Consider the following 57,047-nt stretch of genomic DNA (forward strand, 5'->3'; position numbering starts at 1 on the left):
CGCCTTGATCGCGCGCACCTTTCCCGCCGGCGTGCGGGCGAGCGCGACGGGGCTCATCATCGGCGTCGGCCGCGGCGGATCGGCGCTGGCGCCCGCGCTCGCCGGTTTGCTGTTCGCCGCTGGGCAGACGCTACCGGCGGTGGCGATGCTGATGGCGATGGGCTCGCTCGTCGCCGCCGGCGCGATCCTGTTGCTCGCGCGCGGCGGGACGGTAGAGCGGGCCGGCGCGGCGCGCTAATTTGCCGCTATTTTCCGAAGGGAACGCCATGCAAGATGCCGAAGTTGAGCCTGGACGCCATGACGCGCTCGGCGTGCTGGACGGGCTGGTCGGCTATCATCTGCGCCGCGCCTCTTCGGTCTTCGCGAGCGATTTCGGCCGCGCGGTCGGCGGCGACGGGCTGCGCCAAGTGCCGTTCGCGATCCTCTCAGTGATCGCCGCCAGCCCCGGCATCCGCCAGGGCGCGGCCGGCGAGGCGCTCGGCATCAAGCGCGCCAACATGGTCGTGCTGATCAACGAGCTGGTCGAGGCCGGCCATGTCGATCGCCGTGCCGCCGAGGATGATCGCCGGGCCATCGCCTTGGTCCTGACGCCGAAGGGCCGGACGACGCTTGAAAACGCGACCGCGCGCCTAACCGAGCATGAGGACGAGCTCCTCGCCGATTTCACCGCCGGCGAACGCGATATGCTGATCGGCCTGATCCGCCGGATCGAAGCGCGCGAGCAGCCGCCGGCCGACTGACGCCCTCCCATTTCGCGGCCCCCAGGTCAGCAATAGCGCTTGCGCTGCCGCGCCTATTTCGTTATCTCTCATAACAATATCGAGGAGAGAGAGCCGTGGCAACGATCACCGAGGCTGCACCGACACAGGCCGCGCACGGCGCGACGTTCGACCGGATCAATCCGGTCACGGGCGAGGTTGCGACGACCGCGTCAGCCGCCACCATTGCCAACGCGGAAGCCGCCGCCGATGCCGCCGCCGCCGCCTTCCCCGCCTGGTCGGCGCTAGGCCCCAATGCCCGCCGCGCGATCCTGACGAAGGCCGCCGATGCGCTCGCCGCCAAGGCCGAAGCCTTCGTCGAGGCGATGATGGGCGAGATCGGCGCGACCGAGGGCTGGGTGCGCTTCAACCTGATGCTGGCGGTCGGCATGGTCCGCGAAGCCGCCGCGCTCACCACGCAGATTTCGGGCGAGGTCATCCCGTCCGACAAGCCGGGCTGCATCGCGATGGCGCTGCGCGAGCCGGTCGGCGTGATCCTCGGCATCGCGCCGTGGAACGCGCCGATCATCCTCGGCGTCCGCGCGATCGTCGTCCCACTCGCCTGCGGCAATACGGTGGTGCTGAAGGCCTCCGAGCAATGCCCGCGCACGCACAGCCTGATCATCGAGGCGTTCGCGGAGGCGGGTTTCCCGGAAGGCGCGGTCAACATCGTCACCAATGCGCCCGCCGACGCCGCCGACGTCGTCGGCGCGCTGATCGATCACCCGGAGGTGAAGCGCATCAACTTCACCGGCTCGACGCATGTGGGGAGGATCATCGCCAAGCGCGCCGCCGAGCATCTCAAGCCGGTGCTGCTCGAGCTGGGCGGCAAGGCCCCGCTGATCGTGCTCGACGATGCCGATCTCGATGAGGCGGTGAAGGCCGCCGCATTCGGCGCTTTCATGAATTCGGGCCAGATCTGCATGTCGACCGAGCGGATCATCGTCGTCGACAGCGTCGCCGACGCCTTCGCCGAGAAGTTCAGGGCGAAGGTCTCGGCGATGCCCGTCGGCGATCCGCGCGAGGGCAAGACCCCGCTCGGCGCGGTGGTCGACCGGAAGACGGTCGATCATGTGCAGGGCCTGATCGACGATGCGGTCGCGTCGGGCGCGAATATGCTCGTCGGCGGCGCAGCGAACGGCGTGCTGATGCCCGCGCACGTCATCGACAACGTCACGTCCGCGATGAAGCTGTTTCGCGACGAGAGCTTCGGGCCGGTCGTGGGCATCATCCGCGCGAAGGACGAGGCCGAGGCGATCACGCTCGCCAACGATACCGAATATGGCCTGTCGGCGGCGGTCTTCACGAAGGACACGGCACGCGGGCTGCGCGTGGCGCGACAGATCAAGTCGGGCATCTGCCACGTCAACGGCCCGACCGTGCATGACGAGGCGCAGATGCCGTTCGGCGGGGTGAAGTCCTCCGGCTATGGCCGCTTCGGCGGCAAGGCCGGGATCGACAGCTTCACCGAACTGCGCTGGATCACGATCGAGACGCAGCCCGGCCACTTTCCGATCTGATCGGCCGGATCGATGCTGCTGACGCTCGCGATGCTCGCCGCCGCCGCGACGGGCGTGACCCCCGCGCCCGCCCCGCCCGGGCTGCATTACGCCTTTTCCATCTACGTCACGCTTGCCGCGCCGATCGAGCAAGGCACGGTCGACGGGCGGCGCAAGCGCTTCGTGCCGATCACCGGCGGCACCGTGCACGGCCCGAAACTGGACGCCACGGTGCTGCCCGGCGGCGGCGACTGGCAGACGATCGGCGCGGACGGCCTGACGATCGTCGACACGCGCTACACGCTGAAGGCCAGCGACGGCACGGTGATCGACATCGTCAATCCCGGCGTCCGCTTCGCCTCGCCCGAGATCACCGCGCGGATGGCGCGCCGCGAGCCAGTCGGCCCAGAAACCTATTATTTCCGGACCGCGCCGCGCTTCAGCGTCGCCGCCGGCCCGCATGACTGGCTGCGCAAGGCCGTCTTCGTCGGCCGCGGCATCCGCAATCCAGACAATGTCCAGATCGACGTCTTCGCCGTCGACTGACCCGCCTTTCAAGGAGCACAACATGACCGATCGTGCAGAAGCCGACACCGTAGCCTTCGAGATCGTCGACGGCGTCGCGTGGGTGAGGTTCAACCGCCCCGAGAAGCGCAACTGCATGAGCCCCAAGCTCAACCGGCGGATGATGGAGGTGCTCGACGCGCTCGAATTCGATCCAGCGGTCGGCGTGCTGGTCCTGACCGGCGAGGGCACGTCGTGGACGGCGGGCATGGATCTCAAGGAATATTTCCGCGACACCGAGGCGCTCGGCCTCAAGGGATCGCGCGGCGCGCAGCGGGAAAGCTATGGCTGGTGGCGGCGGCTGCGCTGGTATCAGAAGCCGACGATCGCGATGGTCAATGGCTGGTGCTTCGGCGGCGGCTATGGCCCGCTCTTCGCCTGCGATCTCGCCTTCGCGGCCGAGGACGCGCAGTTCGGCCTGTCCGAGATCAACTGGGGCATCCTCCCCGGCGGCGGCGCCGCGAAGGTCGCGACCGAGCTGACCTCGTTCCGCCGCGCCATGTACCACGCGATGATGGGCGAGAATATCGACGGCAAGACCGCGGTGGAATGGGGCTTCGTCAACGAGGCGCTGCCGCTCGACCAGCTCAAGACGCGCGTCAACGAGGTGGCGCAGGTCCTGCTCAAGAAGAACCCCGTCGCGCTGAAGGCGACCAAGGATTCGATCCGCCGCGTCCGCGAGATGACCTATGACAATGCCGAGGATTATCTGATCCGCGCGCAGGAAGCCGCCAACAGCTACGACAATGAAGGCCGCAAGGAAGGCATCAAGCAGTTCATCGACGACAAGAGCTACAAGCCGGGCCTCGGTGCCTACGACACGTCGAAGCAGAAGGGCTGAGGCAATGGCCGCTGCCGACACGCTCGCGCCGCCGCAGGCGCGTTCGCTCGATCGCCTGCTGAGGGCGCGCTCCGTCGTCATCGTCGGCGCGTCGGAGAAGCCGGGCGCGCTCGGCAATTCGGTGCTCCGCAATCTGGAGCGGCACGGCTTTGCCGGCGACATTCACCTGATCAACCCCAAGCGCCCCGTCATCGGCGGGCGGCAGGCGCTGGGCGCGATCGCGGAATTGCCCGAGGGCGTCGATGCGGCGGTGCTCGCCATTCCCGGCGCGGCCGTGTTGGGCGCGATCCGCGAGCTGGCCGCACGCGGCGTGGGGTCGGCGGTGATCTTCTCGGCGGGCTTCGCCGAGGGCGGCGAGGAGGGACTCGCGGCGCAGGCCGAAGTCGCCCGCATCGCCGCCGCGCATAAGATGGTCGTCCTCGGCCCGAATTGCCTGGGGCTGGTCAATTATGTCGATGGCGTCCCGCTGACCTTCGTCGAGACGCCTGCGCTACGGTTCGCAGGCCGCGGCGTCGGCATCGTCTCGCAATCGGGCGCGATGGCGGTCGTGCTCGGCACGGTACTGATGGCCAAGGAACTCGGCATCTCGATCTCGGTCTCCACGGGCAACGAGGCGGCGAGCGGGGTCGAGGACTATCTCGACTATCTGCTCGACGAGCCGAACACGCATGCGATCGGCATGATCGTCGAGCAATTCCGCAAGCCGAAGCGCTTCCTCGCACTCGCCGAGAAAGCGCGCGCGGCGGGCAAGCCGATCATCCTGCTCCATCCCGGCAAGTCCAGCGCCGCGCGCGAATCCGCCGCGACGCACACCGGCGCGATGGCGGGCGACTGGCAGGTGATGAAGACGCTGGTCAGCCGCGCGGGCGTGGTGCTGGTCGACAGCATCGAGGAACTCGGCGACGTGCTGGATCTGGCGATCCGCGCCAGGTCGGTCGGCCATGGCACAGCAGTCCTGTGCGAATCCGGCGCGTTCAAGGCACTGACGCTCGATCTGTGCGAAAGCATCGGCCTCGATCTCCCCGCGCCCGCCGATGCGACGGCGGCGGCGTTGCGCGCGGCCGTTCCCGATTTCATCGGCGTCAGCAATCCGATGGACCTGACCGCGCAATCGCTCGTCGATCCCGATCTCTACCGCCGCACGCTCGCGCCTCTGCTGGCCGACGACAGCTACGGCAGCGTCGTGCTTGCGATCATCCAGACCGACGAGACGACCGCGCGCCTGAAGTTCGGGCCGATCATCGCGACGCTGGAAGCGCTCGCTCCAAACAAGCCGATCATCTTCGCCGGGCTCGACGATGGCGCGCCGGTGCCCGCCGCGTATCTGACCGCGCTGCGCGATCTGGGCGTGGCTTACTTCCCTTCACCCGATCGCGCCTTCCGCGCGATCGCCAGGCTCGCGAGCGCGAAGCCGGCATCCGCGGCCGGCAGTGCCGAGCCGATCGCGGCGGCATTGCCGCACGGCGGCGTCATCCCCGAATATCGCGCCAAGGACGTACTCGCACCCGTAGGCATCCCCTTCCCGCGCGGCGGCTTCGCAGCGGATGTCGAGGCGGCGAAACGCGTCGCCGGCGAGATCGGCTATCCGGTCGTCCTCAAGGCGCAGGCGCAGGCGCTCAGCCACAAGAGCGATGCGGGCGGCGTGATCCTCAACATCGCCGACGAGGCCGCACTGGCGGCCGCCTGGGACAGGCTCTTCGCCAACGTGAAGGCCTTTGATGCGAGCGTCGTGCTCGACGGCGGCCTGATCGAGGCGATGGGCGCGCGCGGTCTCGAACTGATCGTCGGCGCGCGCAACGATCCCGATTGGGGGCCGGTCATCCTCGTCGGCTTCGGCGGCGTCCAGGCCGAGATCCTGCAGGACGTTCGCCTGCTCCCGCCGGGCCTGTCGAAGGCCGAAATCGTCGCCGAACTGCGCGCGCTCAAGAGCGGCGCCTTGCTCGACGGCTGGCGCGGTTCGCCGGCGCTCGACGTGGACGCCGTCGCCGATCTCATCGCCGCGCTCGGCCGCCTGCTGGAGGGCACGCCCGCGATCCGCGAGATCGATCTCAACCCGGTCGTCGTCTATCCCAAGGGCCAGGGCGCGATCGCGCTCGACGCGCTGATCCTTGCGGACTGACCCCCCTCCCCGTTCGTGCTGAGCGTGTCGAAGCATCGTCCTTCTTCTGTCGTTGGAAGAACAAGGACGGCCCTTCGACAAGCTCAGGGCGAACGGATCGCGGGGGGCTAAGCCAGCTCTTCGTCCGGCAGCGTTTCCGTATCCACCTGCGCCTGCGCGAACGCCGCATAACGCGGGCCGCTCATCGCGTTGAACGGGAAGAGCGCGGTCACCGCGTCGATCGCCTCCTGCGGCACCGGCGTCGTCAGCGTGGCCACATCCTCCTCCAGATGCGCGATGCTCTTGGTGCCGGGCAGCGCCACGATCGTCGCGTCCTGCGCGAGCACCCAGCCGATCGCGAGCTGCGCCGGCGCGAGCCCCGCCTCCGCCGCAATCCGGTCGAACGCATCGACCAGCTTCAGATTCTCGCTCAGCTGCGGCTCGACGAAGCGCGGCATGATGTGGCGGACATCGCCTTCGGCATAGGCCGCCGTCCGGATCGCGCCGGCAAGCAACCCGCGCACCACCGGCGAGAAGGCGACCAAAGTCGTCCCCAGTTCGCGGCACGCCGCCAGTACCCCGATCTCGACATTGCGCACCGCAGGCGAATATTCGTTCTGGATCGCCGCGATCGGGTGGACCGCATGCGCCCGCCGCAGCGTCGCCGCCGACATCTCGCTGATCCCGATCGCGCCGATCTTGCCCGCTTCCTTCGCGCGCACGAGCGCCCCGATCGAGTCCTCGATCGGCACCTTCGCATCGAGCCGGTGCAGATAATAGAGATCGATATGGTCGGTGCCGAGCCGCTGGAGCGCGCCCTCCAGCGTTCCCGTGATCGCCTCTGGCCGGCCGTCCAGCCCGCGCTTGCCGTCGAACAGGCCGAGCACGCACTTGCTTGCCAGCGTGAATTCGGAACGGCGGTGCATCACCGCCTTGCCGACGAGCCTCTCATTCTCGCCGTCGCCATAGAGCGCGGCGGTGTCGAGCATCGTCACCCCCAGATCCAGCGCGCGATTGAGCAGCCGGATCGCCTCGTCCTCGGGCGGGAAGGCGCCATAAGCGTGGTTCAGGTTCATGCAGCCGAGGCTGACGGCGGAGACCTGGAAAGGTCCGATTGCGCGGGTGGGGAGGGTCATGGGGTCGCTTTAGAGCAGCGGTTCACCGGATCAAACCGCCCGTTCGCTTCGAGCGAAGATCGAGCCTGTCGAGATCGAAGTCGAGAAGTCGGCGCGAGAGTTCTCGACAGACGCTTCTCGACTTCGCTCGAAGCTGCTCGAACCGAACGGGATGGAATATCCTACAGTGGCAATCCGACGTAGTTTTCCGCGATCGCCGTCTGCATCGCCTGCGAGCCCGCCACATAATCGAGCTCGGCCGCCTGCATGCGGTGCTCGAAAGCGCCGTCCTCGGGAAAGCGGTGCATGAGCTTGGTCAGATACCAGCTGAACCGCTCTGCCTTCCAGATCCGGGCAAGGGCCTTGCCCTGATAGGCCTCCAGCGGGGCGTCGTCGCCCGACGCATAATGGGCGATGAGCGCATCGGACAGATAGGCCACGTCGGACGCGGCGAGGTTGAGCCCCTTCGCGCCGGTGGGCGGTACGATGTGCGCGGAATCGCCGGCCAGGAACAGGCGGCCGTGCCGCATCGTCTCGAACACATAAGAGCGCAAAGGCGCGATCGACATTTCCAGCGCCGGCCCGCGCGTGACGCCGTGGCGGCTCAGCGGATCGAAGCGCGCGGACAATTGGTCCCACAGGCGATCCTCGCTCCAATCCTCGATGCGGTCGGTCAGAGGCACCTGGATATAATAGCGGCTCCGCGCCCTCGAGCGCATCGAGGCGAGCGCGAAGCCGGCGTCGGTGTTGGCGTAGATCAATTCGTCATGGCAGGGCGGCACGTCGGCGAGGATACCAAGCCAGCCGAACGGATATTCCCGCTCATATTCGCGCACCGCCGCCGCCGGAATCGCCTTGCGCGAGGGTCCGTGGAAGCCGTCGCAGCCGGCGATGAAGTCGGCCTCGATCCGCTGCGCCGCTCCATCCTTGACGAAGGTCACGAACGGCGCGGCTCCTTCGATATCGTGGATCGCAAGGTCCTTCGCTTCGTACACGACCGGCAGGTCGCGCGCCTCCGCCGCCTCCATCAAGTCGCGGGTCAGCTCGGTCTGGCCATAGACCGTCACATGCTTGCCGGTCAGAGCAGTGATATCGATCCGAATGAGCCGATCGTTGCTGGCGAGGTTGAAGGCCGCCTCGATCAGCCCTTCGGCGTTCATCCGGCCATCGATGCCGAGCTTGGTCATCAGCCCGGTCGTGACCGTCTCCAGCACGCCCGCGCGGATCCGGCCGAGCACATAATCGGGCGACTGCCGCTCGATCACGATCGCCTCGATGCCATCTGCGCGCAGGAGGTGGCCGAGCAGCAGCCCGGCCGGCCCGGCGCCGATAATGGCGACCTGCGTCTTCATGGTCAGCGGTCGCCTTGAAGCTGCCTCTCCAGATCAGCGAGCACGCGATAGCAGGGCATGACCTTGGCAACGCTCGAATTGGGCTCGCGCCCCTCGCGGATCGCCGACACGAACTCGCGATCCTGCAGCTCGATGCCGTTGTTCGAGACGGTCACGCCAGTCAGGTCGATCGGTTCTTCCTTGCCCGTCACCAGATCGTCGTAGCGCGCGATATAGGTGCCGTTGTCGCAGATGTAGCGGAAGAAGGTGCCGAGCGGGCCATCGTTGTTAAAAGACAGCGAGAGCGTGCAGATCGCGCCGCTCTCGGCCTTCAGCTGGATCGACATGTCCATCGCGATGCCGAGCGTGGGGTGGATCGGCCCCTGCAAGGCGTGCGCGGAGACGATCGGGCCGGCCTGATAGGCAAACAGATCGACCGTATGCGCGGCGTGGTGCCACAGCAGATGATCGGTCCAGCTGCGTGCCTCGCCCTTGGCGTTGATATTCTTGCGGCGGAAGAAATAGGTCTGCACGTCCATCTGCTGGACGGCGATCTCGCCCGCGACGATCTTGTCGTGAACGTACTGGTGGCTCGGATTGAAGCGGCGCGTGTGGCCGACCATGCAGACGAGCCCGGTCTCTTCCTGCAGCGCCAGCACCCGCTCGCCATCTTCGAGATTGTCGCACAGCGGGATCTCGACCTCGACATGCTTGCCGGCTTCCATGCACTGGATGGCTTGCGCGGCGTGCATCTGCGTCGGCGTGGCGAGGATCACCGCGTCGAGCCCAGGCTGCGCCAGCGCCTCGGCGAGATCGGTGCAGGCGTGGCCGATCCCATATTTGGCGGCGACCGCCTTGGTCGGGTCCAGTTCGCGACCGACGACCGAGATCACCTCGACATCGTCGATCAGCTTCAGCGCATCGAGATGCTTTTCACCAAAGGCGCCGGCACCGGCGAGAGCAATTTTCATGGTTCTTCGTCCTTCATTCCCCTCCCTGGAAGGGAGGGGTTAGGGGTGGGTTGGTATGAGGATGGGTGTTCCGCTCCTCACGAGCGAACCCACCCCCGGCCCCTCCCTTCCAGGGAGGGGAGAAGGTCACGCGATCAGGTCCTGCGCTGCCTGCGAATTGCCCTCGATCGTCTCGGTCGGCGGCACCTCGCCGTCGACCGGCTCCAGCACGATATGGCCGACCGCGGTATTGCTCGCGGGCACATGATAATGGCGGTGGAGCATCCGCGTTTCCCGCCCCATCGCGCCGCGCATGATCAGCCACATGACCATCTCGATCCCTTCGGATCCGGTCTCGCGCAGATATTCGATGTGCGGAATGCGGCGGAGCGCATCGCTCGACCCGACCATGCCGTCGAGGAAGCGATTGTCCCATTCCTTGTTGATGAGGCCCGCGCGCGTGCCCTGAAGCTGGTGGCTCATGCCCCCCGTGCCCCAGACCTGGACGTTGAGATCCTCGTCATAACTCGCCACCGCGCGCGCGATCGCCTCGCCCAGCGCCCAGCAGCGATTGCCCGAAGGCGGCGGATAGGTCACGACGTTGACCGCCAGCGGGATCACCCGGCACGGCCATTCGGCGGGCTTCCCGAACATCATCGACAAAGGCACGGTCAGCCCGTGATCGACGTCCATCTCGTTGATGATCGTCATGTCGAATTCGTCGAGGATGCAGCTCTGCGCGATATGCCAGGCCAGATCAGGATGTCCCTTGACCACCGGCACGTTGCGCGGCCCCCAGCCCTCGTCGGCGGGCTGGAACTCCTCCGCGCAGCCGATCGCGAAAGTCGGGATGATCTTCATGTCGAAGGCTGAAGCGTGATCGTTATAGACGAGGATGACGACGTCGGGCTTCACCTCCGCCTCCCACGCCTTCGTCCATTCGTAACCGGCGAAGGCGGGCTGCCAATAGGCCTCGGCCGTCTTGTCGAGATCAGAGGCGACGCCCAGCGCCGGGATATGGCTTGAGGCGACGCCGGCGGTGATCCGCGCCATGGTCAATTCTTCCCTTTGATCGAGCGGACGCCCTCGGGCGATCGGCCGCCGGCGATCATCATCGCTGTATAATCTTCCAGGCTCATCCCGCTCATCGTGCTGACCGCCTGGAGGAAGCTCTGGCCGTCGGTCGAGAAGATCTTCGACAGGAAATAGATGTTGCCGCCGAGATCGAGCAGCTTGGTGTAATCGCGATCGAGCACGGCCTGCTTCTGCTCGTCGGTCAGCTTCCAGTCGGCAAGGTAAGCGCGCTCGTCGGCCTTCCAATGCTCGCGATTTTCGGCCTTCATCAGGCTCATCGCGAACTGGTTGAGCTGATAGCCCTGGCGCGCGCGCCTGGCGGTGAAGACGCGCGTGCCCGGGATATCGTCGAATTCGGCGAGGTAAGCGTGGATGTCGCGATCTTGCGTCATGCGGCGATGCTTTCGTTGGAAGGCGCGCGCGGCCCGCCCTGGATATCGCGCTCGATCACCCGGCGTGCGCGGACGCCGCCCCCGTCGATCGCATAAGCGCGCAGCTTGAGATCGGGATTGGCGAGGATCGAGCGCTGCTGCGCCTCGAGGATCTCGATATCCTCGGCGAACACCCCACCCTGCTGACGCTTGAAGCGCGCGGTGAAGCCCTGATCGGATATGTCGAAATTGCGCGCCATGCCCCAGAAATAATGGCAGCTCGTCCCGGTCTCGGGCGTCATGCTGTCGATGACGAAACCGCGCACGCCCTGCCGGTCATGGTCGGCAAGCGTCGCGCCTGCCCCCACCGGCGCCACGCCGACATCGATGATCACCGAGGACGGCGCGACGAAATGGCAGACCTGCCAGCGATCCACCGGCCCATCCTGCTTCAGCGCGCCGCGCCAGAAGGGCGGCGCATCCACTCCGGGCATCCAGCGGCTGACCGTCACCGCCTCGCCCTCGCTCGCGGTCTCGATCGGCGCTTCCATCAGCTCGGGCTGGCCGATCGACCCCGCATGGACATGCGTCTCGTGGGTGAGGTCCATGAGATTGTCGATGAGCAGGCGATAATCGCAGCCTACTCGATCATGGCCGCCGTCGAACGTCCAGCCTTCGGCCGAACAGGGCCAGAAATCGGGAATGAGCGCCGGATCGGCCTTCGCCTTGTCGCCCACCCACAGCCACACGAAGCGATGCTTCTCGGCGATCGCATAGGTCTCCACGCAGATCGCGGTGTTGAGCCGCTCGGTCTTGAGCGGCATTTCCTCCGCGACGCCGTCGGGCCCGATCTTCAGGCCATGATAGCGGCAGCGGATGCTGTCGCCCTCGCGGATCCCCATCGACAGCGGCAGCAGCCGATGCGGGCAGGCGTCGCGCATCGCGATCACGCGGCGATCGAGCGTCCGGTAGAGCAGGATCGGCACGCGGCAGATCGTGCGCGCGACGGGCGCGCGATCGACCTCGGCATCCCATGCCGCCACATACCAGCGATCGACCATCCAGCTGGACATGGCGCCGCCTACAGCCCCCGCGCCACGAGCTTGGCGTCGAGCCGCGGGAAGACGCGCCGGGCATTGCCCTCGAAGATGGCATGCTTCTCGGCATCGCCGATCGCCAGCGCATCGATATAGCGCTTGGTGTCGTCGAAATAGAAGCCGGTCGTCGGATCGATGCCGCGCACCGCACCGACCATCTCGGAGCCGAACAGGATATTCTTGGTCTCGATGACGTCGGCGAGCAGGTTGATTCCCGGCTGGTGATAGACGCAGGTGTCGAAGAACACGTTGTTCATGAGATGCGTCGCGAGATCGGGCTGCTTGAGCATGTCCGCGAGGCCCCGATAGCGGCCCCAATGATAGGGCACCGCGCCGCCGCCATGCGGGATGATGAACCGCAGCGTCGGGAAATCCCTGAACAGATCGCCCTGCAGCAATTGCATGAAGGCGATCGTGTCGGCGGCGATGTAATAGGCTCCCGTCGCGTGCATCGCCGGATTGCAGCTGCCCGAGACGTGGATCATCGCCGGCACGTCCAGCTCGACCATCTTCTCGTAAAAGGGATACCAGGAGCGATCGGTCAGCGGCGGATGCGCGAAATGGCCGCCGCCCGGATCGGGATTGAGATTGCAGCCAATGAAGTCGCGCTCGGTGACGCAGCGCTCCAGCTCCTCGATCGAGCCCTGCAGATCGGCCTTCGGCGATTGCGGCAGCATGCAGACGCCAACGAAGATCTCGGGATAGAGATCGACGACGCGCGCGATCAGGTCGTTCGAATGGCGCGCCCACGTCTTGGCGACGCTTTCATCGCCGATATGCGGCCCCATCGTCGACGCGCGGGGTGAGAAAATCGTCATGTCCGCGCCGCGCTCCTTCAGGAGCTTCAGCTGGTTGGTCTCGATTGTCTCGCGGATCTCGTCGTCCGAGATGGGAGGGTAAGCCGGCGCGGGCTGCTGCGCCTTGAACGAGGCCACCTGCGCCTCGCGCCACGCATCGTGCTGCGGCGGTGCGGTCGTGTAATGGCCGTGGCAATCGATGATCAAGGTCATGCGGCTTCGTCCCGTCGTTCCTGCAGGATCGCCGCGATCTTCGCGTCGAGCGATCCCTCTCCCGTCAAACCCAGAAGGCCGATCGCGCGCTGGCGCTCGACCGTGCCGCGCGTCATCGCAGAGCCCGTGCCGAGCCCGTCGAGCGTCTTGACGACCTCCTCCATCTCCTCGGCGCGGCGAATCCCGTGGACCATCATCCGCTCGAGATTGTAATCTGCCTTCTCCAGCCAGTCGGTGCCCGGCCAGCTCGCGTTGAGCGCGCCGAACACCTCGTCGCGAAGTCCGGCTTGGGTCGCCGCCAGCACACATTCGGCGGTCAACGCCTCAAGCCCCTTCACCATCACCGAGCGGATCATCTTGGTCGCCGAGGCCGCGCCCACGCCGCCGGGCAGAACCCGCAGCCGCGTGAACCCCGCCGCGCGCAGTGCCGCCGCGCCTGCTTCGGCATGAGTCCCGCTCAGCAGCAAGGGCACGTCGCGGCGTGCCGGATGGACCGGCGCCATCACCGCCACATCGACATAGCGCCCGCCCGCCGCCTCGATCAGCCCCGCCGCCGCGCGCTTGGTATCGGGCGCGACCGAATTCATGTCGCAATAGAGCGCCCCGGTCTGGATCTCGGACGCGCTCTCGCGGGCGGCGGGCAGCGCTTGGTCGGCCGTCACCAGAGACAGGATCAGGTCAACCGAGCCAACCGCGTCAGCATTATCGGAGAAGGGCACCGCGCCGAGGCGGCGATAGTCGGCGAGCTTAGCCCCGCGCGTCGCACCCGGCGCAGTCTTGCGGTCATAGGCGCCGAACGGAATCGTCATGCCCTCGGCAAAGGCCAAAGCGGCCTCGCCGAAGCCGATGAAATTCAGGTCCGTTCTTTCCATGGAGCCGATGGCTAACCAGCCGCCTGAAGCCCGGCCAATCGGAATGGCGTCGAGCTATTCTTTTTCCTGAAGTCTGGTTGCCTCTGCCGCCTCGCGCAACAAGCCGAGGAAGCGTTGCTGAACCCCGGTCGGCCGCCAGCCCTCGCGCGTCGTCACCCCGATCGCCCGGCCACCTTCGGGCAGCGGCGGACCGATCTGGCGCAACACGCCGCCCGCAATCTCCATCGCCACCTGCTCGGGCGAAAGCAGGGTCAGCAGGTCGCTTTCGCGCAGCACTCCGCGGATGACCATCACTGATCCGCATTCGATCGGCGCCGAAGGCGGCGGAGCGTCCGCAAACAGATCGTTCCAATGCTGGCGCAGCGGCGTCTCGGCATGGCCGATGATCCAGCCATAGCGCGCATAATCGATCAGCGTGGGGTTCTGCACCGTGCCGAGCGGATGCTCCGCACGGCCGACGACGACGAGGCGATCCTCGAACAGATAATCCTGGTGAAGGCCCGGCGGCGGCGGATCGCGCAAAGCGCCGACCATCAGATCGATCGTCCCGTCGCGCAGCGGATCAGTCAGCTCGCGCCACGATCCCTCGCGTATGTCGATCGCCGCCCGCGGCTCGGCGCGGACAAGCGAGGCGATCGCGGTCGGCAACAGCAAAGCGCGCGACAGCGGCATCGCGCCGATCGTGATCCGGCTGCCGACGCCCGGATCGGGCGACACCTCTCCGATCGCCGCCGCAATCTCGGTCGCGGCCAGGCGCACGCCGCGCGCGAGCTTACGCCCCGCCGTCGTCACGACCAGCCCCCGCCCCGATCGCTCGGCGAGCGGCACGCCGCACAATTGCTCCAGATCGCGCACCGCGCGGTGCAGCGCCGGCTGGGTGATCCCGGTGCGCACGGCCGCGGCGGCGAAGCTGCCCGCCTCGACGAGGCTGAGAAAGGCATGGAGCTGCGTGCCCGTCATCAGCAGATCCGGCCGCGCGAAGCCCCGGCCGCCGCCGCGCAACCCGCTGCGGGTTGCTTCCGCGAGATGATCCAGCGCGGCACCCGCCCGCTCGGCCATGAGCAGGCCCGCCTCGGTCGGGCGGACGCCGTCGGCGCGACGATCGAACAGCGTCGTACCCAGCTGCCGCTCGATCTTGGCGAGGCCCTGCGTCAGCGCCGGTTGCGACAGGCTGACCGCCTGCGCGGCGGCGCTCATGCTGCCCTGCGCGACGATCGCGGCGAGCGCGCGCAGGTGGCGCAGGTTGAGATCGAACGGCTTCAGCGACACGACATGGACTTAGCAAAATCTTATAGGGCGGGTCCAATTGTGATTGGAGCGCGTCCGGCCCACGCGCCAAGCGTCCGCACAGACCGAGGAGAGTGAGCATGGCGGGACGCGTCGTCCAGAACATCCAGCGCGCCGATGCCAGCGTGATCGACGGGCTGGCGCATGCCGGCGTCGCGACGGTGCACGAAGCGCAGGGACGCATTGGTCTGCTCGCCCCCTATATGCGCCCGATCTATCCCGGCGCGCGCATCGCGGGTTCCGCCGTCACCATCTCGTCGCCCCCGGGCGACAATTGGATGGTCCATGTGGCGATCGAGCAATTGCAGGCCGGCGACATCCTCGTCCTCGCGCCCACTTCGCCCTGCTTCGACGGCTATTTCGGCGATCTGCTCGCGACGTCGGCGCAGGCGCGGGGCTGCCGCGGCCTCGTCATCGATGCCGGCTGTCGCGACGTGCGCGATCTGACCCAGATGAACTTCCCCGTCTGGTCGCGCGCCGTCTATGCGCAGGGCACGATCAAGGGGACCCTGGGCTCGGTCAACGTCCCGATCGTCTGCGCCAATGCCGCGATCGAGGCGGGCGACGTGATCGTCGCCGACGATGACGGCGTCTGCGTCGTTAAGCGCGCCGATGCCGCGGACGTGCTGAAGAAGTCGCAGGCGCGCGAGGCGCTCGAGGAGACCAAGCGCCAGCGCCTCGCCGCGGGCGAACTCGGCCTCGACATTTACGACATGCGGGGGCGTCTCACCGAAATGGGGCTGACGTATGAATAATATCCTCCCCGGCACGGGGAGGGGGACCATGCGTAGCATGGTAGAGGGGGCTCACTACGACCGCTGCGCTCAGCCGAACGCCCCCTCCGTCATCGCTTCGCGATGCCACCTCCCCGTACCGGGGAGGATGAGATGACCTCCGCACCCTGCATGTGGATGCGCGGCGGCACCTCGAAGGGCGGCTTCTTCCTCGCCGCCGATCTTCCCGCCGAAACGGAGGCGCGCGACGCCTTCCTGCTCCGCGCGATGGGCTCGCCCGATCCGCGCCAGATAGATGGGATGGGCGGCGGCGATCCACTGACCTCCAAGGTGGCGGTCGTCTCGAAGTCGGAGCGCAAGGGCGTCGATGTCGACTATCTGTTCCTGCAGGTCTTCGTCGATCAGGCGATCGTCACCGACGCGCAGAATTGCGGCAACATGCTCGCGGGCGTCGGCCCGTTCGCAATCGAGCGCAGCCTCGTCGCGGCAACCGGCGACGAGACGAAGGTCGCGATCTTCATGGTCAATACCAGTCAGGTCGCGGTGGCAACCTGCCGCACACCGGGCGGGCTCCCCACCTACGAGGGCGAAGCGCGGATCGACGGCGCGCCCGGCACCGCCTCGCCCGTGCCGCTCGAATTTCGCGACACGGCGGGCTCTTCGTGCGGCGCGCTCCTGCCGACGGGCCGTCCGGTCGACATGATCGACGGCGTCGCCTGCACCCTGATCGACAATGGCATGCCCTGCGTCGTGTTCAAGGCGACGGATGTCGGCGCGACGGGCTATGAGGATCGCGACACGCTCGACAGCTGGACCTCGCTCAAGACGCGGATCGAGGCGATCCGGCTGAAGGCCGGGCCGATGATGAACCTGGGCGACGTTAAGGACAAATCGGTGCCCAAGATGATGCTGGTCGCGCCGCCTGCGCAGGGCGGCGCGGTGACCGTGCGCAGCTTCATCCCGCACCGCGCGCATGCCACGATCGGCGTGCTCGGAGCGGTCAGTGTCGCCACCGCCTGCCTCGTCGAGGGATCGCCGGCCGCCGAGGTCGCGGTCATTCCCGAAGGTAGCCCTAAGACATTGTCGGTCGAGCATCCGACGGGCGAGATGAGTTGCGTGTTGACGCTGGACGCGAAGGGGCAGGTTGCGACCTCGGCCCTGCTGCGCACCGCGCGCAAATTGATGGACGGGACGATCTTCGCATGAGCACCGACGAACAGGGCCGGGTCCGCAGCTGGACGCTGACGCCGTCCAAACCGGCTTTTGTGCCGCCCCCCGGCGCGGTCGACGCGCACTGCCACGTCTTCGGCCCCGCTGCCGACTTCCCGTTCAGCGCGAAGGCCAAATATCAGCCGCAGGACGCGACGCCCGAAATGCTGTTCGCCTTGCGCGACCGGCTCGGCTTCGCGCGCAACGTCATCGTCCAGGCGAGCTGTCACGGCACCGACAATGCGGCCACGCTCAACGGCATCGCCAAATCGAACGCGCTCGCGCGCGGCGTCGCGGTTGCCGATCCGGCGATTTCGGATGAGGAACTGGACGCGCTCCACGCGGGCGGCATCCGCGGCATCCGCTTCAATTTCCTCAAGCGGCTCGTCGACGACGCGCCCAAGGACAAGTTCCTCGAGGTCGCCCAGCGTATCCGGCGGCTCGGCTGGCATGTCGTCATCTATTTCGAGGCGGACATCCTCGACGAGATGAAACCCTTCATCGCCGCCCTCCCCGTGCCCGTCGTGATCGATCATATGGGCCGCCCCGACGTGACGCAGGGCCCGGACGGCGCCGACATGACCGCCTTCCGCGCCCTGCTCGACAGCCGCGACGACATCTGGGTCAAGGTTACCTGCCCCGACCGCCTCGATCCGAAGGGCGAGCCCTATGACGATTTCGTCGCGGCGGTGCGCCCGCTGGTCGAAGCCTATCCGGATCGCGTCCTGTGGGGCACCGATTGGCCGCATCCGAACATGGAAACGCGCATTCCCGACGATGGCGGCCTCGTCGATGTCATCCCGCGCATCGCCGTCACTGAAGAGCTCCAGCGCAAGCTGCTGGTCGATAATCCCATGCGCCTCTACTGGTCGGACTGACCATCGTGCTCGGCGTTCTCAAAGGCTCCCCATGATCGACGCGATCGCCACCGTATCGCTGAGCGGTACGCTCGAAGACAAGCTGCGCGCCGCCGCCTCGGCGGGGTTCAAGGCGGTCGAGATCTTCGACACCGATTTCCTCGCCTCCGACCTTACCGCCCATCAGGTCCGCGCGCTGCTGGACGAGCTGGGGCTTGCCTGCGTCCTCTATCAGCCGTTTCGCGATCTGGAGGGGATGCCCGCGCCCCAGCGCATGCGCGCCTTCCAGCGGATCGAACAGAAATTCCAGGTGATGCAAATTCTGGGCTGCGACCGGATCCTGCTCTGCACGAACTGCTCGCCCCTCGCCTCGCCCGACGAGGACCGGATCGTCGCCGATCTGCGCGAGCTTGGCGATCTCGCCGCGCGCTACGGCGTCATCGTCGGCTACGAAGCGCTCGCCTGGGCGCGGCACATCTTCGATCATCGCGATGCGTGGCGGATCGTCGAGATGGTCGATCATCCGAATATTGGCATATTGCTCGACAGCTTCCATTCGCTCTCGCGCGGCATTCCGGTGGAAAGCCTGCGCCAGATCGACCCCGCCAAGATCGTGTTCGTCCAGCTCGCCGACGCGCCGATCCTGTCGATGGACCTGCTCTACTGGAGCCGCCACTTCCGCAACCTGCCCGGCCAGGGCGGGTTCGACCTGACCGGCTATGTCGGCGAGCTGTTCCGGATCGGCTATGACGGCCCGCTGAGCCTGGAGATCTTCAACGATCGCTTCCGCGCCAATTCGGCCAAGATGGTCGCGCAGGATGGCCTCCGCTCGCTGACCGCAATCCGCGACGCGGCCGCGCGATCGATCGGCGCGCCGACGACGATGCCGCCGCCCGCGGTGATCAGCCATGTCGAGTTCGTCGAATTCGCGGTGGACGAAGGAGATCGGCTCGGCCTGGAGGCGATGCTGCGCTCGGCCGGCTTCGCGCCCGCCGGATCGCATCGCAGCAAGGCGGTGGATCTGTGGCGCGGCGGCGCGGCGCGCTTCGTGCTCAATTACGAGCAGGAGGGCTTCGCGCACGCCTATCGCACCACGCACGGCACCTCGATCTGCGCGATCGGGCTGGCGGTTTCGGACCAGGCGGCGACGGTCGCGCGCGCACGGGCACTGGGCATATCCGAACATGGCAGCGACATACCGGCGATGCCCGCGTTGCGCGGCGTGGCAGGAAGCCTCGTCTATATCCTCGACGCGGCCAACACGGGCGCGATCTGGGACGAGGAATTCGATGCGGTGGACGAAGGTGGCAGCGCCCCCGACGTGGGGATCGCCGCGATCGATCATCTCGCCGCGGTGGTCCACAACGACGAATTCCTGTCGTGGCAGCTCTACTGGCGCACTTTGTTCGACGTGCGCGTGCAGCTGCCGCAGGACGTGATCGACCCCAACGGGCTTGTGCAGAGTCAGGCGATCCAGAATCCGGCGGGCACGTTCCGCATCACGCTCAACAGCACCGATGCGCGCGGGGCCTTGTCGGCGCGCTTCCTCAGCCATTCGTTCGGCGCGGGCTTCCAGCATATCGCGCTGGCGGTGGGCGACATGCACGCGGCGGCTGAGGCGCTGGAGGCGCGCGGCCTCGCGCGGCTGCCCGTACCGGAAAATTACCAGGACGATGCGGAGATGCGCTTCGCGCTCTCGCCCGAGGAGAGCGCGGCGGCGCGGCGGCTGGACATCATGCTCGACGAGGATCCCGAGGGCGGGCGCTATCGCCAGCTCTACGGGCGCGCCTTCGCGCGGACCTTCTTCTTCGAATATGTCGAGCGGGCCGGCTATGACGGCTATGGCGCGCCCAATGCGCCGATCCGGCTGGCGGCACAGAGCCGGTTCCGCCCGGTCGCGGAGGATTGAGGGATCATCCTCCCCTGAAAGGGGAGGTGGCATCGCGTAGCGATGACGGAGGGGTGGCCGCTGGCGCCGGACGAAAGTTCACCGCACGTGGCCACCCCTCCACCATCCTTCGGATGGTCCCCCTCCCCTTTCGGGGGAGGATGAAGGAGAGGAACAAGATGCGCGTAGTCCGGCTCGGCCACGTCAATATCCGCACTCCGGCGTTCGACGAGACGATCGCCTTTTACGAGACGTGCCTCGGCCTACGCGCGGGACCGGCCGTGTCTTCGGTCGCGCGGCCGCAGAATGTGTGGCTGCACAATGAGGCGGGCGATCCGATCATCCACGTCAACGGACCGATGGGGGACGAAGCGGTCTATCCCGAGGGAGCGGGCAGCCGGCTCGACCATTTCGCGCTGGATTGCACCGGGCTCGACGCGTGCATCGCGCGACTGGAGGCCAATGGCGTGCCCTTCCAGCGCATCCGCCTCGAAGCGCGGGGCATGAGCCAGCTCAACCTGTTCGATCCCAATGGGCTCAAGGTGGAGCTGACCTTCAGCGATCGAGATGAAGGTCTGCCAGCCCGCGCTGGATGATCCGCCGCGTCGAGGCGCGCGCCGCGACGGGATCGGCCTGCTCGATCGCCTCCAGCAGCAGCCGGTGATCCTCGGTGGAATCGCGATGCGCGGCCTCGCGCCGCTTGGCGCGCGCGACATAGCCGACCGACGCGCTGATCGAGGAGGTCAGCTGGCCCATCAGCTCGTTGCCGGCGGCCGAGATCAGCGCCTCGTGGAAGCGGCGATCGGCCTCTTCGGCGGCCTCGCTGTCGGGCTCGTGCTGCTGCATGTCGGCGAGTGCCGCGTGCATCCGCGCGAGATCCTGATCGGAGCGATGCTCGGCGGCGAGCTCGGCCAGGCGCGGCTCGATCGCGAGGCGCAGCTCGAACAATTCGCCGAGGAATTCCGGGGCAGGATCGTTTTCGAGGATCCAGCCGAGCACGTCGGGATCGAGCAGATTCCAGCGCGCGCGCGGGCAGACGCGCGTGCCGGTCTTGGGGCGGCTCTCGACCAGCCCCTTGGCCATCAGGGTACGGATCGCCTCGCGATAGGCGGCGCGCGAGACGCCGAGTGCCTCGCTCGCGCTGTTTTCGCCCATCAGCGTCTCACCCGGCCGATAGCCGCCGGTGACGATCGCGACGGCAATCTCGCGGGCGACGGCCGTGTGCAGCCGCTCGTGGCTGGGCAGGCCGTGAAACTTCTTGCCGCCGGTCTGCACGTTCATGGCCTTTGGGTAGGTCGGCCCGGGAAACGTGTCGAGCGGCTATTTCACCGGCAAGGGATGCGGCCGCACCGGATAATCGGTGACGTGCGCGGCCCATTTGATCGCTTCGAGGAACATATTCTGCTGACGCGGATCGTCCCACGAGGCGTCCGAATGGCCGAGCCCAGAGTAGAAGACGCGGCCCGTGCCGTAGCTCTTGATCCAGGCGACCGGGAAATCCTTGTCGGTGCGGTGGACGTTGGGGCTCGTCATGTCGACCGAGCTGGTGTCGATCCGGGCGAGCACGTCGACCTTGGCGCGATCATAGGGGGCGAGCATCTGATAATGCTCGTCCTTGACGATCGGGCTCTTCAGATAGAGCTTCATCTCGGGTGCATCGGGCCGTTCGACGATGATCTTCGCGTCCGAAATGCCCCAGGGGTGATTGTCGAAATAGCCGCCGATCATCTCGCCATATTCGGGCCATTTCGACGCGGTCGCGGTCGCGGTGTGGATGCCGACGAAGCCCTTGCCGTCGTCATGCACGAAGCTCAGCAGATCCGCCTTCTGCCTGTCGGTGAGATCGAGATCGCCGTTGGTGTAGAAGACGATCGCGTCGAAATCCTTCAGGTTGCGGCCCTTCGCCTGACGCCGCCCGCCTTTCGCATAATCGCCCGTGCCCCACACCTCGTCCTTCGTCACCCATTCGGTATCGGTGCGGATGTAGAGGACGATGCCGGCGGCGCGGGTGATGCGCTCGAGCGTCGCCATCGCATGGCTGACCGCGTCGTGCGCATTCTGGTTGCCGGTGTGGAGATCGGCGACGAGCAGGACGCGCTTCTTGCCTGCATAGGGATCCTCGTAACCGAGCATGCGCCGGCCGGGCGCATAGGTGCCGGGCAGCGGCGCGGCACCCTGCGGCGCGGGCGCCTGCGCGCTCGCCATCCCGCCGCCCAGGGCCGCGAGGCCGGCCAAAGCCGCCCGCATCGTCGATCCGATCCGCATCGCGTCCGCTCCCTTATGCCGGCTGTTCGTCGAGCGTCAGGCGCTCCACCGGTCCGATGATGAAGATGTAAGAGGCGGCGCCGACGAGCGCGACCGCGCCAATATAGAAGAGCGCGCCGTGGAACGAGCCGCTCGCCTGAACGACGACCCCGATCACGATCGGCGTGACGATCCCGGCGATATTGGCGCACAGATTGAAGATGCCGGAGGTCAGGCCGATGTGCGTCTTGGGCGCGACATCCGAGATGAGCGTCCAGCCGAGATTGCAGATGCCCTGTCCGAAGGTCGCGACCGACATGACGAGGATCAGCAGCGTATTGTCCTCGATGAAGCTCAGCGATAGGATCGTCGAGATCAGCAGCAGCCCCGCCACGATCGGCGCTTTGCGGCCGATCGTGGGCGATCCGGTGCGGCGGATCAGCCAGTCCGAGACCACGCCACCGAGCAGCACGCCCGCCGAGGCGGTGATATAGGGCAAGGCGACGAAGAAACCCGACTTGACGAAATCCATGTGGCGTTCGGTCGCGAGATAGGTCGGGAACCAGGTGATCAGGAAGACGAGCGCCGAATTGCTGCAGAATTGGCCGATCGAGGCGCCGAGGATCTGCCGCTTGGCGAACAGCCGCCCCATGTCGCTCCACGAGAAGCGGATCGCGGCCTTGGTCTCGAGCCCGCCGCCCGCCGCGATATGCGCGCGCTCGGCCTCGTTGATCCGCCTCGCGTGGGTCGGATCGCGATAGATGGCATACCAGAACAGGCCGTAGGCGATGCCGATCGCGCCGACGAGGACGAACAAGGAGCGCCAGCCCCAGTTGGCGACGATCCAGAACAGGATCGGGCTCATGAAGGCGAGGCCGAAATATTGGCCGATCGAATAGACGCCGGTCGCGCGCGCGCGCTCGGTCTGCGGGAACCAGCTCGCGAGGATGCGGCTGTTGCAGGGGTAACAGGGCGCCTCGGCGACACCGAGGCCGAAGCGCAACGCAATCAAAGTGCCGATATTGTTCGCGAAGCCGTGCAGCAATGTGAAGGCCGACCAGAAGGTCAGCGAGAGCGCATAGGTGAGCCGCGTGCCGAGGCGATCGAGCAGCAGGCCGCCCGGAATTTGCGAAGCGGCATAGGTCCAGGAGAAGGCCGAGAAGATCAGGCCGAGCATCGCCGGCGAGATGCCGAGCTCCTCGGTCATCGGCTTGGCGGCGACGCTCATCACCGCCCGATCGAGATAGTTGAGCATCGTCGCGCCCGTGACGAGCGCGAGGATCGTGAAGCGCACCTTCGTGGCGCGGCTCGCGATCATGGCTGCGATCGCAGGCGGATGATGTGACGGATGGCGAGCCCGTAGCCGTCGATGCCGAGGCCGCTGATGATGCCCGTCACCGCCTGCGTCATGATCGATTTGGAGCGCCACTCCGCTTCGCGCCGATGGATGTTCGAGATATGGACCTCCACGATCGGGCAGTCGCACATCTTGAGCGCATCGAGGATCGGATAGCCGGCATAGGTGAAGGCGGCGGGATTGAAGACGATGCCCGCAGCACCCAGCCGCGCCGCATGGAAGAAATGGACCATCTCATGTTCGGCATCGGTCTGGTGGAAGACGATATCGAAGCCCGCCGGCTCGGCGATCGCGCGGCATTCGCGCTCGAGATCGGCGAGCGTCGCGGTGCCGTAGATATGCGGCTCGCGCTGACCGAGGAGCCCGAGATTGGGGCCGTTCAGGACGTGGATCGTACCGGGCATGATATTCCCTATTTCGGAAGCGCGAAGGCGACGACGGCGTCGCTGTTGATCGGACTATCGAGGAAGCTGCCGCCCGTCGCCACGACCGTGACGAACTGGCGGCCGTCCTGGCCCTTGTAGGAAACCGGCGTCGCGTGGGCGGATGCGTCGAGCTTGACCGTCCACACTTCACGGCCGCTCTTCGCATCGAAGGCGCGGAACCGGCTGTCGTCGGACGCGCCGATGAAGACGAGCCCGCTGGCGGTCGCGATCGAGCCGCCGATATTGGGGCGGCCGGTCTTGGCATTTTCCGCGGGCACATTGTCGCTGACGCCAAGCGGCACGTTCCAGACGATCTTGCCCGTCGCGACGTCGATCGCCGACAATTGGCCCCAGGGCGGCGCCTGGCACATCAATTTGGTCTCGGGCTGCGAGAAGCGCGCGCTCGGCTGGCCGCGCTCGAACGGGAGCGGCGATCCGGCGGCGGCGGGCACGAGCGATGTTACCTGCCCGAGCTCGTTCGTGTTGACGAACAGCAGGCCCAAAGCGGGATTGAACGACATGCCGCCCCAGTTCGCGCCGCCCTGCAGCCCGGGCAGGTTGATCGTCGTGCGGTTGAAGGCGACGGGCATGTAGATATCGCCCGACTTCATCTTGTTGTCGGCGATCCACTTGCTGCACCAGTCCTTCAGGCCCGGCGCGACATCGGCGATGTCGGTCTTCGGATCGAAATGCGTGCGGACGAGCGGTGGGGTCACGACCGGGAAGGGTTGCGTCGGCGAGGTCTTCTCGCCGGGCACGTCGCTCGGCGGGACTGCGCGCTCCTCGATCGGCAGGATCGGCTTGCCGGTCACGCGATCGAGCATGAAGAACAGCCCGCTCTTCGAGACGATGCCGACCGCGGGGATCGTCTTGGCCCCCTTCTTCACCTCGAACAGAGCGGGCGCGGCCTCGGCATCGCCGTCCCAGATATCGTGGTGGACGATCTGGAAATGCCATTTCAGCTTGCCCGTCGCCGCATCGAGCGCGACGACCGAGGTGCCGTACAGATTGTCGCCCTTGCGATCGCCACCATAGCGATCGAAGCTGGGCGCGCCGATCGGCAGATAGAGGATGCCGCGCGCGACATCGGCACTCATGAAGCCCCAATTGTTGACGCCCGTGCGATGCTCGGTGCTGCCCGGCTCCCACGTCTCATGGCCCGGCTCGCCGGCGCGCGGCACGGTGTGGAAGGTCCAGACGAGCTTGCCGGTGCGGACGTCCCACGCGCGGATGTCGCCCGTCGGACCCTTGGCCGGAAATTCGGGCGTGGCCGAGCCGGTGATGACGAGATCGCGCCACACGAAAGGCGGCGAGCTCATCCCGTAATAGCCGGGCTTCTCGCCCTGAAGGATTTCGGGGGTCTTGAGATCGACGATGCCGGCCATGCCGAAGCTCTCGGCAAAGGCGCCGGTCTTCGCGTCGAGCGCGACCAGCCGCCCGTCGCGCGTGCCGAACAGGATGCGCGCACCCGTCTTGCCGTCGCCCGGCCAATATTCGACGCCGCGCAGCGAGGGCTGGCCCGGGCCGGGTATCTCGCGCGCCCAGATTTCCGCGCCCGTCGTCGCATCCAATGCGACGACGCGGCTGTACGGCGTACTGACATACATGACGTTGCCGACGACGATCGGCGTCGTCTCGGACTGGGCGAAGCGGCTGCGCGGACGACGCATGCCGACGCCTTCGGCCGCGCGCTGCGCCGTCTCGACGGCGCCCTGCCCCGTCGCAGCGGGCGCCGCAGCGGCGTCCGCCGGCTTCATGTGATAGGTCCAGGCGGGTGCGAGCCTGCCGACATTGGCGGGCGTGATCTCGGCGAGCGAGGTGAAGCGCTGCGCGCCCTTGTCGTGCCCGTAGGTCGGCCAGTCGGTGCCGTCCTCGGCGAGCGCGGGCAGAGCGACGGCGGCGGCGAGCAACGCCGCGAGCGTGCGTTTGCGCATGCTCACTTCGCGGCAGGCCCGTGGGTCCGGGCGAGATAATCGACCATCACGTCATAATCCTTGTCCGAAATCTGCGCGCCGAAGCCGATCATCTTGTCGAGCGTCGCGCCCCAATCTTCCTTGCTCTTGTGCGCGGTCATGACCTGCCCGACCGGGTGGCAGGCGGCGCAGCTCTTCTGAATGAGCGCCGCCGTCGCGGCATCGGCGGCGGCGGTCGGCGTCTGCGCTCTCGCCGCACCCGGCAGGAGCATCAGAGCTACGGCAACGATCACGAAACGCGTCATGGTCATCCTTTTCGGTTCAGTCGCGCACACGGTCGGGCCGGGTCGATCGCGCCTGCACGGCGGCGGGGTGCGCCGCCAGCCAATCGAGCCGCTTGGTATCGAGCGGGACGACCTTCGCCGGCACGTCGAAATCCATCTTCACGTCGGTCTTCGCGGTCGTCGCTGGCCAGGCGAGCGCGGTCGTGCTCGGGCTGCCCGTCTCGGCCATCGCGATCAGCGCGCCGAGCATCTGGCCGGAGAGCATGCGATCGGCCTCCGTCCACGCCCGCGTCGGCCGCAGCATGTTATATTTGTCGAGCGTATTCAGCCAGTAAGGCATGTCCGACGTGTGATAGGCGCCGATCGTCGCAATGTCCTGATCCGCGATCTTCACGCCGGGCACGTAGGGGTGCTTGTGCGAATATTCGTCGACATAGCCGTTCACGCCGAGCTTCGACATGGCGAGCGCGCAACGGCGCGAGCTCGTCTCGAGACCGGCCATCGTCGCGTAGCGCTTGGCCTTGGCGGGTACCTCTGCATCGGTCGCGATCGGGAACAGCTTGAGATAGGCATCGGCATTGGCGCCGTAGAGCTGCTGCACGGCCGCCTTATATTCGGCGACGGTCTTGACCCGCGACAGTGGGCTCATGCCCGCATCGATATCGTCCTGATTGTAGCTGGCGATGATCGGCACGCGGGCGATGTCGCCCGACGCCAGCATCTCGCCATTCTGGCGCGGGATCACATAGCCGTCGACGATCGCGCCCTGGATGCGGACGCCCTCGACATGCGCGCCGACCTGCGTCTCGGACTGGACGGCGAGGATCCTGTCGGCGGGCAGCGCGCGCAGATCCTCGAGGCTCTTGGCGCCGAGCTTCTCCTGATAGGCAAGGCCGACCTTTTCCGCCTCGGACAGGGTCATCATCTGCCCGCCTCCGACGCCATCCGCGACGAAATTGCAGCCGCTCGACATCACCGCCGCGCGGAACAGCCCCTTTGCCATCGGATTGAACAGCTGGAGCGAGACCGAGCGCGCGCCAGCCGACTGTCCCATGATCAGCACCTTGTCCGGATCGCCGCCGAACTTGTCGATATTGGCGCGGATCCACTTGAGCGCGAGCGCCTGGTCCATCAGCGCATAATTGCCCGAATGGCCACCCTGCTCGGCGGTCAATTCGGGATGCGCGAGGAAGCCGAGCGCGCCGACGCGGTAGTTGAAATTGACATAGACCGCCCCGGCCTTGGCGACATTCTCGCCATCATAATTGGGCATGCCCGACGATCCGATCGTGAAGCCGCCGCCATAGATGAAGACGATCACGGGCAGCTTGGCGCCGGGCTTGGCGGTCGGCGGGGTCCAGACGTTCAGATACAGGCAGTCCTCGGACGAGGGCTCCTCGCCGAAATAGTGATTGATATTGTGCGGGCGGAGCACCTGGATGCATTCGGCGCCCTTGCGATCGGCATTGAAGATACCGTCCCACTTGACCGGCTTGGGCGCGGCCCAGCGCAGATTGCCAACGGGCGGCTCGGCAAACGGGATGCCGAGATAGGCGCGCACGCCCGACGACAGCATCGTGCCCGAGACGCGGCCGCTGTCGATCGCGACCGGATCACCCGAAATCGGGTTCATCGCGGCGGGCGCGGATGTGCCGGCGACGAACGTGGCAGCCAGCAAGGTAGCAAGAACCTTACGCATCGACATCTCCCTCAATTTTTTGGTTGGTCTGGGCGCGTAATGTCAGGTGGAAAACCGCGGACGGGCGGGGGCAAGCGAGGCGCGGCGACCATTTAGAAAAGGATCGCCGCGCCTGCTTCATCAGAACTTGGTCCGCACGCCGACGGTGATGACGCGTCCGATCGGGCTGGCCTGGAAGGTGTCGTAGCCGCTCGATCCGTTGAGCGTCGCGACATTGTAGAAAGGCGGATCCTTGTCGAACAGGTTGGTCGCATCGACGAAGATCTGCGCCTTCGAGATGAAGCCCTGCGGGATCGTGTAGGCGATGTGCAGATCGACCGTATTGTAGGCCTTCACCTTGTCGCCGCCGCCGGTCGGCACGCCCGCCGCGCTGCGCATGATCGGCGTCAGCGTGGAGGCGCTGTAGTTCCGGTAGCTGCCCGTATGGTTGAGGAAGGCATCGAACGAGAAGCCTTCATATTCCCAGCCGAAATTGGCGCGGCCCTGCAGCTTGACCGACGGGAAGGTCGTGTTGAAGCCCGTCGTGTTGAGCACGCTGAACGTGGGGCCGGTGCCGATCTGCTGATCGAATTTCAGCTCGCGCGTCAGCGCCACGCCGGCGGCGAATTTGCCGATGTTCGTGCTGCGGGTGTAGCTGATGTCCGCATCGATGCCGCTGACCGTGAGGTTCAGCACGTTGCGCTGCCGATAATTGTAGATGAAGAACTGGTTGGCAGGCAGCGCGCTCGTCTGCGGCAGGCCGGCCGTGGCGGCCGCCAGTTGGGCCGCGGTCGGCAGGATCGTCAGCAGCGGATAGAGTTCGGGCGAGTTGATCGCGAGCGACGGGATCGGCGCGGTGATGCCGCCCTTGATCCGGTTGTGCCAGTAGGTCGCGCTGATGCGCAGGCCGCGCGCGAACGTCGGCGTGAAATCGCCGCCGAACGAATAGGTCTGGCCCTTCTGCGGCTGCAGATCGGCGTTGCCGCCGTTGATCTGCACGCCGGTGATCGTTGCCGTGCCGATCGAGCAGATGCCGTTGGTGCAGGACACGCCCGGAATGTTGGCGACCTGCGGGAAGGCCGAGATCGGCACGTTGACCTGGCCCAGCGCATAATTGCCGTAGCCGGATTCGCCGGTGACGCCCGCCGCATTGCTGCCGCGGCTGGTGAGCGCCGGGGCGACGAACGACTTGGCGTAATTGCCGCGCAGCTTGAGCCCCTCGAACGGCTCCCAATTGGCCGCGAACTTCGGATTCTTGGTCGTGCCGAAGTCGCTATAATGATCGTAGCGGCCGGAGATGTTGGCGCTGAGCGACCGGATCGCCGGGACGCCCATCTCGGGGCTTACGATCGGGACGAGCACTTCGAGATAGGCGCTCTCGGTGGTGCGGCGATAGTTGAGGTTGGTCGTCGAGGAGCCGCTCGACGCCGGGCCGATGTTGAGCGGACGGGTGATGTCCTGCGCCAGCGTGTAGCGGATCAGCTCGCCGCCGAGCGCTGCCTTCACGTCGCCGGCCGGCAGCGCGAAGAGCGATCCGTCGATCTTCAGCGTGCCGTCCTGGATCGTCTGGCGCGCGAGCTGGGTGGTCGTGGAGTCGGTCAGCGCCGCGCGCACCGCCGCCGAGGTGCGGTTGGTGGCGAGCGCGTTCCACACGTCGAGGGCGGTCGCCGCGGTCAGCGGCAGCCGGGTCACGATCAGGCCGGTCGCGGGAACCGAGGCGGCGGTCAGGCTGCCCGTGCCGTTGGTCGTGCCGTTGAGCGCGAGATAGGCGCAGCTCGTGCAGAGCTGGCCCACATTCTGCTGCTTGCTGTTGTCGAAGCCGAACGTAGCGCCGGCGGTGATCCGCCAATTGTCGTTGAGCTTATATTCGGCGGTGCCGTGCGCGTAGAAATCCTCGGCGCGGCCTTCGATATAGGCGCCGGGGCCGAGCAGATCGTCCGCATTGAAGCGGATCGTCTCGGAGGTCGCCGCGCTGCCGGGCACGCCGACATAGAAGGGATTGGCCTGCGCGCCGGTTGCGAACACGGTCGACTGGACGCTGCCGCGCGTGACGGTCTGGCGATTGACGCGGTTCGAATAGACCGCGTCGGCCGAGAGGGTGAGCTTGTCGCCCACCTCCTGCGTGATCTTGAGCATCCCGTTATTGCGGATCTCGCGCGGGATGATGTCCGAATTGTCGCTGAAATCGCAGAAGGCATTGGCCTGCGCATTGGCGACGCCCGCACCCGTATAGGGATTGGCGTAGATGAGCGTGCTGCCGGTCGGCTGGATCGTCGCCGGCTGGCAGGCGAAGGTCGCGAAGTTGCTGCCCCCCTGCGACCGGTGATCGAAATTGGTGAAGTCGCGATCGGCCGCGCTCAGCGCGCTGCGGCGCGAATAGCTGTAGGCGAACAGCAAGGAGCCCGTGTCCCAGGTCTTCCCGGCAAGCAGGCTGCCATTGTAGGTGCGGTAATTGTCGCCATAGCCGAGCTGACCGTTGACCTCGATCCCGTCATAGCGGCGGCGGGTGATGAAGTTGATGACGCCGGCGACGGCATCCGAGCCATAGACCGACGAGGCGCCGTCGGGCAGTACCTCGACCCGCTCGATCGCGATCGAGGGGATGATGTTCGGATCGCCGAGCGCGTGATTGATGCCGCTCAGCGGGAAGCGGTGCCCGTCGATCAGGATCAGGGTGGAGTTCGAAGCCGAACCGCCGAGGCCGTGGATCGTCGGCGCGTTGGTGCCCGAGCCATCGGCCGATCCGAACGCGCCCTGCCCCGCCGAACCCAGACCGACGACCGCGGGCACCGACTTCAGCACCTGCTGGACGGACTGCGCGGGGGTCGCGTTGATCTGCGCTTGGCCGATCGAGATCAGATTGGAGCCGACCGGCGGCGCGCCACGGATGCTGGATCCGGTGACGATGATCTCCTTGGCGGCTTCGGTATCGACGCTATCGCCGCTTATGGGCGTCTGCGCGACGGGCGATTGTGGCGTCTGCGGGCCGGTCTGGCCGGTCGCGGCGGTTGCCAACAGGCCGAGCGCAGCTGCGCCGGACATGAGTGTGGCGCGGTTCAGTCCCTTCATCATTCTCTCCCGTTTTTATCTTGTCTGACAAGCTTTATGTACTATCGAGTTAGTGTCAATACGGACGTGCAAAATTCCCCGTCCGCGCTTCTTCCTACGGCGCGGCCACGACCCAGCGCATGACCATCTCGATCACGTTCCGACGACGGATCGCGATCATGTCGGGCGCTGCGATATCGGTGGCGAAAATCCGCGACAAAGTGTGGCGGTTCGAGACGTTGTAGAAGCACAAGGCCGAGATCGACATGTGCAGCTGGAAGGGATCGATATCCTTGCGGAACACGCCCGTCGCGATTCCGCGATCGAGCAGTCGGCGCAGCACATCGAGCACGGACTGCGCGCGCGACTCGATGCCGGGCACCTCGCCGATATTCTCGCCGCGATGGATATTCTCGACCATGACGAGCCGGACGAAATCGCTGTGCGACTGGTGATAGTCGAAGGTGGTGCCGATCAAGGTGGCGAGCGCGACCTGCGGGTCATCTTGCTCGAAGCCGCTCTGCTTCTCCAGTACGCGGATCTCGTTGTAGCGAAGGCCGAGAACCTCGCGGTAGAGGCCCTCCTTGCTGCCGAAATAATAATAGATCATCCGCTTGCTGGTGTTGGTCTGCGCGGCGATCTCGTCGACGCGGCTGCCGCTGAAGCCGTGCGTCGCGAAATGCGAGGCGGCGACTTCGAGGATGTCCGCGCGGGTCCGGTCGGGATCGTTGACGCGCCGGGAGGCGGCGGTGGCCGGACGTGCGACGGGAGCGGGCCGCGCCAATTTGCCCGCCGCCTTCGAAAGTGCCGTCGCCCGCGCCATCAGCCCACCTTTTCCCGCAACAATGCCAGGAGGTGTGTCTGCATCCGATCGGGATCGGCCGCCATCCCCGTGAAGATTTCCAGCGCGCGCGCCGCCTGGAGCACAACCATGCCGCCGCCATCGACCGTCCGGCAACCGAGCGCCCGAGCCGCGCGCAGCAGTTCGGTCTCGATCGGCACATAGATGATTTCGGCGAGCCACATTTCGGGCGACAGAGCGCGCGGCGAGATGGGCGTGCCCGGCAACTTGGCCATGCCGATCGGCGTCGCCTGGACGAGCCCGTCGACCTCGCCCAGCCGCGCTTCGGCGTCGGCGAAGCGCACGGGCAGCAACGTCGTCGATCCGCCGCTTAGCCGCGCGACGAGCTCCTCGGCCTTGTCGGCGTCGCGATCGATCACGAGCAGTTCGCGCGTGCCCATCCGGCACAGGGCATAAGCCGCCGCGGCCCCCGCCCCGCCCGCCCCCAGCAGGGCGACGGTATCGACCGCCGCATCGGGAATCGTGCGGCGCAGATTCTCGCCGAACCCCCACCAGTCGGTATTGTGCCCCTCGCGCGCGCCATCGCCGGCGAAGCGCACCGTATTGACCGCGCCCATCGCCTCCGCCTCGGGGCTCAGGCGATCGAGCAGGGGCATGACCGCCTGCTTCAGCGGGAAGGTGACGTTGCAGCCGGCGAAGCCCTCGGCCTGCATGCGATCGAGTATGTCGGGGAGCGCGGCGGCGCGCTTCGGTTCGGCCTCGATGTCGAACAGCCGATAGGAATAGTCGATTCCGATCGCGCGGCCCTCGGCCTCGTGCAGCGCGGGAGACAGGGATTGTCCGATCGATTGTCCAATCAGTCCCGTCAAGAAACGCTGCCGCAACGCCATGCTCATCCCCTCGCCGTGGAACTATGAACTATCTGGTTCATACGTCAATCATGTCAGGGAAGTTTTTCGCCCTCAGCGACGCCGTGCGCACCGATTTCGAGCTTCGGACAAGCGGATAGCGTTGTCCGACACGGCCAGTCGGGGGGTGGCCCCGCCTGCATTGCCGGACGCTGCGTCAGCAATCTTTGGATTCCGGACTGGCTAATTTTTGACGTCGAAAGGGATAAAGCCGAAGCTACGATGAGGAACGCGGATGGTTACACTAGCACTCTTGTTGGCCCAAGCTCCCGCTGCCCTCACTCTCTTGGAGGTCCGGCAGTTGTCATCGGCTGCGGCGGGCGACGCCATTCTGCGCGATCAGCGGCACGGCCCGGTCGATTCGGTGGAAGAACCTGCCGGCGGGATGAATGCTGCAGGCGTGAAAGATGTGCAGTTCGTAGAGCGGCCAACCGCCATAGGCTCAGCGTGCGTCAGAAGGCGTTGGACCGTGACGTTCCGCGCGGCGCCGGGGGCGGATATCAGCACTGCGACGAGCGAGGGCATGTACAATACGCAGGAAATATCCGGGTCTCGCAATGGCCTCTGCCCGGCCGGACGCTACGTGCACCTGGACCGAGGCGTTAGCGTAGACCGAGCGCGGGACGCGCTTGCGGGCCTCAAAGAAATCAGCACCGGAGTTCGCCGTGCACGGCTCCGATGCTCTGACACCACCTCTTCTGGCTTATGCAAAAATACCAAGTCCGTCCGTCTCGCCTTAGGAACGCTAACGCCGTGGTCAATCAGCCGTGAAGCAGGCGATCTGCTCATTCGACTGGGTGATCCGAATGACATCGTCACCGAAGCGCGCTTCAACTCAATCGGATCGTCCCAGGTCGTCGTGACTCGAAGGGTGCCGCCGCCGTTCTGATCTCATGTCGGATCTGAGCGCTCTGCCAATCATCCACAAATGCAGCGCGTGAGCGGCCACGAAGCCCAGCGATATTGCCGCGATCACGAGAATCTCAGCGCCTTCCTGCCCCGAGCGGGGCGTCGCGACGATGGTTGCGACCGTTAACCCGCAGAGGATGAGTCCCGCCAAGAGGGATGTGAAAGCAAGCGCTATCCGTCGCGGCGCGCTCCAGTTCACGGCACAGGACGCTGACCATTGCATCGGTAGCCGCCGCTCCCGCTTGAACCTCCGGTTCGCGTACAAGGACATGACGAGGAGCGCGCCGAGAGCAAGGACTGCAATACAGGCCTGAACCATTCGCTCTCCCCTCCGCGCCCAAATTAGCGGGAGCGGTGTTGATCGCAATTGACGCGCGAGCAGACCAGACTCTCGGTACCCGCTGAGGGCGGGAAGTGGGGGAAAGCAGTCGTGCGCTTGCCCTAGCCTGCTTTTGCGGGAGGGAGAGCCTCACCGCTCCAGAAGACGAGGAGTCTCATGTCGCGATTGGGGCGTCGATAGGCCGCCATGAAAAAGGCCCGGCGCCATCGACGCCGGGCCTTGCCCCTCTGGTCTGTTAGTGCGAGCCAAGCCGCGCTCGACCCGCCTCAGGCGGGTTCGACGACCTTGCCCGCATTGGCCGCCTCGGCGATGCGCTGCTCCAGCGCCGCCTGCTGGCGTTTCAATGCAGGCGGCAGGCGATCGCCGAAGCTGTTGAAATAGGCGCCGTTGCGCTCGGCCTCGCCCGCCCAGATCTCGGTATCGACCGAAAGCAGCATGTCGGTCTGCTCGGGCGTCAGGCTGAGGCCACTCAGATCGAGGCTGCCCTTCGTCGGCAGCAGCCCGATCGGGGTCGTCTCGGCATCGGCCTTGCCTTCAATCCGCTCGGCGATCCACTTGAGCACGCGCGCATTGTCGCCGAAGCCCGGCCAGACGAACTTGCCATTGCTGTCCTTGCGGAACCAGTTGACGAGGAACAGCTTGGGCAACACGCTCGGATCCGACGCCGCCGAGGCGCCGATGCGGATCCAGTGGTTGAAATAATCGGCAATGTGATAGCCGCAGAAGGGCAGCATCGCGAAGGGATCGCGGCGCAACTCGCCCACCTTGTTCTCGGCCGCCGCCGTTCCTTCGGACGCGATGTTCGCGGCCATATACACGCCATGATCCCAATCGAGCGCTTCGGTGACGAGCGGCACGGCGCTGGCGCGGCGGCCGCCGAACAGGATCGCCGAGATCGGCACGCCCTCGGGCGAATCCCACTCGTCCGCGATCGCCGGGCATTGCGCCGCGGGGACCGCGAAGCGCGCATTGGGATGCGCGGCGGGCTTGCCGCTGGCGGGATCGTAAGGCTGACCGGTCCAGTCGGTCAGGCCCTCGGGCGGCGTCTTGGTCAGTCCTTCCCACCAGACATCGCCATCCGCGGTGAGCGCGGTGTTGGTGAAGATCGTGTTGCCGCTGAGCGTGTCGATCGCATTCTTGTTGGTCGAAGGGCCGGTGCCCGGCGCCACGCCGAAGAAGCCCGCTTCGGGATTGATCGCGTACAGGCGACCATCCTTGCCGAAGCGCATCCAGGCGATGTCGTCGCCCACCGTCTCCGCCTTCCAGCCGGGGATGGTCGGCTCGAGCATGGCGAGGTTGGTCTTGCCGCACGCGCTGGGGAAGGCGGCGGCGACATAGTGGCTCGCGCCCTCCGGATTGGTGAGCTTGAGGATCAGCATATGTTCGGCGAGCCAGCCGTCGTCGCGCGCCATCACGCTCGCGATGCGCAACGCGACGCACTTCTTGCCGAGCAGGGCATTGCCGCCATAGCCCGAGCCGTAGGACCAGATTTCGCGCGTTTCGGGGAAGTGAACGATCCATTTCTCGTCGTTCGACGGCCAGGCCACGTCCTGCACGCCCTCGCTCAGCGGCATGCCGACCGAGTGGACGCAGCGGATGAAGAAGCCGTCGTCGCCCAGCATTTCGAGCACCGGCGCGCCCATCCGGGTCATAATCTTCATGGAAAGGACGACATAGGGGCTGTCGGTGATCTCGACGCCGATGATGCTCTTGTCCGATCCCAGCGGCCCCATGCAGAACGGCACGACATACATCGTGCGCCCCTCCATCGTGCCCGAAAACAGTCCGTCGAGCCGCTCGCGCATCTCGCCGGGCTCGGCCCAATTGTTGGTCGGGCCGGCGTCGTTTTCGGAGTCCGAACAGATGAAGGTCCGGCTTTCGACGCGCGCGACGTCACGCGGATCCGAGCGCGCATAGAAGGAATTCGGTCGCAACGCGGGGTTCAGCGCGACCAACGTGCCGGCTTCCACCAATTTATCGGACAATTCGTTCCATTCGGCGTCCGAGCCGTCACACCAGAGGACCGCGTCGGGCCGGACACGCGCGGCGACCTGCTCCACCCAATCGAGCAAGGCGCGGTGCCGGGTGGGCGTTCCTTCGACGGCGATGTTCCGCTCGTCCGCAGGCTGCATAAGCATATCGTTCTGTCCCTCTCCGAGGATGCGATTCTCGACGATCGCTATTCCTGCCGCGTTGTGCCTACAAATATGTTTATCGGAAAGCTATAAGCTCAGGCTAAACGACATATATGACAAGTGCGCACGACCTCAATCTCCGGCACCTGCGGATGCTGCCGCTGATCGCGGACAGCGGAAGCCTCAGCGCGGCGGCCAAGGCCGCCTCGATCTCGCAGCCGGCGCTGACCCAGGCGCTGGCAAAATTGGAGGCGGGATTCGGCACGGTCCTGTTCGATCGCACGTCCGGCGGCGTCTTCCCCACCCCCAGCGGCCGGCGCGTGCTCCAGCGCGTGGATCGGGCGCTGCGCAGCCTCGCCGTCGCCTGCCGCCGCTGCGCTAAGAACATTCCCGCCGCCCAGTTCGAGAATTACCTGACGACCGCGCATGTCCGCGGCCTGATGGCGCTCGCAGAAGCGGGCAGCTTCGTCCGCGCTGCGGAGGAAGCCGGCCTGTCCGTCCCTTCGCTCCACCGTGCGGTCCGCGAACTGGAGAAGCTGTCCGGCACCGCACTCGTCGAGCGGCGCGGCCGCGGTGTCGGCCTGACGCGCGCCGGGGCCAAGCTCGCGCGCGGCTTCACGATCGGCGTCACCGAGCTGGGGGCCGCGATCGAGGAGACCGCGGACGGCGGCGGCCGTCTCTCGATCGGCGCGATGGCGCTGTCGCGCTCGCACCTCCTGCCCGCGACCTTGGCGGAGTTGCTGCGCGAGCGGCCCGACGTGCGCGTCGACGTGGTCGAGGGCTCCTATCTCGAACTAGTCGAATTGCTGCGCAGCGGGCGGATCGACATCCTGATCGGTGCCCTGCGCGACGTGCCCGGCCGCGACCTGTTCCAGGAGCCCCTGTTCACCGATCGTCTCACGGTGATCGGCCGCGCCGAACATCCGCTCGCGGGGACGGTCGCCGATTTCGATCAGTTATCAGAACATCCCTGGATCGTCGCGCGACGCGCCTCGGGGCTGCTCGATCGCTGGCAGCAGATGTTCGATCGATCGGGCAAGGCGCGCCCGGAGGCGCCGATCCAGTGCGGCTCGGTTGCGCTGATCCGCGGGCTGCTGCTGCGCACCGACTTCCTGACCCTGCTCTCGACCGATCAGGTCCGCTCCGAGATCGAGGCGGGCACGCTCGTCAAGATCGAGTCCGACGTGCCCGATACGATGCGGACGATCGGCGCGATCACGCGCCGCGACTGGTTTCCGACCAAGCTGCAGGACGTCTTCATGGTCGCGCTGCGGCGGACGGGGCGCGAGGCGATGCCCGGGTAGGAGGCGCTTGCCGGCGTGACGGCGACTTCACCTCGGCGACCAGCCTGTGCCATAGGCTTTGCGCAGGAGGATTCGTGCTTACCGAGAATTATCAGCGCGATGTCGAGGCTGTCGGGCGGATCGGGGTCGTCCCTACGATCCTGGAGACGTGCTGCCGCGTGACGGGCATGGGCTTCGCTGCCGTCGCGCGCGTTTCGGACGAACGCTGGGTGGCCTGCAGCGTCCTCGACAAGATCGGCTTCGGACTGAGCGTGGGCGACGAGCTCAAGCTGGAGACGACGATCTGCCACGAGATCCGTCAGACCGCCAAGGCGGTCATCATCCCGGATGTCGGCAACGACCCTGCCTATCGCGACCACCATACGCCGGCGATCTATGGCTTCAAAAGCTACATATCGGTCCCGATCCATCTGCCCAGTGGCGATCTGTTCGGGACCTTGTGCGCGATCGACCCCGCCCCCGCCGATCTCGATCGCCCCGAGATTGCGGCGATGTTCGCGATGTTCGCCGATCTGCTCGGCTTCCACCTGAACGCATCGGACAAATTGCAGCGATCCGAAGACAATCTCGCCGACGAGCGCGCCGCGGGCGAACTGCGCGAGCAGTTCCTCGCCGTGGTCGGCCATGATCTGCGCAATCCGCTCGCGGCGCTGCAAGCCGGGGTCACGCTGCTGGTCAAGAATCCGGCGGCGGAACGGCGCGCGCTGATCCTCGATCAGATGCAGACCAGCATCGCGCGGATGACGGGACTGATTAACGATGTGCTCGATTTCGCACGCGGCCGGCTCGGCGCGGGCTTCGCGCTGGATCGCCGCCGGGTCAGTATCGCCGATCTGCAGGAACAGGTCGTCGGCGAACTCGCCGCCTCGCATCTCGATCAGGTGATCGTCTCCGAATGCGCGATCGAGGCACTTGTCGATTGCGATCCGCAACGGCTCGGCCAGTTGCTGTCCAACCTGATCGGCAATGCGCTGACGCATGGCGCGGCGGACGAACCCGTCATCGTCCGGAGCGATGCGGTCGATGGTCTGCTCGTCATATCGGTGTCGAACAAGGGGCCGGAGATTCCGCTCGCGGATCGGCCGCAACTGTTTCAGCCCTTCGCACGGGGCAAGAGCGGCGCGCATCGCGAGGGGCTGGGCCTAGGCCTCTATATCGCCTCGCAGATCGCGATCGCACATGGAGGCGCGCTGACCGTGGCGTCCTCGGCCGAGGAAACGTCGTTCACCTTCAGGATGCCGCTCGCCTGATCGGCGGGCGCGGACGTGCGCTCAGCGCGCCTGATAAGTAGCGATTGCCTGTTCGACGCTCAGCAGCCCCTCGGCACTCGCCACGGCAAGATCGATCGGGCGGCCGCCGAGCGCGGAATCCTCGGCGTTCAGGAATGCGACCGCCGCACCGGGCTCCTTCATCGCCTCGAACGCGAGACGCGAGACGCGCCCCTGGCGGGTCGCCTCCTCGCTGGTAAGCTGACGGCCAATGGCCTTGCGACGGAAATTTCCGGACATGCGCTTTCCTCGATGAACAGGGGCCGTCGGCTGCGTCAGCGGCGGAATTGCCGTCGAGGGCCGCCGCCGCCACCGCCCGATGTCGGCTCGCGATAGATCAGCCGTCCCTTGGTGAGGTCATAAGGCGTCATCTCCACCTGGACGCGATCACCGAGCACGGTTCGGATCCGGAAGCGCCGCATCCGACCGGCCGTATAGGCGATGACCTTATGCTCGTTATCGAGCAGGACTCGGAAGCGACCGTCGGGCAGCACCTCTTCCACCAGGCCGTCGAGCGTGAGCAGGTCTTCCTTGGACATCAGCGTGCGCCACCGATCGCAGCAAGCTGGAGAAATTGGCCAAGAGCATGACCGTCAGCAAAAGACTGACAATGTGTGGCGGATCGGGTGATAGAATTTTCCTTGAAAACGTTCGAGATTTATCATGCCAAGCAGCGCATAATAAAAAACAGACCTTGAGATTTTTCGAAAATCGACTTTGACGTTTTAAATCGACGCGACGTCCGATGACTTCTAAATAGCGATTTTGACGTCCGGATACAATCCGGCAGCGCTGCCACAAGAGAGATGGTTCCATTCCTATCGCCATTATGATCCGTAGCGTCGCACTGCTGGCGATAGGCTCGCTCGCGATCAGCGCCTGCGGATCCGACGCCCAGCAGGAACGAAATCGGGTCGCGATCGACGATCAGATGAACATGATCCAGGCCCCCACGCACGAGACGATGTGGCATCCCGACGCTGCGGATCAGGGCAATCAGGCCGGCGCGGCGCCGTCCCGCCAGCGCTAAACGATCGCGCGGCGCGCGACCTCGAGCGCGGTGCCGACCATGTCCGCCATTCGCCGAACGGAGTCTTCGGACAGCAGTTCGTCCTGCCGGATCTCGATCTCGGCATAGGCCAGGTCGGCGCGATGGGCGTGACGCGGCACCGTGTAATCGGTTTCGTCCATCCGATAGGGCTCGTTCTCGCCGACGACGAGGTCTGTGCCCGACAGCGACCCGAGCAGCGCGCGCGAGAAGCCGGTCGGGTCGCGATCGAAGAGGATGCTGATCTGCCAGGGCCGGGCGACACCGTTCATCACCGGCGTGAAGCTGTGCAGCGAGACGAGGATGGTGTGCCGACCGGCGAGCCGGCGACGATCGATCTCCGCTGCGATCGCATCATGATAGGCCGCATGGACTTCGCTTATCCGCGCGGCGATTTCGGCTGCGGGAAGGTCGCGATTCGCCGGAATGGCGGACCCGTCACTCGTGGCGGGCATCGCCTCCCGTGAGGCGGGATCGCGATTGCAATCGATCACCAGCCGCGAATAGGTCTGGTGGATGAAGACCGCGTCGAGCCTTCCGGCCAGCGCGAAGCCGAGATCGCGCGAGCCGATATCCCAGGCGATATGCCGAACCCGATCGGCATCGGACAAACCGAGATCGCCGAGCTGCCGCGGAATTGCATTGCCGGCATGATCGCCTACTAGCAGGAACGGCGAGCATCCTCCTTCATTATGGATGCTGACAGGTGGCGGATCGTCCGCGGCCAGCAATGGGCCGTTCGATGATGATCTCACTTCTGTTCGATTCCCCATGCCTTTCCTGACGATAGCGCATCGCACGACCTATACCTATCGCCAGCCGGTCTCGTTCGGCGAGCATCGGATCATGGTGCGCCCGCTCGAGAGCTGGGACCAGCGGCTGATCGAGGCGCGACTGGAGATCGATCCCAAGCCGATCGACATACGCTGGCTGCACGATGTGTTCGGCAATTCGGTGGCGATCGCGCGCTTCGGCAAGCGCGCGAAGACGCTGAGCTTCATCAGCCATGTCCGGATGGAGCATAATCCGATCTATCCCGAGACGGTGCAGGTCGAGGATTATGCGCGCCTCTACCCCTTCACCTACGCGACCGAGGACATGCCCGACCTGCTCCGCTCGATCGAGCGCCGGCATGACGATCCGCAGCGCATGGTCGATGCCTGGGCGCGTGGCTTCGTGCGCCATGACGGGCAGACCGACACGGTCGCGATGCTCACAGAAATGACGGCGGCGATCCGACGGCAGTTCACCTATGTCGCGCGCCACGAAAAAGGCACGCAGACGCCGATCGAGACGCTCCAGAAGCGCCAGGGCACGTGCCGCGATTTCGCGGTGCTGATGATGGAAGCGGCGCGCGCGCTGGGATTGGCCGCGCGCTTCGTCTCCGGCTACCTCTACAATCCCGATCGATCGGAAAAGCTGGTCGGCGGCGGGAACACGCATGCCTGGGTGCGCATTTTCCTGCCCGGATCGGGCTGGGTCGAGTTCGATCCGACCAACGGGATCGTCGGCAATCGCGGACTGGTCCGCGTCGCGGTGACGCGCGATCCGTATCAGGCGGTGCCGCTGTCGGGGACGTGGAGCGGTTTTCCCGCGAGCAGCCTCGGCATGGAGGTAAGCGTCGAGGTGAGCGTCGATCGGGCAGCTCGAGAGTTGCAACAGACAGTTAGACAGGAAGCGAGACAAGATGCTGATTAGGGCCGGCTATGACATCACGTTCAACGTCGATCAGCCGACGCCTTTGCTGGCGATGCTCAGCGTGCATCCGTCGCGCAACCGCGATCTGCAGACCCCGCACCGGATCGAGACGAACCCGTCCGTTCCGATCTACGATTATGTCGACGGCTTCGGAAATATCGGCACGCGCGTGACGATCCCGGCCGGCGGCATGATGCTCTCAGCCGACTTCACGATCGAGGACAATGGGCTCGTCGATGCGTCGGCGGAAGGAAAGCTGCAATTGCCGATCGAGCAATTGCCCGATGACGTGCTCGTCTATCTGCTGGGCAGCCGCTATTGCGAGACGGATCGCCTGTCGGATACGGCCTGGGCGCTGTTTTCGCATATCGAGCCGGGCTGGAAGCGGGTCCAGGCGATCGTGGAATTCACGCACAACCATATCGAATTCGGCTACCAGCATGCCCGGCCCACCAAGACCGCGTGGGACGCGCATCAGGAGGGCCTCGGCGTCTGTCGCGACTATGCGCATCTCGCGATCACCCTGTGCCGCTGCATGAATATCCCGGCGCGCTACTGCACCGGCTATCTGCCCGACATCGACGTGCCCCTGACCGACGCGCCGATGGACTTCGCCGCCTGGTTCGACGTGTATCTCGAGGATGACTGGTACACGTTCGACGCGCGCAACCTGCACCCGCGGATCGGCCGAATCCTGATGGCGCGCGGGCGTGACGCGACCGACGCGGCGCTGACGACCGTGTTCGGCCGTTCCCAGCTCACCGGATTTACGGTTCGCGCGCAGCAGATCCTGACGCTTGACTGACGCGCCTGGCGCAAACCTCCTGTTGCGCGCATGGGATGGGCCGTTCGGCGCGCCGTCCTTCGATGCGATCCATGTCGCCGATTTCCTGCCCGCGTTCGAGATCGCCATTGCCGAGCATCGGCGCGAGATCGATGCGATCACGGCAGACCCCACCCCGCCAGGCTTCGACACTGTCATCGCCGCGATGGAGCGCGCGGGCGAGCGCCTGTCGCGCGTGCGCCGGCTGTTCTGGATGCTGGCCTCGGCGCGGTCCGATGACGCGATCCGATCGATCGAGGGCGACGTGTCGGCAATGCTGAGCCGGCATGGCGCGTCGATCGATCATGATCCTACGCTGTTTGCGCGCGTCGCCGCGGTGCATCTGGCGCGCGAGCGGCTCGGGCTCGATGCCGAGCAGCTGCGCCTCACCGAAAAGGTGCATCGCGGGTTCGTGTGGGGCGGGGCGGCGCTCGAAGGCGAAGCCAAGCTGCGGTTCGCCGCGATCGACGAGCGGCTGGCGGCCCTGTCGATCCGGTTCGGGCAGAATGTGCTGGCGGCGACGGCGGGCTGGACGATGCTCCTCGACGCCCAGGACCTGTCGGGCATCCCGGCGGACGTGTGCGAGGGGGCCGCGCAGAAGGCGAAATCGCAGGGGCACGAGGGCCGCTTCCTGTTCACGCTCGATCGCGGCGATTTCGAGGTCGTTCTGACCTATAGCGACCGTCGGGACATACGCGAGCGGATGTGGCGCGCGTTCACCGGGCGGTGCGACGGCGGCGAGCATGACAATCGGCCGATCATCGCCGAGATGCTGCGGCTGCGCCAGGAAAGCGCGCGGCTCTTGGGTTATGCTTGCTATGCTGATTACCGCCTCGACGGCAGCATGGCCGCCGGACCCGAGGCGGCCGATGCTCTGCTCCGTCGCGTGTGGGCGCCCGCACGCACCCAGGCACTGGCCGAAGGCGCCGTGCTTCAGGAGATGATCGACGCCGAGGGTGGCGGCTTCATGCTCGCGGCGTGGGACTGGCGTTATCATGCGGAGCGGGTCCGCCGCGCGCAGCACCAAGTAGATATGGCAGCGATCCGGAGCCATCTCCGGCTCGGCGCGGTGCGCGATGCGGCCTTCGCGGTCGCCGGGCGGCTCTATGGATTGCGCTTCGAGCAGCGGCCCGAACTGCCGGTCTATGCCGCCGATGTGCTGGCCTGGGCGGTCACCAATGCGGACGGAGCCGATGTCGGGCTCCTCTACACCGACCATTTGGCGCGGGCCGACAAGCATGGCGGCGCGTGGATGGGCAGCCTGCGCGTGCAGGAGAAGATGGATGGCCCGGTCACCCCGATCGTCTATGTCGTCGCCAATTTCGCGCGCGCGGCCGATCCGCTGGAGACGGCCCTGTCGCTCGACGAGGCGCGGACGCTCTTCCACGAATTCGGCCACGCATTGCATATGCTGCTCTCCGACGTGACCTATCCGAGCCTGGCGGGCACCGCCGTCGCGCGCGACTTCGTCGAGTTTCCTAGCAAGCTGATGGAGCATTGGATCGTCGCGCCCGAGATTCTGCGCGACCTTGGCATGCCGGAAGAGCTGATCGAGGCGATCGGACGCGTCGACGATTTCGGGCAGGGGTTCGCGACCGTCGAGCTCACCGCATCCTCGATCGTCGATTTGGCGATCCACCGCGCCGATGCCGACGGCCTCGATCCCGCCGAATTCGAGCGGCGGACGCTTGCCGAGATCGGCATGCCCGACGCCATCGCGATGCGCCACCGCCTGCCGCACTTCACGCACGTCTTCGACGGCGGCTATGCCAGCGCTTATTACAGCTATCTGTGGTCGGAAGTGCTCGACGAGGATGCGTTCGGCGCGTTCATCGAAGCGGGTAACGTGTTCGACCGGGGGGTCGCGGTCCGGCTTCGCCGCGAAGTGCTCGCACCGGGCGACAGCCGCGATCCGCTACAATCCTACATCGCGTTTCGCGGACGTGCGCCCGACGAGGCGCCCCTGTTGGCGGCGCGACGATTGATCGCCGACGGCGGCATCGCGGATACCGCCGTCGTGCGGGACGGCGTCTAGACGCGGCGCCCCTGGATCAGCTGAACGATCACAACGATCACGGCGACGACGAGGATGAGGTGGATCAGGCCACCTCCGACGTGGAACGCGAACGCGCCCAGCAGCCACAGGACGACGAGGACGGCGGCGATCGTAAACAGCATGTTGGTTCTCCCTTGCGCGGGGAGAAGCGATGCAAGGGCGAAACGTTCCCGATCGACCGTTTTGCCCGACGATATCGCGACTGCCGACCTACATTCCGCCGAAAACGCCTCAGCCCAAAGATTCTCTACCAATGCTGTAGGATATACGTTCTGGCCGTCTCCCCAACCTCCCCCTAGTTCCGCGACAGGCTGCGGACAGGACTCTTCCTCCGCCACGCAGCGGGGCAAGGGACCGGCCACGCCCGGATCGGTCTCGACCTGGGAGCATCGCAATGGGCATCGAACCGGATCTGACTACCGGCATGGGCAGCTATTGGCGGCTGGACGAGGTCCTCGCCGAACTGCGCGTGGTGCGCGAGAATTGGCGCGCCGCGCATCCGCGCAACCGCGAGCATGGCTCGGCCACCTTCCCTTCGCGCCGCACGCTGGAGGAGGTCATGTCGATCCTCTGCGGCGTGCTGTTCCCGCTGCGGCTGGGGCCCAGCTATGTCCGCGCCGACAATGAGGCGGCCTATGTCGCCGAGACGCTGGAAAACGGCCTGAGCCACCTCTACGGCCAGCTCCGGCGCGAACTCGCTTACTCGTCGGTCGGCGGCGCGGAGGAGGCGACCGATGCGGAGGCGCGGCGGATCATCGGCGCGTTCGCGCATGATCTGCCTTCGATCCGCACATTGCTGGACACCGATGTCGAGGCGGCGTTCGCGAACGATCCGGCGGCGCGCAGCGTGGACGAAATGCTGCTTTGCTATCCCAGCCTGCTCGCGATCATCCATTATCGCGTGGCGAGCCGCCTGCACCGGCTGGGCGCCCCGCTCGTTGCGCGGATCATCGGCGAGATCGCGCATTCCGATACGGGCATCGACATCCACCCCGGCGCGACGATCGGCCACAGCATCTTCATCGATCACGGTACCGGCCTCGTCATCGGCGAGACCGCTGTCATCGGCGATCGCGTCCGGCTCCACCAGTCGGTCACGCTCGGCGGGCCGGCGGGGCCGCTCGAGGAGGGCCGCGGCCGGCCGCGCCATCCGGTGATCGAGGACGACGTGATCATCTACGCGGGCGCGACCTTGCTCGGCCGGATCGTCATCGGTGCGCGATCGATCGTCGGCGGCAATGTGTGGCTGACCGAGACTGTGCCGCCGGACAGCCGCGTCGAGCAGGCTCGTCCGACATTCTGAGACGAACGTCGCGATCGATCCTGCGATATGCCCCATCGCGATAGATTTCCTATGCGTCCGATAGGATTTCCATCGTTGCCCCCGGAGCCGGATCGATGCTGAGTGCGGCCTCCTCCGACGCATCGCGATCGGAGCCGCCAAAGCACGAAGGGGCATTGCATGAAAAAGGCCATCTCGATCCTGTCGCTGACGCTCGCGGCCGCCGGCCTTTCGGCCTGCTCCAAATCGGCCGAGCAGAATGTGACGACAGAAAATCTGAGCAATTCCGTCGACGTGGGTGCGACCGACAATCTTGGCGAAATCGCGCCGAACGCGAGCGACGCGTCGGGCATCGAGAATGTCAGCAACGCGACCTCCTGAGCTCATCCTGTCGCCTTAGGTTTCAGACTCCCGAGGCGTAGCCTGCGGCCCGGCTTCGCGCCGGGCCGCTTTTTTTGGCCGACGCGCGATGCCGGACACGCCTGATCAACACCAAGAGCCGGTCGCGGGCGGCGGGCTGCTTCATCGCCGCGCGCTGCTCGTGGCGGGCGCGCTTTCGGCGGGCGGACTGGCGACCGGACTGAAGGCGGCAACGGGTGCGAGGTCGCCCGCGACGATGCTGAAACCCGGCGCGCCGCTTTCCGGCGTCGGCGAGCGCGCGCCCTCTGCCGGCACGATCCAGCGCATCGTCCCGAGCCTGCCCTTTCCCGGCACCGGATCGTCGCGTACGCCGCTCCAGCTGCTGGAGGGGACGATCACGCCGAACGGGCTGCATTTCGAGCGCCATCATAACGGCATTCCCGACGTGGCCCCGGCGACGCACGAATTGCTGATCCACGGCCTCGTCCGCCAGCCTCTATTGTTCCGCTACGAGGATCTGCTGCGCTATCCGCGCGAGAGCCGGATCCTGTTCCTCGAATGCTCTGGCAATAGCGGGACGATCGGCGCCGACACGCCCGTGCAGGGGAGCGCCGGCCAGCTCAACGGGCTGCTATCCTGCGCCGAATGGACGGGCGTGCGCCTGTCGACCTTGCTGGACGAAGCGGGCATCGCCCCGCAGGCCCGCTGGGTGCAGGCGGAAGGCGCGGACTCCGCGGGCATGACGCGCAGCGTCCCGCTGTCGATCTGCCTCGACGATGCGATGATCGCGCTGTTCCAGAATGGCGAGCCGCTCCGCCCGGAACAGGGATTTCCGATGCGGCTCCTGTTGCCGGGGATCGAGGGCAATGCCTCGGTCAAATGGCTGCGGCGCCTGAAGGTGATGGCCGCTCCCGCTTTCTCGCGCGATGAGACGTCCAAATATTCGGACATCCTCGCCGATGGGCGGGCCGAGCTGTTCTCGCTGCGGATGGGCGTCAAATCGGTCATTCTGGCCCCCTCCTTCGGGCTCGACCTGAAGTGCGCCGGCTTCCGAGAGATAAGCGGCCTCACCTGGTCGGGCCGCGGCCGGATCCGCAAGGTCGAGGTTTCGGCAGACGGCGGCGCAAGCTGGGCCGAGGCCGCCTTGACCGGACCTGTCTTGCCCAAGGCGCTGACCCGCTTCCGCATGGCCTGGCGCTGGGACGGCGGGCCCGTCACGCTGATGAGCCGCGCGACCGACGAAACGGGTGCAGTGCAGCCACCTCGATCGGAGTGGCTTGCCAAATATGGGCCGGGCCAGACCTATCATGCCAACGCGATCCAGAGCTGGCATGTCGATGCGCGGGGTCGGGTCAGCCATGTCTATGCGTGAGCACCTGATTGCCGGCGGGCTCGTCCTGTTGGCGGGTGCCGCCTCGGCCCTCGCGCGCGACCCGGCGGCCGAAACGCCCCGGCTCGGCCGACCGGCTGCGCCCGAGATCGTGTCGCGGCTGGACCTGACCGTCGCTTCGGACGGGACAGGTCTGCCGCCCGGATCGGGATCGGTCGTCGAAGGCCGCGCCACCTACACCGCGCACTGCGTGGCCTGTCACGGCGCCGCCGGCAGCGGCGGCGTGGCCGACCGGCTGACGGGCGGCATCGACACGCTCGCCTCGGCGAAGCCGGTCAAGACCGTCGCCAGCTACTGGCCCTACGCACCGACGCTGTTCGACTATATCCGGCGCGCAATGCCGCTGACCGCGCCGCAGTCGCTCGACGACCGGCAGGTGTACGGCCTCGTCGCCTATCTGCTCTCGATCGACGGCATCGTCTCCGCCGATGCGCGGCTGGATGCTACGAATTTGCCGAAGATCGCGATGCCGAACCGTAGCGGCTTCGTCAGTCTGGAAGGCGAGCGGTTCGACGGCAATCTGGAACGGGGAAAGACGCCCCACTGATCCCTTCATAGCGGACGACCCACGGATCGTCTGGGCAGCTATCCCACTTTCGATCGAGCGGCTTACATCGGCCGCGGCCCCGGCCGGGCCGTGGGCCATAAGGAGACTGAGAAATGAAGACGGCACTCGTGACTGGCGCGACCTCCGGCATCGGCGAGGCGACGGCGCGCGCGCTGGCGGGTGCGGGCTGGCAGGTCATCGCGACCGGCCGCCGCGCCGACCGGCTCGCGCCGCTCGTCGAAGCCTATGGCGCGCTCATCCACCCGGCCGTGTTCGACGTCCGCGACGAGGCGGCGACGAATGCGGCGCTCGACGCACTTCCGGAAGCCTTCCGCGGCATCGATCTGCTCGTCAACAATGCCGGTCTCGCGCTGGGCACCGGGCCTGCGCAGCGAAGCGATCTCGCGCAGTGGCGGACGATGATCGAGACCAACGTCACTGCGCTGGTGACGATCACGCATCGCCTGCTGCCCGGGCTGATCGAGCGGCGCGGCGGCATCGTCAACATGGCTTCGGTCGCGGGCAGCTACCCCTATCCCGGAGGCAACGTCTATGGCGCGACCAAGGCGTTCGTGCAGCAATTCTCGCTCAACCTGCGATCGGACCTGCACGGCACCGGCGTCCGCGTCAGCGCGATCGATCCGGGGATGGTGGAGACCGAGTTCACGCTCGTGCGCAACGGCGGCGATCAGGCAGCCTCCGACGCGCTCTATGGCGGCGCGCAGCCGATGACCGCCGAGGATATCGCCACGACCGTCCTGTGGATCGCGAGCCTGCCGGCGCACCTCAACATCAACCAGCTGGAGCTGATGCCCGTCAGCCAGTCCTTCGCCGGCTTCCAGGTCGCGCGCAGCTGATCCCCTCCCCGACCAACCCCCACGGAGTGAAGCATGCCCGTACAGTATCGCTATCTCGGCCGGTCCGGCATCAAGGTTTCCCCGCTCACGCTCGGGACGATGATGTTCGGCGGGCAGACCGACGAGGCCACCTCGCACCGCATCATCGACAAAGCGCGCGAGCAGGGCATCAATTTCATCGACACCGCCGATGTCTATAACGGCGGCCAGTCCGAGGTCGTGACCGGCACGGGCATTAAGGCGCAGCGCGATCATTGGGTGCTCGCCACCAAGTTCGTCAATGCGCGCGGCCCGGGGCCAAACGAAGGCGGCCAGTCGCGCAAGTGGATCATCGAAGGCGTTGAGGACAGTCTGCGCCGGCTCGGCACCGACTATATCGACCTGCTCTATTTCCACCGCGCGGTGTTCGATGCGCCGCTGGGCGAGGCGGTGCGCGCGATCGGCGATCTGATCGCGCAAGGCAAGTTGCGCTATTTCGGCGTCTCGAACTTCCGCGCGTGGCGGATCGCCGAAGTCGCGCATCTCGCCGACCGGTTCGGGATCGACCGGCCGATCGCGAGCCAGCCGCTCTACAATATTTTCAACCGCGTGGCCGAAGTCGAGCAGCTGCCCGGCGCAGATTTCTACGGCCTCGGCACCGTTTCCTACAGCCCGCTGGCGCGCGGCGTACTCACCGGCAAATATGATCCAGACAAGGCGCCGGCGGCGGACACGCGCGCGGGCCGAGGCGACAAGCGCATCCTCGAGACCGAATGGCGGCCGGAATCGCTGGAACTCGCGCGCAGGATCGCGGCGCATGCGAGGGCGCGAGGGATCGATCCCACCCACTTCGCGATCGCCTGGGTGCTCAACAACAAGCTGGTGACATCGACGATCACCGGCCCGCGCACCGAGGCGCATTGGGACAATTATATCGGTGCGCTGGACGTAACGCTGACGGCCGAGGACGAAGCCTTCATCGACGGGCTCGTGACGACGGGCCACGCCTCGACGCCCGGCTTCAACGACCCGGGCCATCCGATCGAAGGGCGCGTGGCGCGCGCATAAGCCGAGCGCCTCTCGTCCTTGGCGGGCGGGAGGCGCTCTCGTTCAGGCGGCCCGGCGAATCCCCGGCGCGCGGCATCGCTGGCAGCGCGCGAACCGGCTGACGGGGGCCGGCGGCAGCGACCGCCAGCGATGGAGGCCGATCAGGCAGAAGAAGCGCGCCACGGCTCAGAGGCGCTTGTTCAGGAAATCGGCGACGGCCTGGGCACTGGTGCCGACCGCTGCGACCGCCTCGGCCAGGCGATCGCGGCTGACCCCGAATTTCTTGGTCCAATAAGCGACCTCATGATCTTCGCCCATCGCGATGCGATTGCGATCCCGGACGCCACGGTCTTTCAGGTCATCGGCCACGTATATTCTCCACAACAGACGCGCCCAACGCACCACAAGCCAATTCGGTGCGTCGCCCCAAGACGATGCGATTCTAGATTTCGATCAAGTCCCGCGTCTCGTAACCATTTGTCGACGCACCGAAAATTGCCGGCTGCAGACGGAACGAGGGACAGCAAGGCTCGTTCGGCAGGATCCGATCAGAAAGCATCCCGTATGCCGGCAGCCGCCGCCCCCGCCGCTCCTGCCCTCGCCGCCGTAAAGGCGCTGCCGACCATGGCGATCGGCGAGGTGGCGGCGTCTCTGGCGCAGGCGCTGACGGCAGGCGATGTTCTGTATGCGGCCACGGACGGGCCCCGCGCTTATGCGGTCGCGCGCGCTCTGACGGCGATGACCGAAGCGGATGTGATCTTCTGTCCGGGAAGCGACGCGCTGCCCGGAGACGACGCGCCGGCCTCGCCCGCCAATGTCGGGCAACGCGTCGCCGCGCTCCGGCGGATCCGCCTTGCGCTGCTGCGCCCCGATCGGCAGCCTATCGCGTGCATCACGACCGGCGAAGCGCTGGGCCGCGCTTATGCTGTCCCCGGAGCGTTCGAGACGGCACCGCCCCATGCCGGCGTCGGCGATCCGATAGATCTGCCCGGCCTGTTCGATCGGCTGATCGAATGCGGCTATATCAGCGACGAGCGCGTCGACGAGCCAGGCGAGGTCGCGCTGCGCGGGCAGGTGCTCGACGTCTATCCCGCCGATGCCGAGGAGCCGCTCCGCATCGAGACGGCGGAAGATCGCATCGTCTCGATCCGCAGCTACGATCCGGGTGACCAGCGCACCACGGGCGAACGGCAGGCGGAAGAACTCGGCCGCGTCTCGGAGCCCCCGATCGAGGGCGCTGGGGTCATCCTGACCGAACATCTGCCCGATGCCACGCTGGCGATCGAGCCGGGCGCCGAGGACCGCCGCAAGCGCTTTCTCGCGCTGGCGGCCGATGCCGATCGGCGCCGCCCGAAGCGCGCCGTCCGGTCCATAGCAGATGAGGCGATGTGGCAGGCGGCGATCCGCAGCAAGGCGACCTTGACGCTGGACAGCGCGGGCGACCCCCCGCCCCGCTTCGTGGAGGGCAAGGCGCCGCTGCGCGCCTTCGCCAAGTTCGTTCTGGCCGCGCTGGACGCCGGGGAGCGCGTCGTCCTGCTGGGCAGCGCGCGTGATCTCCGCTTCCTGCGCGCGCGCGCCGCCAAGGCGCTGAAGCGCGACATAGCATCCGCATCCGCCTGGACGGAGGTGCTCGGCGCCGCGCCGGGAAGCCTGCTCGCGCTGGAGGCGCCCGTCGATCACGGCTTCCGCCGCGAAGGCATCGTCGCGATCGCCGCGGCCGATCTGCTGGGCAGCCGCGCCGAGCGCGACGACGCACAGGCGGCTTCGGGCGACATCGCTTTGTTCGGCCTCGGCGAGATCCGCATCGGCGACGTAATCGTCCACGAGGATCATGGCATCGGCGTCGTCGCCGGGATGGACCGCATGCCCGAGACCGGCAGCGGCGAGCCGGGCGACGCGATCGCGATCACTTATGCCGATAACGGCGTACGGCTGGTGCCGATGGCCGAGGCGGACCGGCTGTGGCGTTATGGCGCCGATGCGGACGCGGTGACGCTCGACAAGCTCGACGGATCAAGCTGGGAGAAGCGCCGCGCCACGATCCACGCCGCGATCGCCGAGACCGCCGAGGGGATGACCCGGATGGCGGCGGACCGCGCCGACAGCAAAGCGCCGGTGCTCGATCCCGACACGGCTGCCTATGAGCGGTTCGCCGCCGGATTTCCGTATAGCGAGACGCGCGACCAGGCGCGTGCGATCGATGCGGTGCGCGCCGATCTCGTCGCCGGCAAGCCGATGGACCGGCTGGTCGTCGGCGATGTCGGCTTCGGCAAGACCGAGGTCGCGTTGCGCGCGGCCGCACTCGCGGCGCTCGCCGGACATCAGGTGGCAATAGCCGCCCCCACCACCGTACTCGCCCGCCAGCATATCGAGACGTTTAGCGAACGCTTCGAGGGGACCGGCATCGTCGTCGCCGGCCTGTCGCGCCTGTCCAGCACGGCCGAGAAGAAGCAGGTCAAAGCAGGCCTGGAGGATGGGACGATCCATATCGTGGTCGGCACCGCCGCCGTCGCCAGCAAGAGCGTCACCTACAAATCGCTGGCGCTCGTCATCGTTGACGAGGAGCAGCGCTTCGGCGCCGCCGACAAGACGCGATTGCGCGAACTGGGTGCGGGCCATGTCCTGACGCTGAGCGCCACGCCGATCCCGCGGACGCTCCAGAATGCGCTGGTCGGCATCCAGCAATTGTCGGTGATCGGCACGCCGCCCGCCCGCCGCCAGCCGATCCGCACGGCGGTCAGCGCATTCGACAAGGAGACCGTGCGCGCCGCCTTGCTGCGCGAACGCAGCCGCGGCGGGCAGAGCTTCGTCGTCGTGCCGCGCATCGAGGATATGGCCGCGCTCGCCGAGACGCTCGCCAAGCTGGTGCCCGAACTCGAGGTGCTGCAGGCGCACGGCAAGCTGCCGGCTGCCGAGATCGACGAGGCGATGATCCGCTTCGGCCGTGGCGAAGGCGACGTCCTGCTCGCGACCAACATCATCGAGGCGGGACTGGACGTGCCGCGCGCCAACACGATGGTGATCACGCGCGCCGACCGCTTCGGGCTCAGCCAGCTCCACCAGCTGCGCGGCCGGGTCGGCCGGGGCAGCCGGCGCGGGCAGGTTTTGCTCATGACCGAACCGGACAAGGAGATAGCGCCGGGCACTCTCAAGCGACTGCGGACGCTGGAGGCGTTCGACCGGCTCGGCGCGGGCTTCGCGATCAGCGCGCGCGACCTCGACATGCGCGGTGCCGGCGATCTGCTGGGCGAGGTGCAGGCGGGACATATGAAGCTGATCGGGATCGATCTGTATCAGCATCTGCTGGAGACGGCGCTGCGGACCGCACGCGGCGAGACGGTCGAACGCTGGACGCCGGAACTGCATCTCGGCATCGAGGGCAGCCTGCCCGAGACCTGGATGCCCGATCCCGAATTTCGGGTCATGTTCCACGTCCGCCTGGCGCGGACCGAGAGCGCCGACCAGATCGATGCGCTGCAGGACGAACTGGAAGATCGCTTCGGCGCGCTGCCGGAAGAAGCGACCACCTTGCTCTCGATCGCCCGGGTCCGCGCAAATGCGCGCTCGGCAAAGATCGCCCGCATCGATGCCGGGCCCGGCGCAATCGCCTTCACCCCCCGGCCGGACTTTTCGGGCGATGGGCGCGATACGGAGCTGACCAACAAGGGCGGGCGTCTGTTGCTGGCTGAGCGGATCGAGGATCCCGTCGCGCGGCTCGCGAAAGTCGAGGATTTGCTGAATCGTTTCGTGTCCGACGAACAATAGGCACCCTAAGAGATCCGGGGCGCTTGATCTACTATAACCAAGACGCTTTCGTCTCGGCGCGATAGATCCAAGTCAATTTCATGACAACATCGGCGGATAAGTTGATCTTTGTCTATCGCCGATAATGTTCCACGCGACTGCAAAAATAAAGCGCTCGCATCTTGCGTTCGATTTGCGCAAATGATCCTGAACGGAGAATTTTTCATGGCAGCTACAAAGAACGGCGCGGGCAAGCTGAAAGGCGAAACGCCCGCCAAGGCACCGCCGCTTCCCGCTGGCAGCGATCTTCCCACGAGCTTCGCGGAAACGCCGGGCGCGGGCGGCGAAACGCACCAGAGCACGAACGCCGCCGAACTGACGATGACGACGCAGCAGGGCATCCCGATCGCCGACGGCCAAAATAGCCTGAAGGCCGGACCGCGCGGGCCGACGCTGCTGGAGGACTTCATCCTCCGCGAGAAGATCTTCCACTTCGATCACGAGCGGATTCCCGAGCGCGTAGTGCATGCCCGCGGCTATGGCGCGCACGGCGTGTTCGAACTGACCGATAGCCTCGCCGACGTCACGCGGGCCGACGTGCTCGGCACGGTCGGCCAGCAGACCGAGGTCTTCGTCCGCTTCTCGACCGTCGCCGGCAATGCCGGATCGATGGATCTCGCGCGCGACGTGCGCGGCTTCGCGGTCAAATTCTATACGAACGAAGGCAATTGGGACATTGTCGGCAACAACATCCCGGTCTTCTTCATCCAGGATGCGATCAAGTTTCCCGATCTCGTCCATGCCGTGAAGCAGGAGCCCGATCGCGGCTTCCCGCAGGCGCAGTCGGCGCATGACAATTTCTGGGATTTCGCGAGTCTCAGCCCCGAGGCCTGGCACATGATCATGTGGCAGATGTCCGATCGGACGATCCCGCGCTCGTTCCGCACGATCGAGGGTTTCGGCGTTCACACGTTCCGGCTCGTCACGGCCGAGGGCAAATCGACCTTCGTCAAATTCCACTGGAAGCCGCGCCAGGGCCTGCAGTCGGTGCTCTGGAACGAGGCCGTCAAGATCAACGGCGCGGATCCCGACTTCCATCGCCGCGATCTTTGGAATGCGATCGAGAGCGGCGATTTCCCGCAATGGGACCTCGGCGTCCAGCTGTTCGATCAGGAAACCGCCGACAAGCTGCCCTTCGATCACCTGGATTCGACCAAGTTGATCCCGGAGGAGGACATCCCGGTCCGCATCATCGGCACGATGACGCTCAACCGCAATGTCGACAATTTCTTCGCGAATACCGAGCAGGTCGCCTTCTGCACGCAGAATGTCCCGCCCGGCGTCGATTTCTCGGACGATCCGCTGCTGCACGGCCGCAACTTCTCGTATCTCGATACGCAGCTGAAGCGCCTGGGCAGCCCCAACTTCACGCATCTGCCGATCAATGCGCCGCGCTCCCCGGTCAGCAACTTCCAGCAGGACGGGCATATGGCGATGCGCAACCCGAAGGGTCGCGCCAATTACGAGCCGAACAGCTGGGGTGCCGAGGGCGGTCCGCGCGAAAATCCGGCGCGCGGTTTCGTCAGCTTCGCCGCCGAAATCCAGGCACCCAAGCAGCGCATCCGATCGGAGACCTTCGCCGATCATTACAGCCAGGCGCGTCAGTTCTACGTGAGCCAGTTGCCGATCGAGCAGAAGCATATCGGCGACGCGCTCGTGTTCGAACTGTCCAAGGTCGAGCGGGTCGACATCCGCGCGCGTGCCGTCTCGCACCTGCGCAACATCCATGACGATCTGGCCGCGACCGTCGCGGATGGACTGGGCATGGATCTTCCGAACGCGGCCGTGGCGGCCAAACCGACTTTGGACCTGCCGCCTTCGCCCAAGCTGAGCATCCTGGCCAACGGCCCGGTCAGCTTCAAGGGTCGCAAGATGGGCATCCTGCTGACCGACGGTTCGGATGCGAAGATGTTCGCCGCCCTGACCGCCGCGCTCGATACCGAAGAGGCGACGTGGGAAGTGATCGCGCCGAAGATCGGCGGCGTCACGCTCGACGACGGCACGGCGGTTGCCGCCAAGCACAAGATCGACGGCGGCCCGTCGGTCCTATTCGACGCGGTGGCCATCCTGCCATCGGCAGACGGCGCGGCGATGCTGGCGCAGGACGCGCCTTCGAAGGACTTCGTCTCGGACGCGTTCGGGCACTGCAAGTTCATCGGCGTCGGCGCGAACGCCAAGCCCCTGTTCGACGAGGCGCGGTTGCCCGCGGAGCTGGACGACGGCTTCGTCGCGCTGGCGAAGGGCAAGGACGCGACGGCCTTCGTCACGGCCTGCCGCGAGCTTCGCTTCTGGCCGCGCGAGATGAATGTCGATCTGGATGCCGCGTCGGTTCGCTGACGGATGAGGGAAACCGGCCGGCCGCCCATGAACGGGCGGCCGGCCGGTCCACGCTTGGAATGCGGTCAGCCGAACGGATGCCGCAGGCGACGGAACAGGCCGCGACGCGTGGTCGCCTCGAACATTTCCGACGGGCTTTCGGGATCGAGCACCTCATTGTCGGCGAGCCAAGCCTCGACGCCGTTGAGATCCGGAATCTCATAGGGCCGCAGCGACCGGCCCGTGCCGCGCAGCGCCTCGATCGTCGCGATGAGGGAACCGCGCCGCGCGATCTGGCCGGCAACCTGCTCAGTCGGCACGCCGAGATGCTCGGCGATGAGGCCATTGCGGATCGCGCTGACCTTCGCCTCCCCCTCTTCGCCGGCATCGATCGCGATATCGCATTCGGTATCGAGCCCCATCGACCGGTTGTTCATATTGGCCGAACCGATGCGCAGGATCCGGCCATCGACGATCATCACCTTGGCATGGACGTAGATCGGCTCGCCCTGTTCGGTGAAGGGGTGGTAGATCCGGAACCGGCCCCCGGTATCGCGCTTCTGCAAGGCTGCGATCAGCCGCGCGCGCGCCGTGTCCATCGCCAGCGGCTCGAGCCAGCCCTGCGCGGTCAGCGGGTTGACGATCACGATCTCGGGACCGTCCGCTTCGCCGAGGCGGGCGGCGATGGCCTCGGCGATCTTGCGCGAAGCGAAATATTGGCTCTCGGCATAGATGCTGGTCTTCGCCGCGGCGATCTGCGCGACGAACAGGGCTTCGATTTCGCGGACCTCCGGACAATCCGGCATATCGGGGCGCGTGCGGGCGATGCCGACGGCAATGTTTTCGAAATCGGGTGTCAGTCCGTCGGGCCAACAGTCCCGCGCGCCATCGATGGCCGGGATCGCCTCGCCGCCGGCGCGCTCCCAGCGTTCGCGCGCCAATTCGCCTAGCGCCGCGGCGACCGGGCCCTGCAGCGCTGTCGTCGCATCGTGCCAGGGCTTGTAGGCGTTGCCGCGCGGATCGGTGCGGCCGGGATCGGCGTCGCGATGCCCGCGCGTGTCCCAGCGCTCGCTCGTCATGTCGATGCCGCCGCAAAAGGCGAGGCACTCGTCGATCACGACGATCTTCTGGTGGTGCGACGCGCCGGTCGGATGGAAGCCGTCGAGGCGCGTATGGATGCGCGGATGCCGCATCCAGCGGACCAACGTGAAGATGTTGGAGCCACGCACAAGCGTCTTGAGCGCGCCGACGTCCCAGCGGAGGAGATAGATTTCGAGCTGTGGATTGCGCTCGACGAGCCAGTAGATGAGATCGCCGACGGTCGCGGGCTCGCCCTGGCCGCGGCCCTCATCGATCAGGTGGATGCGGGCGTCAAAATCCCAGCCGATCAGCATGATGCGGCGCCTGGCCTTCAGCATCGCCAGCCGGGCATTGCGAAAATAATCGTCGGCATCGACGATCACGCTCATCCGATCGGCTTGCGCGACGCGCCAAACTGCCTGCTTTTCTATCGCCATGCTGCCCATTTTGCACAGGCGCATAGGCGCTGACGACCGGAGTGGCCAGCGGGGCGGACGGACAGCGCGTCGCGGACCGCGCGTTGCATCGTCTCCGTTGAGACGGGCCAGCAAATATCTTCGCTGCGGGCGCGACGCAGGCGTCGTTCGCGC

51 protein-coding genes (1 of these 51 cut by a window edge) are annotated in these 57,047 nt (G+C 66.4%); 25 read left to right on the forward strand and 26 right to left on the reverse strand.

Annotated features, from left to right (window positions below; genetic code table 11):
- From Q4F19_RS14305 to Q4F19_RS14330, 6 genes are all read left to right on the forward strand, one after another.
- Positions 1-238 carry the 3' end of an MFS transporter gene (locus Q4F19_RS14305; RefSeq protein WP_303543635.1) on the forward strand. The gene continues 1,082 nt to the left of window position 1, outside the view, so the window shows 238 of its 1,320 coding nt (coding positions 1,083-1,320); the start codon falls outside the window, past its left edge; it ends in the stop codon at positions 236-238.
- Positions 239-266: 28 nt separating this feature from the next.
- On the forward strand, positions 267-740 hold the full coding sequence (locus tag Q4F19_RS14310; RefSeq protein ID WP_303543637.1) for a MarR family winged helix-turn-helix transcriptional regulator: 474 nt from the start codon (positions 267-269) through the stop codon (positions 738-740).
- A 95-nt stretch (positions 741-835) separates the two neighbouring features.
- Positions 836-2,278, forward strand: a complete 1,443-nt coding sequence (locus Q4F19_RS14315; protein ID WP_303543639.1) for an aldehyde dehydrogenase — start codon at positions 836-838, stop codon at positions 2,276-2,278.
- 12 nt (positions 2,279-2,290) lie between these two features.
- Positions 2,291-2,803 carry a DUF3237 domain-containing protein gene (locus tag Q4F19_RS14320; RefSeq protein WP_303543642.1) on the forward strand — a complete coding sequence of 171 codons (513 nt, stop codon included), beginning with the start codon at positions 2,291-2,293 and terminating at the stop codon, positions 2,801-2,803.
- Between the two features lie 22 nt (positions 2,804-2,825).
- Complete coding sequence (locus Q4F19_RS14325; protein ID WP_303543643.1) at positions 2,826-3,662, forward strand: p-hydroxycinnamoyl CoA hydratase/lyase; 837 nt, start codon at positions 2,826-2,828, stop codon at positions 3,660-3,662.
- A gap of 4 nt (positions 3,663-3,666) precedes the next feature.
- On the forward strand, positions 3,667-5,781 hold the full coding sequence (locus tag Q4F19_RS14330) for an acetate--CoA ligase family protein (RefSeq protein ID WP_303543645.1): 2,115 nt from the start codon (positions 3,667-3,669) through the stop codon (positions 5,779-5,781).
- A gap of 107 nt (positions 5,782-5,888) precedes the next feature.
- Here Q4F19_RS14330 and Q4F19_RS14335 read toward each other — a convergent pair whose 3' ends face one another.
- From Q4F19_RS14335 to Q4F19_RS14375, 9 genes are all read right to left on the reverse strand, one after another.
- Positions 5,889-6,896, reverse strand: coding sequence for an aldo/keto reductase (locus Q4F19_RS14335; RefSeq protein WP_303543646.1), 1,008 nt, complete (start codon positions 6,894-6,896; stop codon positions 5,889-5,891).
- Positions 6,897-7,057: 161 nt separating this feature from the next.
- Complete coding sequence (gene pobA / locus Q4F19_RS14340; protein WP_303543648.1) at positions 7,058-8,227, reverse strand: 4-hydroxybenzoate 3-monooxygenase; 1,170 nt, start codon at positions 8,225-8,227, stop codon at positions 7,058-7,060.
- A gap of 2 nt (positions 8,228-8,229) precedes the next feature.
- A complete protein-coding gene (locus Q4F19_RS14345; protein WP_303543650.1) occupies positions 8,230-9,177 on the reverse strand; it encodes a Gfo/Idh/MocA family oxidoreductase in 948 nt (315 codons plus the stop codon).
- A gap of 126 nt (positions 9,178-9,303) precedes the next feature.
- Positions 9,304-10,209: a class III extradiol dioxygenase subunit beta gene (locus Q4F19_RS14350; RefSeq protein ID WP_303543651.1), complete on the reverse strand. Its 906-nt coding sequence runs from the start codon at positions 10,207-10,209 to the stop codon at positions 9,304-9,306.
- Positions 10,210-10,211: 2 nt separating this feature from the next.
- Entirely contained in the window at positions 10,212-10,622 is a 411-nt protein-coding gene (gene ligA / locus Q4F19_RS14355) for a protocatechuate 4,5-dioxygenase subunit alpha (RefSeq protein WP_303543653.1), read from the reverse strand.
- On the reverse strand, positions 10,619-11,674 hold the full coding sequence (locus Q4F19_RS14360) for an aromatic ring-hydroxylating dioxygenase subunit alpha (protein ID WP_303543655.1): 1,056 nt from the start codon (positions 11,672-11,674) through the stop codon (positions 10,619-10,621). Before Q4F19_RS14360 ends, ligA begins: the two co-directional genes overlap by 4 nt.
- An 8-nt stretch (positions 11,675-11,682) precedes the next feature.
- Complete coding sequence (locus Q4F19_RS14365) at positions 11,683-12,708, reverse strand: amidohydrolase family protein (protein ID WP_303543657.1); 1,026 nt, start codon at positions 12,706-12,708, stop codon at positions 11,683-11,685.
- Positions 12,705-13,580, reverse strand: a complete 876-nt coding sequence (locus Q4F19_RS14370; RefSeq protein ID WP_303543659.1) for an NAD(P)-dependent oxidoreductase — start codon at positions 13,578-13,580, stop codon at positions 12,705-12,707. The genes Q4F19_RS14365 and Q4F19_RS14370 overlap by 4 nt, the downstream gene beginning before the upstream one ends.
- 54 nt (positions 13,581-13,634) lie before the next feature.
- On the reverse strand, positions 13,635-14,849 hold the full coding sequence (locus Q4F19_RS14375) for a LysR family transcriptional regulator (RefSeq protein ID WP_303543661.1): 1,215 nt from the start codon (positions 14,847-14,849) through the stop codon (positions 13,635-13,637).
- A 98-nt stretch (positions 14,850-14,947) separates the two neighbouring features.
- Between Q4F19_RS14375 and ligK the strand changes: the two genes are divergently transcribed.
- The 5 genes from ligK to Q4F19_RS14400 all read left to right on the forward strand — a co-directional run bounded on the left by ligK (position 14,948) and on the right by Q4F19_RS14400 (position 20,151).
- The gene (ligK, locus tag Q4F19_RS14380) at positions 14,948-15,622 is read left to right on the forward strand and encodes a 4-carboxy-4-hydroxy-2-oxoadipate aldolase/oxaloacetate decarboxylase (protein WP_303543662.1); all 675 of its coding nucleotides are present in this window, start codon (positions 14,948-14,950) and stop codon (positions 15,620-15,622) included.
- A 132-nt stretch (positions 15,623-15,754) separates the two neighbouring features.
- On the forward strand, positions 15,755-16,807 hold the full coding sequence (locus tag Q4F19_RS14385; RefSeq protein WP_303543663.1) for a 4-oxalomesaconate tautomerase: 1,053 nt from the start codon (positions 15,755-15,757) through the stop codon (positions 16,805-16,807).
- Positions 16,804-17,688, forward strand: coding sequence for an amidohydrolase family protein (locus tag Q4F19_RS14390; RefSeq protein ID WP_303543665.1), 885 nt, complete (start codon positions 16,804-16,806; stop codon positions 17,686-17,688). Before Q4F19_RS14385 ends, Q4F19_RS14390 begins: the two co-directional genes overlap by 4 nt.
- A gap of 31 nt (positions 17,689-17,719) precedes the next feature.
- Entirely contained in the window at positions 17,720-19,576 is a 1,857-nt protein-coding gene (locus Q4F19_RS14395) for a bifunctional sugar phosphate isomerase/epimerase/4-hydroxyphenylpyruvate dioxygenase family protein (protein WP_303543667.1), read from the forward strand.
- Positions 19,577-19,734: 158 nt separating this feature from the next.
- Complete coding sequence (locus Q4F19_RS14400; protein WP_303543668.1) at positions 19,735-20,151, forward strand: VOC family protein; 417 nt, start codon at positions 19,735-19,737, stop codon at positions 20,149-20,151.
- On the opposite strand, the gene Q4F19_RS14405 is transcribed toward Q4F19_RS14400, so the two are convergent.
- From Q4F19_RS14405 to Q4F19_RS14455, 11 genes are all read right to left on the reverse strand, one after another.
- Entirely contained in the window at positions 20,111-20,836 is a 726-nt protein-coding gene (locus tag Q4F19_RS14405; RefSeq protein ID WP_303543669.1) for a FadR/GntR family transcriptional regulator, read from the reverse strand. The genes Q4F19_RS14400 and Q4F19_RS14405 overlap by 41 nt on opposite strands.
- A gap of 39 nt (positions 20,837-20,875) precedes the next feature.
- On the reverse strand, positions 20,876-21,820 hold the full coding sequence (locus Q4F19_RS14410) for a ThuA domain-containing protein (RefSeq protein ID WP_303543671.1): 945 nt from the start codon (positions 21,818-21,820) through the stop codon (positions 20,876-20,878).
- 13 nt (positions 21,821-21,833) lie between these two features.
- Positions 21,834-23,117: an MFS transporter gene (locus Q4F19_RS14415; RefSeq protein WP_303543673.1), complete on the reverse strand. Its 1,284-nt coding sequence runs from the start codon at positions 23,115-23,117 to the stop codon at positions 21,834-21,836.
- Entirely contained in the window at positions 23,114-23,560 is a 447-nt protein-coding gene (locus tag Q4F19_RS14420; RefSeq protein ID WP_303543675.1) for a type II 3-dehydroquinate dehydratase, read from the reverse strand. Before Q4F19_RS14420 ends, Q4F19_RS14415 begins: the two co-directional genes overlap by 4 nt.
- An 8-nt stretch (positions 23,561-23,568) precedes the next feature.
- Positions 23,569-25,515 (reverse strand): pyrroloquinoline quinone-dependent dehydrogenase, encoded by a 1,947-nt coding sequence (locus Q4F19_RS14425; RefSeq protein ID WP_303543677.1) that lies wholly within the window; start codon positions 25,513-25,515, stop codon positions 23,569-23,571.
- 2 nt (positions 25,516-25,517) lie between these two features.
- Positions 25,518-25,799, reverse strand: coding sequence for a hypothetical protein (locus Q4F19_RS14430; RefSeq protein ID WP_303543679.1), 282 nt, complete (start codon positions 25,797-25,799; stop codon positions 25,518-25,520).
- Positions 25,800-25,815: 16 nt separating this feature from the next.
- Complete coding sequence (locus Q4F19_RS14435; RefSeq protein ID WP_303543680.1) at positions 25,816-27,477, reverse strand: carboxylesterase/lipase family protein; 1,662 nt, start codon at positions 27,475-27,477, stop codon at positions 25,816-25,818.
- Between the two features lie 120 nt (positions 27,478-27,597).
- A complete protein-coding gene (locus Q4F19_RS14440) occupies positions 27,598-30,525 on the reverse strand; it encodes a TonB-dependent receptor domain-containing protein (protein ID WP_303543681.1) in 2,928 nt (975 codons plus the stop codon).
- Between the two features lie 94 nt (positions 30,526-30,619).
- A complete protein-coding gene (locus tag Q4F19_RS14445; protein ID WP_303543682.1) occupies positions 30,620-31,327 on the reverse strand; it encodes a TetR/AcrR family transcriptional regulator in 708 nt (235 codons plus the stop codon).
- The gene (locus Q4F19_RS14450; protein ID WP_341850195.1) at positions 31,327-32,202 is read right to left on the reverse strand and encodes a shikimate dehydrogenase; all 876 of its coding nucleotides are present in this window, start codon (positions 32,200-32,202) and stop codon (positions 31,327-31,329) included. Before Q4F19_RS14450 ends, Q4F19_RS14445 begins: the two co-directional genes overlap by 1 nt.
- Before the next feature lie 1,527 nt (positions 32,203-33,729).
- Positions 33,730-35,601, reverse strand: coding sequence for a phosphoenolpyruvate carboxykinase (GTP) (locus Q4F19_RS14455; RefSeq protein WP_303543685.1), 1,872 nt, complete (start codon positions 35,599-35,601; stop codon positions 33,730-33,732).
- Between the two features lie 110 nt (positions 35,602-35,711).
- Between Q4F19_RS14455 and Q4F19_RS14460 the strand changes: the two genes are divergently transcribed.
- Both Q4F19_RS14460 and Q4F19_RS14465 read left to right on the forward strand, forming a co-directional pair.
- Positions 35,712-36,902: a LysR family transcriptional regulator gene (locus tag Q4F19_RS14460; RefSeq protein ID WP_303543687.1), complete on the forward strand. Its 1,191-nt coding sequence runs from the start codon at positions 35,712-35,714 to the stop codon at positions 36,900-36,902.
- 74 nt (positions 36,903-36,976) lie between these two features.
- Positions 36,977-38,152 (forward strand): GAF domain-containing sensor histidine kinase, encoded by a 1,176-nt coding sequence (locus Q4F19_RS14465; RefSeq protein WP_303543689.1) that lies wholly within the window; start codon positions 36,977-36,979, stop codon positions 38,150-38,152.
- Positions 38,153-38,173: 21 nt separating this feature from the next.
- On the opposite strand, the gene Q4F19_RS14470 is transcribed toward Q4F19_RS14465, so the two are convergent.
- Together Q4F19_RS14470 and infA are read right to left on the reverse strand one after the other, a co-directional pair.
- Positions 38,174-38,410, reverse strand: a complete 237-nt coding sequence (locus tag Q4F19_RS14470; protein WP_303543691.1) for a hypothetical protein — start codon at positions 38,408-38,410, stop codon at positions 38,174-38,176.
- 35 nt (positions 38,411-38,445) lie between these two features.
- Complete coding sequence (gene infA / locus Q4F19_RS14475) at positions 38,446-38,709, reverse strand: translation initiation factor IF-1 (RefSeq protein ID WP_303543693.1); 264 nt, start codon at positions 38,707-38,709, stop codon at positions 38,446-38,448.
- A 290-nt stretch (positions 38,710-38,999) separates the two neighbouring features.
- Between infA and Q4F19_RS14480 the strand changes: the two genes are divergently transcribed.
- Positions 39,000-39,200 (forward strand): hypothetical protein, encoded by a 201-nt coding sequence (locus tag Q4F19_RS14480; protein WP_303543695.1) that lies wholly within the window; start codon positions 39,000-39,002, stop codon positions 39,198-39,200.
- Here Q4F19_RS14480 and Q4F19_RS14485 read toward each other — a convergent pair.
- Positions 39,197-39,973, reverse strand: coding sequence for an N-formylglutamate amidohydrolase (locus Q4F19_RS14485; RefSeq protein WP_303543697.1), 777 nt, complete (start codon positions 39,971-39,973; stop codon positions 39,197-39,199). The genes Q4F19_RS14480 and Q4F19_RS14485 overlap by 4 nt on opposite strands.
- A 16-nt stretch (positions 39,974-39,989) precedes the next feature.
- Between Q4F19_RS14485 and Q4F19_RS14490 the strand changes: the two genes are divergently transcribed.
- Genes Q4F19_RS14490 through Q4F19_RS14500 form a run of 3 tightly spaced genes read left to right on the forward strand, consistent with a single transcriptional unit; the run spans position 39,990 to position 43,774 of the window.
- Positions 39,990-40,916: a transglutaminase family protein gene (locus Q4F19_RS14490; RefSeq protein ID WP_303543699.1), complete on the forward strand. Its 927-nt coding sequence runs from the start codon at positions 39,990-39,992 to the stop codon at positions 40,914-40,916.
- Positions 40,906-41,721 carry a transglutaminase-like domain-containing protein gene (locus tag Q4F19_RS14495; RefSeq protein ID WP_303543701.1) on the forward strand — a complete coding sequence of 272 codons (816 nt, stop codon included), beginning with the start codon at positions 40,906-40,908 and terminating at the stop codon, positions 41,719-41,721. The genes Q4F19_RS14490 and Q4F19_RS14495 overlap by 11 nt, the downstream gene beginning before the upstream one ends.
- A gap of 22 nt (positions 41,722-41,743) precedes the next feature.
- Positions 41,744-43,774 (forward strand): M3 family metallopeptidase, encoded by a 2,031-nt coding sequence (locus tag Q4F19_RS14500; RefSeq protein ID WP_303543703.1) that lies wholly within the window; start codon positions 41,744-41,746, stop codon positions 43,772-43,774.
- Here the strand turns inward: Q4F19_RS14500 and Q4F19_RS14505 are convergent.
- Positions 43,771-43,917 (reverse strand): lmo0937 family membrane protein, encoded by a 147-nt coding sequence (locus Q4F19_RS14505; protein ID WP_303543705.1) that lies wholly within the window; start codon positions 43,915-43,917, stop codon positions 43,771-43,773. The two genes, Q4F19_RS14500 and Q4F19_RS14505, sit on opposite strands and share 4 nt — an antisense overlap.
- Positions 43,918-44,189: 272 nt before the next feature.
- On the opposite strand from Q4F19_RS14505, the gene epsC reads away from it, so the two are divergent.
- From epsC to Q4F19_RS14535, 6 genes are all read left to right on the forward strand, one after another.
- Entirely contained in the window at positions 44,190-45,098 is a 909-nt protein-coding gene (epsC, locus tag Q4F19_RS14510) for a serine O-acetyltransferase EpsC (protein ID WP_303543707.1), read from the forward strand.
- Positions 45,099-45,257: 159 nt separating this feature from the next.
- On the forward strand, positions 45,258-45,458 hold the full coding sequence (locus Q4F19_RS14515; RefSeq protein WP_303543709.1) for a hypothetical protein: 201 nt from the start codon (positions 45,258-45,260) through the stop codon (positions 45,456-45,458).
- An 88-nt stretch (positions 45,459-45,546) separates the two neighbouring features.
- On the forward strand, positions 45,547-46,809 hold the full coding sequence (soxC, locus tag Q4F19_RS14520) for a sulfite dehydrogenase (RefSeq protein WP_303543711.1): 1,263 nt from the start codon (positions 45,547-45,549) through the stop codon (positions 46,807-46,809).
- Positions 46,802-47,374 carry a c-type cytochrome gene (locus Q4F19_RS14525; RefSeq protein WP_303543713.1) on the forward strand — a complete coding sequence of 191 codons (573 nt, stop codon included), beginning with the start codon at positions 46,802-46,804 and terminating at the stop codon, positions 47,372-47,374. The genes soxC and Q4F19_RS14525 overlap by 8 nt, the downstream gene beginning before the upstream one ends.
- A gap of 113 nt (positions 47,375-47,487) precedes the next feature.
- A complete protein-coding gene (locus Q4F19_RS14530; protein WP_303543715.1) occupies positions 47,488-48,231 on the forward strand; it encodes an SDR family NAD(P)-dependent oxidoreductase in 744 nt (247 codons plus the stop codon).
- Between the two features lie 33 nt (positions 48,232-48,264).
- Positions 48,265-49,278, forward strand: a complete 1,014-nt coding sequence (locus tag Q4F19_RS14535) for an aldo/keto reductase (protein ID WP_303543717.1) — start codon at positions 48,265-48,267, stop codon at positions 49,276-49,278.
- 165 nt (positions 49,279-49,443) lie between these two features.
- On the opposite strand, the gene Q4F19_RS14540 is transcribed toward Q4F19_RS14535, so the two are convergent.
- Complete coding sequence (locus tag Q4F19_RS14540) at positions 49,444-49,626, reverse strand: DUF3606 domain-containing protein (RefSeq protein ID WP_303543719.1); 183 nt, start codon at positions 49,624-49,626, stop codon at positions 49,444-49,446.
- Between the two features lie 195 nt (positions 49,627-49,821).
- On the opposite strand from Q4F19_RS14540, the gene Q4F19_RS14545 reads away from it, so the two are divergent.
- Positions 49,822-53,022 carry a DEAD/DEAH box helicase gene (locus Q4F19_RS14545; protein WP_303543722.1) on the forward strand — a complete coding sequence of 1,067 codons (3,201 nt, stop codon included), beginning with the start codon at positions 49,822-49,824 and terminating at the stop codon, positions 53,020-53,022.
- A 204-nt stretch (positions 53,023-53,226) separates the two neighbouring features.
- Complete coding sequence (locus Q4F19_RS14550) at positions 53,227-55,398, forward strand: catalase (protein WP_303543724.1); 2,172 nt, start codon at positions 53,227-53,229, stop codon at positions 55,396-55,398.
- A 65-nt stretch (positions 55,399-55,463) separates the two neighbouring features.
- Here Q4F19_RS14550 and Q4F19_RS14555 read toward each other — a convergent pair whose 3' ends face one another.
- Positions 55,464-56,894: a phospholipase D-like domain-containing protein gene (locus Q4F19_RS14555; RefSeq protein WP_303543726.1), complete on the reverse strand. Its 1,431-nt coding sequence runs from the start codon at positions 56,892-56,894 to the stop codon at positions 55,464-55,466.
- Between the last annotated feature and the right edge of the window lie 153 nt (positions 56,895-57,047).

It is taken from the genome of Sphingomonas natans (genome assembly GCF_030546695.1).
GTDB lineage: Bacteria > Pseudomonadota > Alphaproteobacteria > Sphingomonadales > Sphingomonadaceae > Sphingomonas_I > Sphingomonas_I natans.

Excerpts from the sequence above, each read along its gene's own strand:
- Q4F19_RS14310 (WP_303543637.1), top strand. The coding sequence starts at position 267 with ATGCAAGATGCCGAAGTTGAGCCTGGACGCCATGACGCGCTCGGCGTG.
- Q4F19_RS14320 (WP_303543642.1), top strand. The coding sequence starts at position 2,291 with ATGCTGCTGACGCTCGCGATGCTCGCCGCCGCCGCGACGGGCGTGACC.
- Q4F19_RS14325 (WP_303543643.1), top strand. The coding sequence starts at position 2,826 with ATGACCGATCGTGCAGAAGCCGACACCGTAGCCTTCGAGATCGTCGAC.
- Q4F19_RS14330 (WP_303543645.1), top strand. The coding sequence starts at position 3,667 with ATGGCCGCTGCCGACACGCTCGCGCCGCCGCAGGCGCGTTCGCTCGAT.
- Q4F19_RS14335 (WP_303543646.1), bottom strand. The coding sequence starts at position 6,896 with ATGACCCTCCCCACCCGCGCAATCGGACCTTTCCAGGTCTCCGCCGTC.
- pobA (WP_303543648.1), bottom strand. The coding sequence starts at position 8,227 with ATGAAGACGCAGGTCGCCATTATCGGCGCCGGGCCGGCCGGGCTGCTG.
- Q4F19_RS14345 (WP_303543650.1), bottom strand. The coding sequence starts at position 9,177 with ATGAAAATTGCTCTCGCCGGTGCCGGCGCCTTTGGTGAAAAGCATCTC.
- Q4F19_RS14350 (WP_303543651.1), bottom strand. The coding sequence starts at position 10,209 with ATGGCGCGGATCACCGCCGGCGTCGCCTCAAGCCATATCCCGGCGCTG.
- ligA (WP_303543653.1), bottom strand. The coding sequence starts at position 10,622 with ATGACGCAAGATCGCGACATCCACGCTTACCTCGCCGAATTCGACGAT.
- Q4F19_RS14360 (WP_303543655.1), bottom strand. The coding sequence starts at position 11,674 with ATGTCCAGCTGGATGGTCGATCGCTGGTATGTGGCGGCATGGGATGCC.
- Q4F19_RS14365 (WP_303543657.1), bottom strand. The coding sequence starts at position 12,708 with ATGACCTTGATCATCGATTGCCACGGCCATTACACGACCGCACCGCCG.
- Q4F19_RS14370 (WP_303543659.1), bottom strand. The coding sequence starts at position 13,580 with ATGGAAAGAACGGACCTGAATTTCATCGGCTTCGGCGAGGCCGCTTTG.
- ligK (WP_303543662.1), top strand. The coding sequence starts at position 14,948 with ATGGCGGGACGCGTCGTCCAGAACATCCAGCGCGCCGATGCCAGCGTG.
- Q4F19_RS14385 (WP_303543663.1), top strand. The coding sequence starts at position 15,755 with ATGACCTCCGCACCCTGCATGTGGATGCGCGGCGGCACCTCGAAGGGC.
- Q4F19_RS14390 (WP_303543665.1), top strand. The coding sequence starts at position 16,804 with ATGAGCACCGACGAACAGGGCCGGGTCCGCAGCTGGACGCTGACGCCG.
- Q4F19_RS14395 (WP_303543667.1), top strand. The coding sequence starts at position 17,720 with ATGATCGACGCGATCGCCACCGTATCGCTGAGCGGTACGCTCGAAGAC.
- Q4F19_RS14400 (WP_303543668.1), top strand. The coding sequence starts at position 19,735 with ATGCGCGTAGTCCGGCTCGGCCACGTCAATATCCGCACTCCGGCGTTC.
- Q4F19_RS14405 (WP_303543669.1), bottom strand. The coding sequence starts at position 20,836 with ATGAACGTGCAGACCGGCGGCAAGAAGTTTCACGGCCTGCCCAGCCAC.
- Q4F19_RS14410 (WP_303543671.1), bottom strand. The coding sequence starts at position 21,820 with ATGCGGATCGGATCGACGATGCGGGCGGCTTTGGCCGGCCTCGCGGCC.
- Q4F19_RS14415 (WP_303543673.1), bottom strand. The coding sequence starts at position 23,117 with ATGATCGCGAGCCGCGCCACGAAGGTGCGCTTCACGATCCTCGCGCTC.
- Q4F19_RS14420 (WP_303543675.1), bottom strand. The coding sequence starts at position 23,560 with ATGCCCGGTACGATCCACGTCCTGAACGGCCCCAATCTCGGGCTCCTC.
- Q4F19_RS14425 (WP_303543677.1), bottom strand. The coding sequence starts at position 25,515 with ATGCGCAAACGCACGCTCGCGGCGTTGCTCGCCGCCGCCGTCGCTCTG.
- Q4F19_RS14430 (WP_303543679.1), bottom strand. The coding sequence starts at position 25,799 with ATGACGCGTTTCGTGATCGTTGCCGTAGCTCTGATGCTCCTGCCGGGT.
- Q4F19_RS14435 (WP_303543680.1), bottom strand. The coding sequence starts at position 27,477 with ATGCGTAAGGTTCTTGCTACCTTGCTGGCTGCCACGTTCGTCGCCGGC.
- Q4F19_RS14440 (WP_303543681.1), bottom strand. The coding sequence starts at position 30,525 with ATGAAGGGACTGAACCGCGCCACACTCATGTCCGGCGCAGCTGCGCTC.
- Q4F19_RS14445 (WP_303543682.1), bottom strand. The coding sequence starts at position 31,327 with ATGGCGCGGGCGACGGCACTTTCGAAGGCGGCGGGCAAATTGGCGCGG.
- Q4F19_RS14450 (WP_341850195.1), bottom strand. The coding sequence starts at position 32,202 with ATGAGCATGGCGTTGCGGCAGCGTTTCTTGACGGGACTGATTGGACAA.
- Q4F19_RS14455 (WP_303543685.1), bottom strand. The coding sequence starts at position 35,601 with ATGCTTATGCAGCCTGCGGACGAGCGGAACATCGCCGTCGAAGGAACG.
- Q4F19_RS14460 (WP_303543687.1), top strand. The coding sequence starts at position 35,712 with ATGACAAGTGCGCACGACCTCAATCTCCGGCACCTGCGGATGCTGCCG.
- Q4F19_RS14470 (WP_303543691.1), bottom strand. The coding sequence starts at position 38,410 with ATGTCCGGAAATTTCCGTCGCAAGGCCATTGGCCGTCAGCTTACCAGC.
- infA (WP_303543693.1), bottom strand. The coding sequence starts at position 38,709 with ATGTCCAAGGAAGACCTGCTCACGCTCGACGGCCTGGTGGAAGAGGTG.
- Q4F19_RS14480 (WP_303543695.1), top strand. The coding sequence starts at position 39,000 with ATGATCCGTAGCGTCGCACTGCTGGCGATAGGCTCGCTCGCGATCAGC.
- Q4F19_RS14490 (WP_303543699.1), top strand. The coding sequence starts at position 39,990 with ATGCCTTTCCTGACGATAGCGCATCGCACGACCTATACCTATCGCCAG.
- Q4F19_RS14495 (WP_303543701.1), top strand. The coding sequence starts at position 40,906 with ATGCTGATTAGGGCCGGCTATGACATCACGTTCAACGTCGATCAGCCG.
- Q4F19_RS14505 (WP_303543705.1), bottom strand. The coding sequence starts at position 43,917 with ATGCTGTTTACGATCGCCGCCGTCCTCGTCGTCCTGTGGCTGCTGGGC.
- epsC (WP_303543707.1), top strand. The coding sequence starts at position 44,190 with ATGGGCATCGAACCGGATCTGACTACCGGCATGGGCAGCTATTGGCGG.
- Q4F19_RS14515 (WP_303543709.1), top strand. The coding sequence starts at position 45,258 with ATGAAAAAGGCCATCTCGATCCTGTCGCTGACGCTCGCGGCCGCCGGC.
- soxC (WP_303543711.1), top strand. The coding sequence starts at position 45,547 with ATGCCGGACACGCCTGATCAACACCAAGAGCCGGTCGCGGGCGGCGGG.
- Q4F19_RS14525 (WP_303543713.1), top strand. The coding sequence starts at position 46,802 with ATGCGTGAGCACCTGATTGCCGGCGGGCTCGTCCTGTTGGCGGGTGCC.
- Q4F19_RS14530 (WP_303543715.1), top strand. The coding sequence starts at position 47,488 with ATGAAGACGGCACTCGTGACTGGCGCGACCTCCGGCATCGGCGAGGCG.
- Q4F19_RS14535 (WP_303543717.1), top strand. The coding sequence starts at position 48,265 with ATGCCCGTACAGTATCGCTATCTCGGCCGGTCCGGCATCAAGGTTTCC.
- Q4F19_RS14545 (WP_303543722.1), top strand. The coding sequence starts at position 49,822 with ATGCCGGCAGCCGCCGCCCCCGCCGCTCCTGCCCTCGCCGCCGTAAAG.
- Q4F19_RS14550 (WP_303543724.1), top strand. The coding sequence starts at position 53,227 with ATGGCAGCTACAAAGAACGGCGCGGGCAAGCTGAAAGGCGAAACGCCC.
- Q4F19_RS14555 (WP_303543726.1), bottom strand. The coding sequence starts at position 56,894 with ATGGCGATAGAAAAGCAGGCAGTTTGGCGCGTCGCGCAAGCCGATCGG.